At 60.3% G+C, this 42,394-nt stretch carries 40 protein-coding genes and 2 pseudogenes; 25 read left to right on the plus strand and 17 right to left on the minus strand.

The annotated features are described in order from the left end of the window. From D8U69_RS25005 to D8U69_RS25015, 3 genes and pseudogenes are all read right to left on the minus strand, one after another. A pseudogene (locus D8U69_RS25005) lies at positions 1-83 on the minus strand (RNA polymerase subunit sigma-24); the annotation flags it as partial. Positions 84-179: 96 nt separating this feature from the next. Continuing rightward, the gene (locus D8U69_RS25010) at positions 180-1,535 is read right to left on the minus strand and encodes an ATP-binding protein (RefSeq protein ID WP_130908388.1); all 1,356 of its coding nucleotides are present in this window, start codon (positions 1,533-1,535) and stop codon (positions 180-182) included. Beyond that, the gene (locus D8U69_RS25015; protein ID WP_056854834.1) at positions 1,532-2,239 is read right to left on the minus strand and encodes a response regulator; all 708 of its coding nucleotides are present in this window, start codon (positions 2,237-2,239) and stop codon (positions 1,532-1,534) included. The genes D8U69_RS25010 and D8U69_RS25015 overlap by 4 nt, the downstream gene beginning before the upstream one ends. Positions 2,240-2,403: 164 nt before the next feature. Between D8U69_RS25015 and D8U69_RS25020 the strand changes: the two genes are divergently transcribed. The 3 genes from D8U69_RS25020 (at position 2,404) to tynA (ending at position 5,823) form a co-directional block, all read left to right on the plus strand. Further along, positions 2,404-2,706 carry a hypothetical protein gene (locus D8U69_RS25020; protein ID WP_130904203.1) on the plus strand — a complete coding sequence of 101 codons (303 nt, stop codon included), beginning with the start codon at positions 2,404-2,406 and terminating at the stop codon, positions 2,704-2,706. A gap of 46 nt (positions 2,707-2,752) precedes the next feature. After that, positions 2,753-3,427: a DUF3313 domain-containing protein gene (locus D8U69_RS25025; protein WP_130908389.1), complete on the plus strand. Its 675-nt coding sequence runs from the start codon at positions 2,753-2,755 to the stop codon at positions 3,425-3,427. Between the two features lie 107 nt (positions 3,428-3,534). Further along, a complete protein-coding gene (gene tynA, locus D8U69_RS25030) occupies positions 3,535-5,823 on the plus strand; it encodes a primary-amine oxidase (RefSeq protein ID WP_130908390.1) in 2,289 nt (762 codons plus the stop codon). A 130-nt stretch (positions 5,824-5,953) separates the two neighbouring features. Here the strand turns inward: tynA and feaR are convergent, their stop codons facing one another. From feaR to paaY, 3 genes are all read right to left on the minus strand, one after another. Next, entirely contained in the window at positions 5,954-6,868 is a 915-nt protein-coding gene (gene feaR, locus D8U69_RS25035) for a transcriptional regulator FeaR (RefSeq protein ID WP_130904200.1), read from the minus strand. 102 nt (positions 6,869-6,970) lie between these two features. Further along, complete coding sequence (gene paaX / locus D8U69_RS25040) at positions 6,971-7,894, minus strand: phenylacetic acid degradation operon negative regulatory protein PaaX (protein WP_056854839.1); 924 nt, start codon at positions 7,892-7,894, stop codon at positions 6,971-6,973. Positions 7,895-7,986: 92 nt separating this feature from the next. Then, positions 7,987-8,583 carry a phenylacetic acid degradation protein PaaY gene (paaY, locus tag D8U69_RS25045; protein ID WP_056854840.1) on the minus strand — a complete coding sequence of 199 codons (597 nt, stop codon included), beginning with the start codon at positions 8,581-8,583 and terminating at the stop codon, positions 7,987-7,989. A gap of 348 nt (positions 8,584-8,931) precedes the next feature. Between paaY and paaF the strand changes: the two genes are divergently transcribed. From paaF to paaZ, 14 genes are all read left to right on the plus strand, one after another. After that, on the plus strand, positions 8,932-9,705 hold the full coding sequence (paaF, locus tag D8U69_RS25050) for a 2,3-dehydroadipyl-CoA hydratase PaaF (RefSeq protein ID WP_130908391.1): 774 nt from the start codon (positions 8,932-8,934) through the stop codon (positions 9,703-9,705). Positions 9,706-9,742: 37 nt separating this feature from the next. Further along, positions 9,743-10,534 carry a 2-(1,2-epoxy-1,2-dihydrophenyl)acetyl-CoA isomerase PaaG gene (paaG, locus tag D8U69_RS25055; RefSeq protein WP_130908392.1) on the plus strand — a complete coding sequence of 264 codons (792 nt, stop codon included), beginning with the start codon at positions 9,743-9,745 and terminating at the stop codon, positions 10,532-10,534. Between the two features lie 3 nt (positions 10,535-10,537). Then, entirely contained in the window at positions 10,538-12,055 is a 1,518-nt protein-coding gene (gene paaH / locus D8U69_RS25060) for a 3-hydroxyacyl-CoA dehydrogenase PaaH (RefSeq protein WP_130908393.1), read from the plus strand. Then, on the plus strand, positions 12,048-12,497 hold the full coding sequence (paaI, locus tag D8U69_RS25065) for a hydroxyphenylacetyl-CoA thioesterase PaaI (RefSeq protein WP_056854844.1): 450 nt from the start codon (positions 12,048-12,050) through the stop codon (positions 12,495-12,497). The genes paaH and paaI overlap by 8 nt, the downstream gene beginning before the upstream one ends. Next, positions 12,490-13,701, plus strand: a complete 1,212-nt coding sequence (pcaF, locus tag D8U69_RS25070; RefSeq protein ID WP_130908394.1) for a 3-oxoadipyl-CoA thiolase — start codon at positions 12,490-12,492, stop codon at positions 13,699-13,701. Before paaI ends, pcaF begins: the two co-directional genes overlap by 8 nt. 99 nt (positions 13,702-13,800) lie before the next feature. Then, complete coding sequence (paaK, locus tag D8U69_RS25075) at positions 13,801-15,126, plus strand: phenylacetate--CoA ligase PaaK (RefSeq protein ID WP_056854846.1); 1,326 nt, start codon at positions 13,801-13,803, stop codon at positions 15,124-15,126. A 297-nt stretch (positions 15,127-15,423) separates the two neighbouring features. Continuing rightward, positions 15,424-16,413: a 1,2-phenylacetyl-CoA epoxidase subunit PaaA gene (gene paaA, locus D8U69_RS25080; protein WP_056854847.1), complete on the plus strand. Its 990-nt coding sequence runs from the start codon at positions 15,424-15,426 to the stop codon at positions 16,411-16,413. 28 nt (positions 16,414-16,441) lie between these two features. Then, the gene (gene paaB / locus D8U69_RS25085; protein ID WP_007943393.1) at positions 16,442-16,723 is read left to right on the plus strand and encodes a 1,2-phenylacetyl-CoA epoxidase subunit PaaB; all 282 of its coding nucleotides are present in this window, start codon (positions 16,442-16,444) and stop codon (positions 16,721-16,723) included. An 8-nt stretch (positions 16,724-16,731) separates the two neighbouring features. Next, the gene (gene paaC, locus D8U69_RS25090) at positions 16,732-17,493 is read left to right on the plus strand and encodes a 1,2-phenylacetyl-CoA epoxidase subunit PaaC (RefSeq protein WP_130908395.1); all 762 of its coding nucleotides are present in this window, start codon (positions 16,732-16,734) and stop codon (positions 17,491-17,493) included. After that, positions 17,480-18,013, plus strand: a complete 534-nt coding sequence (gene paaD, locus D8U69_RS25095) for a 1,2-phenylacetyl-CoA epoxidase subunit PaaD (protein ID WP_056854849.1) — start codon at positions 17,480-17,482, stop codon at positions 18,011-18,013. The genes paaC and paaD overlap by 14 nt, the downstream gene beginning before the upstream one ends. Before the next feature lie 34 nt (positions 18,014-18,047). Continuing rightward, positions 18,048-19,124, plus strand: a complete 1,077-nt coding sequence (gene paaE, locus D8U69_RS25100; RefSeq protein ID WP_056854850.1) for a 1,2-phenylacetyl-CoA epoxidase subunit PaaE — start codon at positions 18,048-18,050, stop codon at positions 19,122-19,124. A gap of 176 nt (positions 19,125-19,300) precedes the next feature. Then, positions 19,301-19,609 carry a DUF485 domain-containing protein gene (locus D8U69_RS25110; RefSeq protein ID WP_130908396.1) on the plus strand — a complete coding sequence of 103 codons (309 nt, stop codon included), beginning with the start codon at positions 19,301-19,303 and terminating at the stop codon, positions 19,607-19,609. Continuing rightward, positions 19,606-21,252 (plus strand): cation acetate symporter, encoded by a 1,647-nt coding sequence (locus D8U69_RS25115; RefSeq protein ID WP_130908397.1) that lies wholly within the window; start codon positions 19,606-19,608, stop codon positions 21,250-21,252. The genes D8U69_RS25110 and D8U69_RS25115 overlap by 4 nt, the downstream gene beginning before the upstream one ends. A gap of 62 nt (positions 21,253-21,314) precedes the next feature. Next, positions 21,315-23,384, plus strand: coding sequence for a phenylacetic acid degradation bifunctional protein PaaZ (paaZ, locus tag D8U69_RS25120; protein WP_130904193.1), 2,070 nt, complete (start codon positions 21,315-21,317; stop codon positions 23,382-23,384). 56 nt (positions 23,385-23,440) lie between these two features. On the opposite strand, the gene D8U69_RS25125 is transcribed toward paaZ, so the two are convergent. Genes D8U69_RS25125 through D8U69_RS25135 form a run of 3 tightly spaced genes read right to left on the minus strand, consistent with a single transcriptional unit; the run spans position 23,441 to position 26,910 of the window. Continuing rightward, complete coding sequence (locus D8U69_RS25125) at positions 23,441-24,349, minus strand: helix-turn-helix transcriptional regulator (protein WP_130904192.1); 909 nt, start codon at positions 24,347-24,349, stop codon at positions 23,441-23,443. After that, complete coding sequence (locus tag D8U69_RS25130; RefSeq protein ID WP_130908398.1) at positions 24,346-25,764, minus strand: aminotransferase; 1,419 nt, start codon at positions 25,762-25,764, stop codon at positions 24,346-24,348. Before D8U69_RS25130 ends, D8U69_RS25125 begins: the two co-directional genes overlap by 4 nt. A 39-nt stretch (positions 25,765-25,803) precedes the next feature. After that, positions 25,804-26,910 (minus strand): polyamine ABC transporter substrate-binding protein, encoded by a 1,107-nt coding sequence (locus D8U69_RS25135; RefSeq protein ID WP_130908399.1) that lies wholly within the window; start codon positions 26,908-26,910, stop codon positions 25,804-25,806. A gap of 217 nt (positions 26,911-27,127) precedes the next feature. On the opposite strand from D8U69_RS25135, the gene D8U69_RS25140 reads away from it, so the two are divergent. The 4 genes and pseudogenes from D8U69_RS25140 (at position 27,128) to D8U69_RS25155 (ending at position 29,775) form a co-directional block, all read left to right on the plus strand. After that, positions 27,128-27,910, plus strand: a complete 783-nt coding sequence (locus D8U69_RS25140) for an enoyl-CoA hydratase-related protein (protein WP_130908400.1) — start codon at positions 27,128-27,130, stop codon at positions 27,908-27,910. Beyond that, positions 27,907-29,088, plus strand: a complete 1,182-nt coding sequence (locus D8U69_RS25145; protein ID WP_056854858.1) for an acetyl-CoA C-acyltransferase family protein — start codon at positions 27,907-27,909, stop codon at positions 29,086-29,088. The genes D8U69_RS25140 and D8U69_RS25145 overlap by 4 nt, the downstream gene beginning before the upstream one ends. A gap of 237 nt (positions 29,089-29,325) precedes the next feature. After that, positions 29,326-29,517, plus strand: a complete 192-nt coding sequence (locus D8U69_RS25150) for an antitoxin (protein WP_130908401.1) — start codon at positions 29,326-29,328, stop codon at positions 29,515-29,517. Continuing rightward, positions 29,507-29,775, plus strand: a pseudogene (locus tag D8U69_RS25155) (type II toxin-antitoxin system RelE/ParE family toxin). Before D8U69_RS25150 ends, D8U69_RS25155 begins: the two are co-directional and overlap by 11 nt. A 221-nt stretch (positions 29,776-29,996) precedes the next feature. On the opposite strand, the gene D8U69_RS25160 reads toward D8U69_RS25155, so the two are convergent. Continuing rightward, positions 29,997-30,437: a carboxymuconolactone decarboxylase family protein gene (locus D8U69_RS25160; protein ID WP_056854860.1), complete on the minus strand. Its 441-nt coding sequence runs from the start codon at positions 30,435-30,437 to the stop codon at positions 29,997-29,999. Positions 30,438-30,650: 213 nt separating this feature from the next. Between D8U69_RS25160 and D8U69_RS25165 the strand changes: the two genes are divergently transcribed. Continuing rightward, complete coding sequence (locus tag D8U69_RS25165; RefSeq protein ID WP_056854861.1) at positions 30,651-31,157, plus strand: sigma-70 family RNA polymerase sigma factor; 507 nt, start codon at positions 30,651-30,653, stop codon at positions 31,155-31,157. Further along, complete coding sequence (locus D8U69_RS25170) at positions 31,157-32,116, plus strand: FecR domain-containing protein (RefSeq protein WP_130908402.1); 960 nt, start codon at positions 31,157-31,159, stop codon at positions 32,114-32,116. The genes D8U69_RS25165 and D8U69_RS25170 overlap by 1 nt, the downstream gene beginning before the upstream one ends. Positions 32,117-32,137: 21 nt before the next feature. Here the strand turns inward: D8U69_RS25170 and D8U69_RS25175 are convergent, their stop codons facing one another. Next, positions 32,138-33,580: a mechanosensitive ion channel family protein gene (locus D8U69_RS25175; RefSeq protein WP_130908403.1), complete on the minus strand. Its 1,443-nt coding sequence runs from the start codon at positions 33,578-33,580 to the stop codon at positions 32,138-32,140. 147 nt (positions 33,581-33,727) lie between these two features. After that, positions 33,728-34,594, minus strand: coding sequence for a pirin family protein (locus tag D8U69_RS25180; protein WP_056854864.1), 867 nt, complete (start codon positions 34,592-34,594; stop codon positions 33,728-33,730). Positions 34,595-34,829: 235 nt separating this feature from the next. On the opposite strand from D8U69_RS25180, the gene D8U69_RS25185 reads away from it, so the two are divergent. Then, positions 34,830-35,369, plus strand: a complete 540-nt coding sequence (locus D8U69_RS25185) for a PaaI family thioesterase (protein WP_130908404.1) — start codon at positions 34,830-34,832, stop codon at positions 35,367-35,369. Between the two features lie 128 nt (positions 35,370-35,497). On the opposite strand, the gene D8U69_RS29550 is transcribed toward D8U69_RS25185, so the two are convergent. Further along, entirely contained in the window at positions 35,498-35,635 is a 138-nt protein-coding gene (locus D8U69_RS29550) for a hypothetical protein (protein WP_177434597.1), read from the minus strand. Between D8U69_RS29550 and dkgB the strand changes: the two genes are divergently transcribed. Then, a complete protein-coding gene (gene dkgB / locus D8U69_RS25190; RefSeq protein WP_130908405.1) occupies positions 35,634-36,437 on the plus strand; it encodes a 2,5-didehydrogluconate reductase DkgB in 804 nt (267 codons plus the stop codon). The two genes, D8U69_RS29550 and dkgB, sit on opposite strands and share 2 nt — an antisense overlap. Here the strand turns inward: dkgB and D8U69_RS25195 are convergent. The 4 genes from D8U69_RS25195 to D8U69_RS25210 form a co-directional block, all read right to left on the minus strand. Beyond that, on the minus strand, positions 36,434-39,640 hold the full coding sequence (locus tag D8U69_RS25195) for a transporter substrate-binding domain-containing protein (RefSeq protein ID WP_130908406.1): 3,207 nt from the start codon (positions 39,638-39,640) through the stop codon (positions 36,434-36,436). The genes dkgB and D8U69_RS25195 overlap by 4 nt on opposite strands. Before the next feature lie 39 nt (positions 39,641-39,679). Continuing rightward, positions 39,680-40,306, minus strand: a complete 627-nt coding sequence (locus D8U69_RS25200) for a response regulator transcription factor (RefSeq protein ID WP_130904185.1) — start codon at positions 40,304-40,306, stop codon at positions 39,680-39,682. 109 nt (positions 40,307-40,415) lie between these two features. After that, a complete protein-coding gene (locus tag D8U69_RS25205; protein ID WP_130904184.1) occupies positions 40,416-40,829 on the minus strand; it encodes a response regulator in 414 nt (137 codons plus the stop codon). A 222-nt stretch (positions 40,830-41,051) separates the two neighbouring features. After that, entirely contained in the window at positions 41,052-42,389 is a 1,338-nt protein-coding gene (locus tag D8U69_RS25210; protein WP_130904183.1) for a SidA/IucD/PvdA family monooxygenase, read from the minus strand. Positions 42,390-42,394: the final 5 nt, after the last annotated feature.

The following is a 42,394-nucleotide window of genomic DNA, read 5'->3' on the forward strand; positions in this document are numbered from 1 at the left end:
TTTCTCAGGCGACGGGTCCAGGTGCCAACCAACTCTTCGTAATGCTCGAAAAAGCCGTGTCTGCGGGGCAGCTTGGGGATCATTTCGGTGTGCTGTGGAGACGGGGGCGTGAATAGTAATGCTTCCTATTAACCCAAGGCAACGATTTGCAGCTCAGTGGGCAAACAGCCCGCCGTCCGCTATCGTCCGGCAGCGTTTGCTCTGCGAGCGCCGGGCAATTGCACACGCGCAATCAGCCCCGCGCCGCTGCGATTGCGCAGTGTCAGCTCTCCGCCTTGTTCGCGAACGATTGCCCGCGCAGTGGACAATCCCAGGCCGACACCGCCGGTATCACGGTTGCGTGAGGTTTCCAGTCGGTAAAAAGGCTCGAACACTCGCTCAAGCGCAGACTCGGGAATGCCCGGGCCATCGTCCATGACTTCGATGCAAACCCGCTGCTCATCCTCCATCAGCTGGATGCTCGGCTTACTCGCATACTTCACTGCGTTTTCCAGCAGATTGACCACCACCCGCTTGATCCCGAGCGGGCGGCCGTCGTACACCAGATGGGCCGGGCCAGTGAAATCGACCTCGATACCTTGGTCGCGGAAATCATCGATGATCGTTTGCAGCAACTCCGAGAGATCGAACGCAGTGGTTTGCTCCCTGTGGGTTTCTTCGCGGAAAAAGCCCAGCGCCGCGTTGATCATCGTTTGCATTTCTTCGATGTCACGGACCATTTTGCGCTGCTGCTCCAGGTCGTCCATGAACTCGCTGCGCAGGCGCATCCGCGTCAAAGGAGCCCGCAGGTCGTGGGAGATGGCGGCGAGCATTTGCGTGCGCTCGCTGAGAAAGTGCCGAATCTGCGCCTGCATGGTGTTGAAGGCGATGATGGCCTGGCGAATCTCATGGGGGCCCTCGATTTTGATCGGCGGCGCATGCAAATCCCCGCCGAAGCGGCGCGCGGCGCTGGCAAAGCGTTGCAGCGGGTTGGCCAGTTGCCGGGTGGCAACCCAGGCGACGAGCAGGGTTGCGATCAGCCCCAGAGCAATGATGATCGGGATCCGGACATTGGCGTCGAGCCCCCAGCTTCGTTCCGGCGGCGTGAACGACAACCAGCTGCCATCGAGCAACTGCACGAGTGCAACGTAGTGCGCCTGAGGGCTTTCGTCCGGCCAGTCGCCGGGGTTGAAGACTTCTATGTCTCGGGGAGTATCACCCAGCAATTGCTGTAACGGCGAACTGTTCGGCGTCACCTGTTTACCGCCCGAGGGCAGGTGGAAATCGGACCGCTGCGGGTGCCAGTTCACCTCAAGCATCGGGCTGCTTGCCGCAGCGGCCAAATGCGAACGCGAGGCCGCCGGCGCCGCTTCGATTACCCGCACATTCGCCGCCATCTGTTCCAGCAAGCCCGTGCGTTCGATGGGCGGACGGCCCCATGTACCGGCGAGCTGCATGAACAAACCATTGAGTGCCAGCGAAGCGATCATCGCCGCGACGATGGTCAGCGCGATCCGGCTTCTGAGAGTGTCGCGAGGGGCCAGTCGACGGATCACGAGCGGGTTACCCTGGCAGAGAACATGTAGCCGCCGTTGCGCACCGTGCGAATCAGGTCCGGGCGCTTGCTGTCCGGTTCGATCTTGCGGCGCAGGCGACTGACCTGCACATCGATGCTGCGGTCATAGGCATCGTGGCCCTGGCCACGCGCCAGGTCGATCAGTTGTTCCCGGGTGAGAATGCGTTGCGGATGCTCGAGAAAAACCAGCAGCAAATCGAACTCCCCGGCCGACAGCGGAATCATCACGCCCTCGGGTGAGCGCAACTCGCGACAGGTGATATCCAGTTGCCAATCGGCAAAGGTAATGACCGGCCGCGTCGGTTCCTGCCCCAGGCTTTTCTCGCCTGCGCGACGTTGCACAGCGCGCAGACGGGCCAGCAGCTCCCTCGGGTCGAACGGTTTGGTCAGGTAATCGTCAGCGCCCAGTTCCAGACCGATGATGCGGTCGCTCAGCTCGCCCATGGCGGTCAACATGATGATCGGAATTGCGGTTCTCGCCCGCAGCTTCTGGCAAAGACTCAGGCCGCCTTCGCCCGGCAGCATCAGGTCAAGAATGATGATGTCCGGGCGGTTTTTTTCGATCACCGCCCACATGGCGTCACCCTGGGTGGCCAGATCCACTTCGTAGGCATGCTGAACAAAGAACTTTTTCAGCAAGTCCAGGATTTCCACATCGTCGTCGACGATCAGCAGTCTGCTCACGTTCAGGGGTCCATGGGTCGGAAAAGGAGCGTATCTAAAACCATTGCGCGGCCGCGGTCATATATTTCAATCGAGCAACATTTCTACATCCCGGACATTTTTCGGACATACCACCGCAATCCCCCTGCGGCACCCTGCGCGACTTTCAACCCATGAGGTCTTCCATGCAGGGATCGAACAGCACCTACCCGATCGAGGCGGTCGATAGCGCGCATAGCGTGATCCTCAATCAGCGCACAAGTACCCCAGGCGACGACGAACCGATTTTATTCCAGCAGGCATGCCTGGGTCTGACCGACGATCGGACCCACGTTGTACTGCGCCGTTATTACGAGCGCTACAGCCCGACCGACAGCAACTGGGTGGAATACATCCACTCAGTGCCCATTGCCGAATTCACCCACTGGATCATGGCCCATGGCGGCCTGCGTATCGAATGCTCGGAAGAGCTGCCGAACGGCAGATGATCAGCGGCAAGCCCCTTGCGCAATTCATCCACTCAGGAATCCCTTGATGAGAAAACACTTCTCGCTGCCGCTATTGGCTGCCACCACCCTGGCCCTTGCGGCGTGCAGCAACAAAAAAGTCACACCTGAGGCCTACTCGGGCTTCTTGAAGGACTACAGCGTTTTGACCGAACACCAGTCGCCGTCGGGGCAAACCGTGCTGAGCTGGGTGAGCCCGACACTCAAGGTCCAGCGTTACACGCAGGTGTACATCGAACCGAGCCAGTTCTATCCACAGCCCCTGCCTTCTGAGCGAATTCCGCAGACTACGCTCTCGGACACCACCTGGTATTACGACGCCGTGCTCAAGCACGAACTGGGTAAAGTCCTGCATGTGGTTACAAAGCCAGGGCCTAACACCCTGATCGTTCGGCCCGCGATCACCGGCGTCACGGCCAGCACCCAAAGCCTGCGCTACTATGAATGGTTGCCGATTACCCTGGTTGCAGCGGGCGTCAGCACGGCCACCGGGATCCGCGACCAAGACAGTGAGATCGCTACCGAAGTGCTGTTTCTCGATGGCGGGACCAAGGCCGTGGTAGCTGAAGTGGTGCGCAAAGGCACGGGTGTCCCGCTGGAAAACGACCAGCAAGTCATCACGACGGCGAACGTCAAGAGCGTGCTCGATGGTTGGGCCAGCGACCTGCGCAATTCGTACGTGGCGATGCGCAACAAACAGTAACCCGGCACGCATCCAAAGCAATCTGGCAGGAATCCCAATGCATCCGGCGGCTGGCTGTAGCAAAGTGCAAGAATGCCAGTCACCGGCTTTTCCTCAGGAATGCACACATGTCCAGCACCCACGCATCACCAAAGAGATCACCGCTTGCCCGGCTCGCCCTGGCCATTTCCCTGAGTGCCCTCGGCCTGTCTTTCTGCGCCGGCAATGCCCTGGCCCATGGTGGCCAAGCGGAAATGGTGCCACTGCAGGCGGGTCTTGAAGCGTTTGGGGCCACGGTCAAATGGGACGATTATTCGAACCTGTTCACCATTGCCAAGGATGGGGTCTACCTCAAGGTCAAGCCTGACAGCAAAGTCGCCATGCTCAACGGCAAGCGCATCGAGCTGACGGTGCCGGTGGTGTTCAAGGACCATACGGCGTTCATGTCCAAGGACTTCATCAACCAGGTGTTCCAGTCCGGCCTGGACAAGACCTTCGTTGTCGAAACCCGCCCCAGCCCGCTCAACCCCTTGAGCGCGGCTGAAATCACGGCGGCGGTGGACATCGTCAAACAATCGGAAAACTACAAGCCTGGCTTTCGCTTCACCGAAGTCTCGGTCAAGGAACCGCCGAAGGATCAGGTGTGGAACTTCGTCCTTACGGGGCAAAACGTCAGCCAGCCGCGCCAGGCTTCGATCGTGATACTGGACGGCAAGCATGTGATCGAAGCGTTGGTCGATCTCGACAGCAAACAGCTCAAGTCCTGGACACCGCTGCAAGGCGCCCATGGCATGGTGTTGCTGGACGATTTCGCCACGGTGCAGACCGCCGTGGAAACCAGCCCGGAATACGCGCAAGCCTTGGCCAAGCGCGGTATCACCGATGTGAAGAAGGTCGTGGCGACACCGCTGACCGTCGGTTACTTCGACGGCAAGGACGGCCTGGCGCAGGACAAACGCCTGCTGAAAATCGTCAGCTACCTGAATGTCGATGACGGCAATTATTGGGCGCACCCGATCGAAGGCCTGGTGGCGATTGTCGATCTGGAACAGAAAAAACTGATCAAGATCGAAGACGACGCTCTGATCCCGGTGCCGATGAAACCGACGCCGTATGACGGACGTGGACGCCAGGCCGTGGCCGTCAAACCGCTGGAAATCATCGAACCCGAGGGCAAGAACTACACCATCAGCGGCAACAGCATTCACTGGCAGAACTGGGATTTCCATGTTCGCCTCGACTCGCGGGTCGGGCCGATCCTGTCCACCGTTACTTACGACGACAAGGGCAAGAAACGCAAGATCATGTACGAAGGCTCGCTGGGCGGGATGATCGTGCCTTACGGCGACCCCGATGTCGGTTGGTACTTCAAGGCCTACCTGGACTCAGGCGACTACGGCATGGGCACCCTGACTTCACCGATTGCCCGCGGCAAAGACGCGCCGCAAAACGCCGTGTTGCTGGACGCCACCATCGCCGACTACACCGGCGCACCAACCGCCATCCCCCGGGCCATCGCGGTATTCGAGCGCTATGCCGGCCCGGAGTACAAACACCAGGAAATGGGCCAGCCCAACCTCAGCACCGAGCGGCGTGAACTGGTGGTGCGCTGGATCAGCACCGTGGGCAACTACGACTACATCTTCGACTGGGTCTTCCAGCAGAACGGCACCCTCGGCATCGATGCCGGCGCCACCGGTATCGAAGCGGTCAAGGGCGTGAAATCCAGGACCATGCACGAAGATACCGCCAAGGAAGACACCCGCTACGGCACTCTGCTCGACCACAACATTGTCGGCACCACGCACCAGCACATCTACAATTTCCGCCTCGATATGGATGTGGACGGCGAGCAGAACTCGCTGGTGGAAGTGAACCCGGTGGTGTTGCCCAACGACCGCGGCGGACCGCGCACCAGCACCATGCAGACCGAGACCAGAGTAATCACCAGCGAACAGCAAGCGGCGCAGAAATTCGACCCGTCGACCGTGCGCCTGCTGACCAACTTCAGCAAGGAAAACAAGGTCGGCAACCCGGTGTCCTACCAGTTGATTCCGTATGCCGGCGGCACGCACCCGGTGGCCAAGGGTGCCAACTTCGGCAAGGACGAATGGCTCTACCACCGGCTGAGTTTCATGGATAAGCAACTGTGGGTGACGCAGTACAACCCGGAGGAAAAGTACCCGGAAGGCAAATACCCGAACCGCTCGGACAAGGACTCGGGGCTGGGGCAGTTCACCCAGGACAACCAGTCCATCGAGAACACCGACAATGTGGTCTGGCTGACCACCGGCACCACCCACATCGCCCGCGCCGAGGAATGGCCGATCATGCCGACCGAATGGGTGCATGTGCTGCTCAAGCCGTGGAACTTCTTTGATGAAACGCCAACGTTGAATCTCAATTCAGCGAAGTAAAACGGTAAGCACATTACCTGTGGGAGCGGGCTTGCCCGCGATGACGGAGTGTCAGTGGACAGCATTGTTGTCTGATACACCGCTATCGCGGGCAAGCCCGCTCCCACAGGGTCAAGCGGTGCTCATGAAATCAGGCGTACTGTTTGCGGTATTCGCCCGGTGCAATGCCGAAGCGCGATTTGAACGCTGTGGAAAAGTAGCTCGAATCGGAAAACCCCCACGAATACCCCAGCACCGACAATTTCTGTTCCTTGCCTGACTGACGCAGGGATTCAGCGCACAGGTCCAGCCGTCGGTTCTTGATGTAGCGCGCCACCACCAGGCCTTTCTTGGCAAACATCCGGTACAGGCCTCGAGTCGACATGCCGACTTCCCGCGCCAGCCATTCCGGGCACAGTTCCTCGGAGCGGATGTTCGCGTCGATAAAGCTCAGGGTCTTGCGGAAGATCCGTTCGTGCGGGTCTGTGCAATCGTCGGTCTGGCTGATGGCCGGACGCAGCAGGCTGACAATCGCTTCCAGGGTCGCTTCGCTTTCCTGGCGGCTGAGGTTCTGCTGGCGCGTGGCATCGAGGATCAAGCGATGCGAAAGCATGGCAATGGGCGATGTCGCCGCGATCCGGTGGCCGCACTTGACCTGGTTGAAGCGCAGGGTTTGCTCGACCAGTTGATACGGCAGGATCAACGACAATTGCCGGGAATTTTCGCTGTAGGTGAAATCACTGGGCCGCGAGGCATCGATCAGGGTGATGTCACCGGCGGACAACAGCACCTTGTCGTCGCCCTGGGCCATGCCTGCGGTGCCATCGAGCTGGAACACCGCAAAGTACTTGCCGTCCTCGCCCGCCGCCACTTGTTGCGGCGTGCGGTAGAGCCGTGCCTGGCAAGCATCGACGAAGCTGAGCTTTAAGGCATCGCTGTGGTATTCGCGGATCCGCCCGGCAAAGTCGCTGCCCAGGGGTTGTGCGTTGAAGGCGCCGCAGATCTGGTTGATCTGATGGATCCACTGATCGAACCCGTCCTGGCGCTGTGCGGTTGTAGAAATCATGTCAGGCCTCACGCAGGCTTATTTTTATTGTCTACGCCAATCCACACGACATCGGGATGCTTCTAGTCTCCTGAACCGCACCTTTCCCTGAACAATGACGTGTTACTTGAGTCCGCCAAAACGTCGATAAAAGCTTTCACCGACATCCGGCAACGGACCATCGGCCGTCTCCAGTGCGCTGTTGAGCCACTCTTCGGCCTTGGCGTAAATCAAACGGTAAATATTACGGCACAACTGCCGGGCCGCACGCCCTTCCCAATCACCGGGCAACAACTCGTCGGGCAATTGCGGGTCGCGCAGCAGCAGTTTGCGGTACTCGTGAATCAGCAGAATCCGTGCCAGGAAGCAGTCCGAGGGTTGCAGGTTCTCCTGCTCGCGAAGCGCTTGCCAGAGCGGTCGGAACAGCTGGATGAACTCGCTGTAATGGGTCGCCAGTTCCTCGATGTTCCAGCTCTCGCGCACTTGCAGGCGCAGGGCCTTGGAGGCCAGCACATCCTGAGCGGTGGTTTCGAAGACGATGGTGTCTTCCTGGGCCCCCAGGTCGAGCAGCGTTGCGTTGATATCGGCACGGTCGCTGCGCGGGCAGGCCAGGACCACTGGCGAAATCGCACCAAAACCTTGCCACTCCAGTTCTTCGCGCACTTGTTTGCGCTTGTCCTGGGTCAACTGCGACAGCATCACCAGGCACCACGAACCGTCCCAGGCCGGCATGCTGGTGCTGTAGACCCGCTTGAACGCCTTGTCGAAACGCCGGCGACCGGTGCCGGTCAGGCTGTAATAGCTACGGCGGCCGACTTTCTCGGCGGTCAGCCAGCCTTCCTTGGTCAAACGGAAAATCGAGGTGCGGATCAGCCGTTCGTTGATGCCGATCGGCTCGAGCAATTGAATCAGGCTGCCCAGCCACACGGTGCCACCGTGGGGCTCGATGGCATCACCGTACAGCGTGATGATCAAGGAACTGGCGCGAATCGGCGTCTGCTCCTGGAAGCGCGTAATCAGATGGTTCAAGGGTGTCAGGGACGACATGGGCGTACCGAGCGAAAAAAGAAAAGGAATATACCGAATGCCGGGGTGTTAATCCCAATCCCTTGCAGGAGCCAGCCTGCAGGGGACCATGTTCACAAAGTGTTGCCTTTGGGGCGAAGGCCGCTGTCGCTGATTCGCGGCCGATCCGGCTCCGGTTCGCTCAGCGGTTCGCAAACCTGCATCTGCTCCAGGCAACGCTGGGCCAGTTGCTGGTATTCGCGCGTTCCCGCCTGCTTCCACGCCACTTCCTGATCGCTGAGGGTGCGCTTGACGCCGGCCGGTGCACCCATCACCAGCGATTGCTCCGGACATTCGAACCCGGCCTTGACGAACGCCGCCGCCGAAACGAAAGAACGCGCACCGATCCGGGCGTTGTCCATGACCACCGCGTTCATCCCCACCAGCGCATCGGCGCCGATCCGACAGCCGTGCAGCACCGCGCCGTGGCCGATGTGGCCGTTGCGCTCGACCACGGTGTCGCTGTCGGGGAAGCCGTGCATGACGCAGGTGTCCTGCAGGTTGGCGCCCTCCTCCAGCACGATCCGCCCGAAATCGCCACGCAGGCTGGCCAGCGGACCGACATAGCAACGCGGGCCGATGATCACGTCACCTATCAATACAGCGGACGGGTGCACATAAGCGCTTGGGTCAACCACTGGAGTCAGGCCATCAAGGCTGTAGCAGGTCATGGCAGGTTCCTTCACAAAGCGATGCAATTAATGACTCATTTTGTATCACATCACTTTTGCAATCACAAAGACTAAAAAGCGTATCACTTGAAACAGCCCTTTCCGACGAATGCCAGCAGGGTCCTAAAATCAACGAATAACCCAATAAAACCGAGTCAAATCACTCACACAGGGCCCCTCAATCGCAGTGACATCAAACCAGAAGACTCTCAATTAAGACACATTATTTCTATTTTCATATTGCTTTTACGTATCACGTTGTAGCTATACTTTGGCAAAACCGGCCCCAGCGGCCGATCCAATAACGAGCCGGCATCACGCCGAGCGTGCACCGTGAGGGCATCCGCCATGCCTCTAACCCTTGCCGTCGAGTTGATCGAGCCTGGCGTCCGCCTGATTACCCTGCAGCGCCCACAAGCATTGAACGCCCTGACCACTGAGTTACTCGGTGAACTGGCCGATGAACTGAATGCTGCGCAAGCCGATCCCGACACCCGCGTCGTCGTACTCACCGGCAGCCGCAAAGCCTTTGCCGCTGGCGCCGACATCAAGGAAATGGCTGAGCGCGATCTGGTCGGTATCCTCGACGATCCGCGCCAGGCATCGTGGCAAGCCATTACCCGCTTCAGCAAACCGCTGATCGCCGCCATCAACGGCTTCGCCCTGGGCGGTGGTTGCGAACTGGCGATGCACGCCGACATCATCATTGCAGGCCTCGACGCCCGCTTCGGCCAGCCGGAAATCAATCTCGGGATCATGCCCGGCGCGGGCGGTACCCAACGCCTGTTGCGCGCGGTCGGCAAATCCATGGCCATGCAAATGGTCCTCACCGGCGAACCGATCGATGCCCGCCAGGCCCAACGCGCCGGGCTGGTCAGCGAAGTGACGCAACCGGAATTCACCGTCGAACGCGCCCTGCACATTGCCCGCAGCATCGCGGTCAAGGCGCCGCTGGCAGTACGCCTGGCCAAGGAAGCCCTGCTCAAAGCCATGGACACCGACCTCGCCAGCGGCCTGCGCTTCGAGCGCCACGCCTTCACCGTGCTGGCCGGCACCCGCGATCGCAACGAAGGCATTGCCGCCTTTCAGGAAAAACGCCTGCCGACCTTTACCGGCCAGTAATCACTGAATTCGAGATCTCCAAGAGAGCGCCAAGACCATGAACTTCGAACACATCCTGTTTTCCATCGAGGCCGGCGTCGCCCTGCTCAGCCTCAATCGCCCGGACCAGCTCAACAGCTTCAACACCCAGATGCATGGCGAGGTCAAAGAAGCGCTCAAACAAGTGCGGCAGAACCCGGACGTGCGGGTGCTGCTGCTGACCGGTGAAGGTCGCGGCTTCTGCGCCGGGCAGGATCTGAGCGACCGCAACGTCGCACCGGGCAGCGCCGTGCCGGATCTGGGCGAGTCCATCGAGAAGTTCTACAACCCGCTGATCCGCCAGCTGCGCGACCTGCCGATGCCGGTGATTTGCGCGGTCAACGGTGTGGCAGCCGGGGCCGGTGCCAACATTCCACTGGCCTGCGATCTGGTACTGGCGGCGCGCTCGGCGAGCTTCATTCAGGCGTTCTGCAAAATCGGCCTGATCCCTGATTCCGGTGGTACCTGGACCTTGCCGCGCCTGGTCGGCATGGCTCGGGCCAAGGCTCTGGCACTGCTGGGCAACCGCCTGAGTGCCGAACAGGCCGAACAATGGGGCTTGATCTACCAGTGCGTGGACGACGCCGACCTGCGCGAAGAAGCGCTGAAACTGGCCCGCCACCTGGCGACGCAGCCGACCTACGGCCTGGCGCTGATCAAGCGCAGCCTCAACGCCAGTCTGAGCAACAGCTTTGACGAACAGCTGGAACTGGAGCGAGACCTGCAACGTCTGGCCGGGCGTAGCGAGGACTACCGCGAAGGCGTCGGCGCCTTCATGGAAAAACGCACCCCAGTTTTCAAGGGGCGCTGAATCATGAGCGCACTCAACACCAACGCACGCATCGCCGTGATCGGCGCCGGTGCCATGGGCGCGGGCATTGCCCAGGTCGCGGCGCAGGCCGGGCATCCGGTGCTGCTGCTGGACAATCGCCCAGGCGCGGCCGCTCAAGCCATTGAAGGCATCGATCGGCAACTGGGCAAACGGGTCGAAAGCGGCAAGCTGTCGGCCGAATCGCGCACTGCAACCATCGCTCGCCTGCAAGCAGTGGACGCCATCGAAGCTTTGGCCGACTGCGCGCTGATCATCGAGGCCATCGTCGAAAACCTCGAGGTCAAGCGTGCACTGTTCCGTCAGCTCGAAGGCATTTGCAGTGAACATTGCATCCTCGCCAGCAATACCTCATCGCTGTCGATCACCAGCATCGCTGCGCAGCTTGAACATCCACAACGCTTGCTCGGCCTGCACTTCTTCAACCCGGCGCCAGTGATGGCGCTGGTGGAAATCGTCTCCGGGCTGGCCAGCGATCCGACATTGGCCGAGTGCCTGTACGACACCGCCAGGGCCTGGGGCAAAAAACCGGTGCACACCCGCTCCACACCGGGCTTCATCGTTAACCGCGTGGCCCGGCCGTTTTACGCCGAAAGTCTGCGGATGCTTCAGGAAGGCGCGGCCGACTGCCCGACACTGGATGCGTTGATGCGCGAGGCCGGTGGCTTTGCCATGGGCGCGTTCGAACTGACCGATCTGATCGGCCACGACGTCAACTACGCCGTGACCTGCTCGGTGTTCGACGCCTATTACCAGGACACGCGCTTCCTGCCGTCGCTGATCCAGAAAGAACTGGTCGACGGTGGACGCCTGGGGCGCAAGAGCGGCCAGGGTTTCTACAGCTACGCCCAAGGGGCAGAGCGCCCGCACACCACGCAAATCAGCAGCGACGCGCAGGTCGAGGTTTGTGCCGTGGAAGGCGACCTCGGTATCGCCCAAGGTTTGCTTGTGCGACTGCGCGAACAAGGCGTCCAGATCATCCAGCGCGATGGCAAGGGTTTGCTGCGGATCGGTGACGCCGTGCTGGCCTTGAGCGATGGGCGCATGGCCTGTCAGCGGGCTCGGGAAGACGGGCTGCGCAACCTGATCCTACTGGATCTGGCGTTCGATTACGTCAATGCCAAACGCATCGCCATCAGCCATGCGGCTGGCATCGATCCACAGGCTCTTGAACAAGGCGTGGCCTTGCTGGAACGGGCCGGGCTCAAGGTCAGCCTGCTCAGTGACAGCCCGGCCCTCGCCGTGCTGCGCACCGTGGCGATGCTCGCCAACGAAGCGGCCGACGCCCTGCTGCAAGGCGTGGCGTCGGCTGCCGACATCGATCTGGCGATGCGCGCCGGGGTCAACTATCCGCAGGGGCCGTTGGCCTGGGCTGATGCCATTGGCCTGTCGCACATTCTTGAAACGCTGGAAAACCTGCAGGCCAGTTATGGCGAGGAACGCTACCGGCCGTCGCTGCTGCTGCGCCGTCGGGTCGCCGAAGGGAGACACTTCCATGACTAATCACCAGGCCATGACATTGGCCAGCGATTGTGCACAAGCATTGTTCCAGCGCGACACCGCCAGCCAGGCCATGGGCATGCGCCTGCTCTCGGCCGGCCCCGGTTGTGCCCGGGTCGGCATGACCGTGCGCGCGGACATGCTCCAGGGCCACGGCACTTGCCACGGCGGTTACCTGTTCGCCCTCGCCGACTCGGCGTTTGCCTTTGCCTGCAACAGCTACAACGAAGCCACCGTGGCCATCGGTTGCAGCATCGACTACATCGCCCCGGCCCGCCTGGGTGACACGCTCAACGCCGACTGCATCGAGCAAAGCCGCTCCGGGCGCACCGGCAACTACGACGTGCGCATTGAAAACCAGCAGGGCCAGTTGATCGCCCTGTTCCATGGCAAATCCTACAAAGTGCGCGGCCCGGTGCTGACGCAGGAGAACCCGAATGAATGACGCCCTGATCATCGATGCAGTCCGCACCCCGATAGGCCGCTACGCCGGTGCATTGAGCAGCGTGCGCGCCGACGACCTCGGCGCGGTGCCGTTGCGCGAACTGTTGCGCCGCCACCCGCAAGTCGACTGGAGCAGCGTCGACGACGTGATCTACGGCTGCGCCAACCAGGCCGGCGAAGACAACCGCAACGTCGCGCGCATGTCGGCGTTGCTGGCCGGGTTGCCGGTGAGCGTGCCGGGCACCACCCTCAATCGTTTGTGCGGCTCCGGGCTGGATGCTGTCGGCACGGCGGCGCGGGCGATTCGCAGTGGTGAGGCCGGGTTGATGCTGGTCGGGGGTGTTGAGTCGATGTCGCGCGCGCCGCTGGTGATGGGCAAGGCTGAGCAGGCGTTCTCTCGTGCGGCCGAAATGTTCGACACCACCATTGGCTGGCGCTTCGTCAACCCACTGATGAAAAAGGCCTACGGCATCGATTCCATGCCGGAAACCGCCGAGAATGTCGCCGAACAGTTCAACATCTCCCGCGCTGACCAGGACGCCTTTGCCCTGCGCAGCCAGCAACGCGCCGCGGCCGCCCAGGCCAGTGGGCGATTGGGGAAAGAAATCGTCGCGGTAGAAATCCCGCAGCGCAAAGGCCCGGCCAAAGTGGTCGAGCTCGATGAACATCCTCGCGGCGACACCACCCTTGAGCAACTGGCCAAACTGGGGACGCCGTTCCGCGAAGGCGGCAGCATCACCGCCGGCAACGCCTCCGGGGTCAACGACGGCGCCTGCGCGCTGCTGCTGGCCAACCCGGAAACCGCCAAACGCCACGGCCTGACAGCCCGTGGCCGGGTCGTGGCCATGGCCACTGCCGGCGTCGAACCACGGATCATGGGCATCGGCCCGGTGCCGGCCACGCGCAAGGTGCTGGAGCTGGCCAACCTGAGCCTGGCCGACATGGACGTGATCGAACTCAACGAAGCGTTCGCCGCCCAGGGCCTGGCGGTGCTGCGCGAGCTTGGCCTGAGCGACACCGATCCGCGGGTGAACCCCAATGGCGGCGCCATCGCGTTGGGTCATCCACTGGGCATGAGCGGTGCACGGCTGGTGACCACTGCGTTGCATGAACTGGAAGAACGTAACGGTCGCTTCGCCCTGTGCACCATGTGCATCGGCGTCGGCCAAGGGATCGCGCTGATCATCGAGCGTCTACCCCACTAAAGAATCGCGATTCCCAAGGAGCCCAGAGGTATCCTTGGGGCATGCACTCAAAGCCCCTGCACGCGGGGGCTGGAACACAAAAACAATTCGAGTGAATACATGAACATGCCAATTGCCAAAGCCGTGCTGAACCCTGTGCTGGACCCGCTGGAAACCGCCAGCATCGACGAGCTGCGCCAGCATCAGCTGGAACGCCTGCGCTGGAGCGTGAACCACGCCTACAACAACGTGCCGCTGTATCGTCAGCGTTTCGATGCGCTGGGCGTGCACCCGGATGACATCAAATCCCTGGACGACCTGGCGAAGTTTCCCTTCACCACCAAATCCGACCTGCGCGACAACTACCCTTACGGCATGTTTGCCGTACCGATGCACGACATCGTGCGATTGCACGCGTCCAGCGGCACCACTGGCAAACCGACCGTGGTCGGCTACACCCAGAACGACATCGACACCTGGGCCAATGTGGTGGCCCGTTCGATCCGTGCTGCCGGTGGCCGCCGTGGCGACAAAGTGCACATTTCCTACGGCTACGGCCTGTTCACCGGCGGCCTCGGCGCGCACTACGGCGCCGAACGCCTGGGCTGCACCGTGATTCCGATGTCCGGTGGCCAGACTGAAAAGCAAGTGCAATTGATCAAGGATTTCCAGCCGGACATCATCATGGTCACGCCGTCCTACATGCTCAACATCGCCGATGAAATCGAGCGCCAGGGCATCGACCCGCACAAACTGGCCCTGCGCCTGGGCATCTTCGGCGCCGAACCGTGGACCGCCGAACTGCGCAGCGCCATCGAGGCTCGCCTGGGCATCACCGCGCTGGACATCTACGGCCTGTCGGAAATCATGGGGCCAGGTGTCGCCATGGAATGCGCCGAAACCAAGGACGGCCCGACCATCTGGGAAGACCATTTCTACCCGGAAATCATCGACCCGGTCACTGGCGAAGTCCTGCCAGACGGCCAGATGGGCGAACTGGTGTTCACCTCACTGAGCAAAGAAGCCCTGCCGATGATCCGCTACCGCACCCGCGACCTGACCCGCCTGCTGCCGGGCACCGCGCGGCCGATGCGACGCATCGACAAAATCACCGGACGCAGCGATGACATGCTGATCATTCGCGGGGTCAACGTGTTCCCGACGCAGATTGAAGAACAGGTCCTGAAAGTCAAACAACTTGCCGAGTGTTATGAGATCCATCTGTATCGCAATGGCAACCTGGACAGCGTGGATGTGCATGTCGAACTCAAGGCAGAGCACCAGCACCTGAGTGACGAACAACAGAAGGCTGTTTGCGGGGAATTGAGCAAACACATCAAGACGTATATCGGCATCAGCTCGCGGATTGTCTTGCAGCCGTTCCATTCGATCAAACGCTCGGAAGGCAAGGCCTGCCACGTACTGGACAAACGTCCGAAAGCATGACTGCTGCACCCTTTTCAGCCCCGCTTTTGCGGGGCTTTTTTTTGGGCGCACGGAAGATGATCGCTCCCACGCTCCGCGTGGGAATACCGCCGGGGACGCTCTGCGTCCCGCAGTCGCCGCCTGCGCAACGGTGACGCGGAGCGTCACGGGATGCATTCCCACGCGGAGCGCGGGAACGATCAATCGAAAGCGATACAAAAAACAAACGCGACACGTCATTTTATGTTTGATAATAATTTCTGTATCGCTTATAAAGTTCTCCATGCCCCAGAACAGATTTCAAGGCGGGAACAAAAAATGTACGCACAGCTCGTAGAAACCGGCGTCAAGCGCATCAAGGACCTCTCGGAAATGTCCGAACAGGAACGCGCCTTCCAGGAAAAAATCGATTCAGAAATCAAGATCGAAGCCAAGAACTGGATGCCAGATGCCTACCGCCAGACCCTGATCCGGCAGATTTCCCAACACGCCCACTCCGAAATCGTTGGCATGCTGCCCGAAGGCAATTGGGTCACCCGCGCGCCGACGCTCAAACGCAAACTGCAACTGATGGCCAAGATCCAGGACGAAGCCGGCCACGGCCTGTACCTGTACAGCGCCATGGAAACCCTCGGCGCCGACCGTGATGAAGAAATCGCCAAACTGCACAGCGGCAAGGCCAAGTATTCGAGCATCTTCAATTACCCGACGCTGAACTGGGCCGACATGGGCGCGGTGGGCTGGTTGGTGGATGGCGCGGCGATCGTCAACCAGGTGGTGTTGCAGCGCACCTCGTACGGCCCCTACTCCCGGGCCATGGTGCGCATCTGCAAGGAAGAGAGCTTCCACCAGCGCCAGGGCTACGAAATTCTTCTGACCATGATGCGCCACGGTAATCAGGCGCAAAAAGACATGGTCCAGGACGCGATCAATCGTCTGTGGTGGCCGTCGCTGATGATGTTCGGCCCGAGCGACGAACACTCGCCGAACAGCGCGCAATCGATGGCCTGGAAAATCAAGCGCCAGAGCAACGATGAACTGCGCCAGCGCTTCATCGACCAAACCATCCCGCAACTGGAACTGCTGGGCTGCACCTGCCCCGATCCGGACCTGAAGTGGAATGCCGAACGCGGTCACTACGATTTTGGCGAAATCCAATGGAGCGAATTCTACGAAGTGCTCAAGGGCAACGGTCCGTGCAACACCGAACGCGTTGCCACCCGCCGCAAGGCGATTGAAGACGGTGCCTGGGTACGTGAAGCCGCCGTCGCCCACGCCCGCAAAAAACAAAACAAGAACGCCGCCTGATTCGGCCACCTGATGTGGAGTAATTGAAATGTCCGAGTGGACCCTCTTCGAAGTCTTCGTGCGCAGCAAGCACGGCCTCAACCACAAGCATGTCGGCAGCGTGCATGCCGCCGACACCACCATGGCCATCGAGAACGCACGCGAGCTCTACACCCGTCGCAGCGAAGGCGTGAGCCTGTGGGTGGTGCCTTCAGCCCTGATCACCGCTTCGTCGCCGGATGAAAAAGACCCGCTGTTCGACCCGTCGGACGACAAGGTCTACCGCCACGCCAGCTTCTACGAGTTGCCGGCCGAAGTCGGGCACATGTGAGGTCGACCATGGACAACAAGACTGATTTGATCGAATACCTGTTGCGTCTTGGCGACAGCGCCCTGATCCAGGGGCAGCGCCTGTGCCAATGGTGCGGCAAGGCCCCGGCGCTGGAAGAAGAGTTGGCGCTGATGAACGTCGGCCTCGACCTGGTGGGCCAGGCGCGCAACTGGCTGGAATACGCCGCCCAATTGCTTGGTGACGGCAGCGATGCCGATCACCTGGCGTTTCGTCGCGATGAGCGCGCCTATCGCAATCTGCTGCTGGTGGAACAACCCAACGGCGACTTCGCAGTGACCATGCTCAAGCAGTTCCTCTATGACGCCTGGCATTTGCCGGTGCTGCAGGGCCTGAGCCAGTCCAGCGACGAACGCATCGCCGGGATCGCCGCCAAGGCGGTGAAGGAAGTGACCTATCACCTGCGCCGCTCCGGCGAATGGATTGAGCGTATGGGTGACGGCACCGAGGAAAGCCACAAGCGCATGCTCGCGGCAATCCCCGAAGTCTGGCGCTTCACTGTAGAACTGATCGCCGCCGACGACAGCGAACAGCGCCTGTGCGAAGCCGGCATCACCCCGGACATCGCCAGCGTCGCCGCGCAGTGGCAAGCCAAGGTCAACGAAATCTTCGCCAGCGCCACCCTGCCCGTGCCCGCCGCGCCGAGCTATTTCTATCTGAATGCGCGCAAGGGCCTGCACAGCGAACACCTGGGAATTCTGCTGGCCGAGATGCAGTTCCTGCCACGAGCGTACCCCGATGCAACCTGGTGAGCTGATCGCCAGCGACCTCGGCGCCCGGCCGGCGCAACCGTCCGACCTGGCTGCCGCCTGGGCGATTCTGGCCGGGGTCATGGACCCGGAAGTCCCGGTGGTCAGCGTGGTCGACCTGGGCATTGTCCGCGATCTGGGCTGGCAGGCCGGGCACCTTCACGTTGTGGTCACGCCGACGTACTCCGGTTGCCCGGCCACCGAAGTGATCGAGAGCGATATCCGTGATGCCCTGGAGCTCGCCGGATTCAAGGCGCCGCAGCTGGAACGCAAATTGACCCCGGCCTGGACCACCGACTGGATCAGCGACAGTGGGCGCGAACGCCTGCGCGCCTACGGCATCGCCCCGCCCGAGGGCAGCACCAGCAAGCGCAGCCTGCTCGGCGAAAGCCCGCAGGTTGTATGCCCGCAATGCGGCAGCGCCCACACCGAGGTGCTCAGCGAGTTCGGTTCCACCGCGTGCAAGGCGCTGTACCGCTGCGTCGATTGCCGGGAACCGTTCGACTATTTCAAGTGCATCTGAGCGGCGAATCGGCCGTCCCAGCTGGAGAACAACAATGAGCAAATTTCACAGCCTGACCATCAAGGATGTACGCGCCGAAACCCGTGACGCGGTGTCCATCGCCTTCGAAATTCCGCAGCACTTGCAGGACAGTTTTCACTTCACCCAGGGCCAGCACCTTGTGATGCGTACCCAACTGGACGGCGAAGAAGTGCGTCGCTCCTATTCGATCTGCACCGGGGTCAACGACGGTGAACTGCGCATCGCCGTCAAGCGTGTGGCCGGTGGACGCTTTTCGGCGTTTGCCAACGAGCAGCTCAAGGCCGGCCACACGCTGGAGGTGATGCCTCCGGCCGGGCATTTCTGCGTCGAACTCGACCCGGCGCGTCATGGCAACTATCTGGCCGTGGCCGCCGGCAGTGGCATCACGCCGATCCTGTCGATCATCAAGACCACCCTGGAAACCGAACCCCACAGCCGCGTCACCCTGTTGTACGGCAATCGCTCCAGCTCCGGCGCGCTGTTTCGCGAACAGCTCGAAGACCTGAAAAACCGCTACCTGCAACGACTTAACCTGATCTTCGTGTTCAGCCGCGAGCAACAGGACGTCGACCTGTACAACGGCCGGATCAACGCCGAGAAATGCGAGCAACTGTTCAGCCGTTGGCTCGATGTCAAGGCGCTCGACGCCGCTTTCATCTGTGGTCCGCAGGAGATGACCGAGACCGTGCGTGATGGTCTCAAGGCCAAGGGCATGCAACCTGAACGCATCCATTTCGAACTGTTCGCCGCCGCCGGCAGCCAGCAAAAACGCGAAGCCCGTGAAGCGGCGCGCCAGGTGGATTCAGCGGTCAGCCAAATCACCGTGATCAGCGACGGCCGCGCCCTGGCCTTCGACCTGCCGCGTAACAGCCAGAGCATCCTCGATGCGGGCAATGCCCAGGGCGCCGAGCTGCCTTATTCGTGCAAGGCCGGCGTGTGCTCGACCTGCAAATGCAAGGTGATCGAAGGCGAAGTGGAAATGGACAGCAACCACGCTCTGGAAGACTACGAAGTGGCCGCCGGTTATGTGCTGTCGTGCCAGGCCTTCCCGATCAGCGACAAGGTGGTGCTGGATTTCGACCAGCTCTGATATCAGGCGCCACACCAAACCCTGTGGGAGCGGGCTTGCCCGCGATGAGGCCATCAGATTCAACATCACTGGTGACTGATCCATCGTTATCGCGGGCAAGCCCGCTCCCACAGTTTTAGCGATAGACCCGAAATACTGTTTCACCCCAAAACAAAAACAACAAAGGAGAGCGCGTCATGACACCCCAAGACATAGAACTCATCCGCCAGCACCCCGACTTCATTCAACTGGTGCGGCGCAAGCAGACGCTGTACTGGTCGCTGTCGCTGATCATGCTGGTGATTTACTTCGGCTTCGTGTTGCTGGTCGCGTTCTCCCCCGCCACCCTCGGCCAATCCCTGAGCGGCGGCGTGACCACCGTGGGCATGCTGGTGGGTGTGGTCATCGTGGTGCTGGCCTTTGCCCTGACCGGTTTCTATGTCTATCGCGCCAACAACGTGATCGACCCGCTGAACGAAAAACTCAAACAGGAGTGCGCCCGATGAGCCGTCTTCTCGCGTTGTTCCTGTTGCCGCTGGTGGTGGTCACTGATCTGGCGGTGGCCGCCGATGGCGTGTCCCGCCCGCTCAACTGGAACGCCATTGGCATGTTCCTGGTGTTCGTCCTGTTCACCCTCGGCGTGACACGCTGGGCGGCACTGCGCACCCGCTCCACCAGCGATTTCTATACGGCTGGCGGCGGCATGACGGGTTTTCAGAACGGCCTGGCGATTGCCGGTGACATGATCTCGGCTGCCTCGTTCCTCGGCATTTCCGCGATGATGTTCCTCAATGGCTACGACGGCCTGCTCTACGCATTGGGCGTGCTCGCGGGCTGGCCGATCATCCTGTTCCTGATTGCCGAACGCCTGCGCAACCTGGGCAAATACACCTTCGCCGACGTGGTCTCCTATCGACTGGAACAAACCCCGGTGCGCCTGACGTCGGCATTCGGCACCCTGACCGTGGCGCTGATGTACCTGGTGGCGCAGATGGTCGGCGCTGGCAAGCTGATCGAATTGCTGTTCGGCATCGACTACCTCTACGCCGTGATGCTGGTCGGCGTATTGATGGTGTTCTACGTGACCTTCGGCGGCATGCTCGCCACCACGTGGGTGCAGATCATCAAGGCGGTGATGCTGCTGTTCGGCACCAGTTTCATGGCGTTCATGGTGCTCAAGCACTTCGGTTTCAGCACCGAAGCGATGTTTGCCGGTGCCACTGCCGTGCATGCCAAGGGCGGCGCGATCATGGCCCCCGGCGGTTTGCTGTCGAACCCGATCGACGCAATTTCCTTAGGGCTTGGCATGATGTTCGGCACTGCCGGCCTGCCGCACATCCTGATGCGTTTCTTCACCGTCAGCGATGCCAAGGAAGCGCGTAAAAGCGTGTTCTACGCCACCGGTTTCATCGGTTACTTCTACTTGCTGCTGATCATCGTCGGCTTCGGCGCCATCGTCATGGTCGGCACCGACCCGGCATTCCGTGACGCCAGTGGCGCGATCATCGGCGGTGGCAACATGATCGCCGTGCACCTGGCCCAGGCCGTTGGCGGCAACCTGTTCCTCGGTTTCATCTCGGCGGTGGCCTTCGCCACCATTCTGGCGGTGGTTGCCGGGCTGGCACTGTCCGGCGCCTCGGCGGTGTCCCATGACCTGTATGCCTGCGTGATGCGCAAGGGCCAGGCCAGCGAACAGCAAGAGATGCGCGTGTCGCGAATCGCCACCCTGTGCATCGGCGTGCTGGCGATCATCCTCGGCCTGCTGTTCGAGTCGCAGAACATTGCCTTCCTCTCCGGCCTGGTGCTGGCCATCGCCGCCTCGGTGAATTTCCCGGTGCTGTTCCTTTCGATGTACTGGAAAGGCCTGACCACTCGTGGCGCAGTGCTCGGCAGCCTGGCTGGCCTGGTCTCGGCGATTGTCCTGCTGGTACTGAGCCCGGCCGTGTGGGTCAACGTCATGCATCACGACAAGGCACTGTTCCCGTATTCCAACCCGGCGCTGTTTTCCATGAGCCTGGCCTTCTTCAGCGCCTGGCTGTTTTCCGTCACCGACCAGTCACCCCGTGCAGCCCTTGAACGCGGTCGTTATCTGGCGCAGTTCATCCGTTCCATGACCGGTATCGGCGCCTCGGGCGCCAGCCAGCACTGATCCTCTTTTGACCGGCGCGGCTCGAACCGCGCCAGACACTGACCATACCCGGAGCAATCCTGATGTCCTCCTCAACTGCACCGCATGCCCCAACCCTGCAAAGCTTCATCGCCGGCCGCTGGCTCGGCCAACACGGCGCGCAAGTCCTGCGCAGTGCCATCGACGGCCACGATATTGCGTACACCCATGAAGAGCGCCCGGACTTCGCCGAAGCCATCGAGCACGGTCGCCGCCAGGGCATCAGTGGCCTGATGGCGCTGGATTTCCAGCAACGCGCCCAACGTCTCAAGGCGTTGGCTCTGTACTTGAGCGAGCGCAAGGAACAGCTCTACGCGATTTCCCACCACAGTGGCGCCACCCGCGCCGACAGCTGGATCGACATCGAGGGCGGCAACAGCACGCTGTTCACCTACGCCAGCCTCGGCTCGCGGGAACTGCCGTCGGGCAACGTCGTCCATGAAGGCCCGGCGATGCAGCTGAGCAAAATGGGCACCTTCGCCGGCACCCACATCCTGGTGCCTCGTGGCGGCCTGGCGGTGCACATCAATGCGTTCAACTTCCCGATCTGGGGCATGCTCGAAAAGTTCGCCCCGAGCTTCCTCGCCGGCATGCCGTGCATCGTCAAGCCGGCCAGCGCCACCAGCTACCTGACCGAAGCCGTAGTGCGACTGATGGACGAATCCGGTCTGTTGCCGGCCGGCAGCCTGCAATTGATCATCGGCGGCACCGGCGACCTGCTCGACCGCCTGCAAGGCCAGGACGTGGTGACCTTCACCGGTTCGGCCGATACCGCGGCCAAGCTGCGGGTCAACCCGAACCTGATTCGCAATTCGGTGCCGTTCAATGCCGAAGCCGACTCGCTGAACTGCGCGATCCTCGCCCCGGACGTGACCCCGGATGACGAAGAGTTCGAGCTGTTCATCAAGGAAGTCGCCAGGGAAATGACCACCAAGGCCGGGCAGAAATGCACCGCCATCCGCCGCGCCATCGTCCCGGCCAAGCACATCGATGCAGTCGCCACCCGCCTGCGCGATCGCCTGGCCAAAGTGGTGGTCGGCGACCCGTCGGTGGAAGGCGTGCGCATGGGTGCGCTGGCGTCCCACGACCAGCAGAAGGACGTGACTGAACGTCTGCAAGCGCTGTTGCAGAGCAGCGACATGCTGTTTGGCGCGCGCGATGGCTTTGAACCGCGTGGTGAAAATGTCGACAAAGGCGCGTTCTTCGCGCCAACCCTGTTGCAGGCCCGCGACCCGCATGCCGAGGGCGGCGCCCACGATATCGAAGCGTTCGGCCCGGTCAGCACCTTGATGGCCTACGATGATCTGGATGAAGCCTTGGCCCTGGCTGCACGCGGCAAAGGCAGCCTGGTGGCCAGTTTGATCACCAAGGATCCGCACATCGCCGCCAAAGCCATTCCGGTGGCGGCTGCATTGCACGGTCGGCTACTGGTGCTGGACCGTGAGTCCGCTGGCGAATCCACCGGTCACGGCTCGCCGCTGCCGCAACTCAAGCACGGTGGTCCGGGCCGCGCCGGTGGCGGTGAAGAACTCGGTGGCCTGCGTGCGGTGAAACACTACCTGCAACGCGCGGCGGTTCAAGGTTCGCCGACCATGCTGGCGGCGGTCACCGGCGAGTACGTGCGTGGTGCCAAGGTCATCGAAACCGAAGTGCATCCGTTCCGTCGTTACTTCCAGGACCTGCAGATCGGCGAATCGCTGCTGACTCACCGCCGCACCGTCACTGAAGCCGATCTGGTGAACTTCGGCTGCCTGTCGGGCGACCACTTCTACATGCATTTCGACGAGATCGCCGCCAAGGAATCGCAATTCGGCAAGCGCATTGCCCACGGTTACTTCGTGCTGTCGGCGGCAGCCGGGCTGTTTGTGTCGCCTGCGCCGGGGCCGGTGTTGGCCAACTATGGCCTGGACACCTTGCGCTTCATCAACCCGGTGGGCATCGGCGACACCATCCAGGCGCGCCTGACCTGCAAACGCAAGATCGACCAGGGCAAGAAGAGCCCTCAAGGAATTCCGCAAGGCGTGGTGGCGTGGGATGTGGAGGTGACCAACCAACTCGGCGAACTGGTGGCCAGCTATGACATTTTAACGTTGGTTGTAAAACGCGAAGACTGACCTCGCACCATTGACTGATCGTTCCCACGCAGAGCGTGGGAACGATCGTGAAAGGCTCAGTGCCTGCGCAACCACTCGATAAACAGCGCAAACAATTCCGACTGCGACCCCACCTCCAGCTTCAGGTACAGGTTCTTGCGGTGCATGCGCACGGTTTCCGGCGAGATGCCCATCTGGCTGGCCGTAGACTTCACCGAATGCCCGCGCAGGACCATGTGCGCCACTTGCCGCTCGCGCTCGGTCAGCAAATCGCTGCCGAAATGCTCGAAAGCCGACTGCACCCGATGCTTGAGATCATCGCGTTGGCCCTGATCCTGGTCGCACTGGATCTCGCGACTGCGCAGCATCCCGCGCTGGCTGAATTCACTGATGAATTCACGCACCAGCGGTTCCACGGCGCGCAGCAGATTCAATTGCTCGGCGCACAGGCACTCACCGCCGAAACCCTGAAACAGGCTGAGTGAAATCTTCGTGTCATTGCCAGTATCGACAATGTAGTAGCTGTCTTCGGAACAGCCCGCGTTCAGGTAATAAGTCTTGTAGTAGTCGCTGTCGAAGAAGTGGTCCGGGGCGATTTCTTCCAGGTGATAGAACCCTTGCGCCAGCCCCTGCTCCACCGCCAGGCAGAACGGGTCGAGCAAATAGCCCCCGGCAAAATAACGCTCAAGAATCGACACCTGATATTCCTGGGCAATCCCGCGCTGATGCAGCAACTGTGGCGCGCGGTCCTTGCGCTCCAGGCTGATCATCATCGACTCGACGCCCGCCAGTTGCGCCAACGCGGATGCCAGGTGTTGCAGGGCGTCAGGCTCATCGATATGGGCGAATGCCTCGCGCATTCCCCCATGCCATTTGTGCAATGCCCCGAAGGGCATGGCGATCAGCGTATTGTCGTCTGGTTTGCTCATGCCCCGCAGTCTAGCGGCTGCGCAAGCCCTTGGTAACAGCTTGACCGACGAAATCATTGGCCCGCGTACTGGCCGTTCGCTGAAAGTTCGGCCGCCACCTCCAGGATGCACACCCGCAGGGTCTCGACGATCTCATCGACTTGCGCATAGGTGAGGATCAACGGCGGCGACATGACGTTGAGGTGCATGATCGGCCGCACCAGCAAGCCTTTGGCCTGGGCCCGCGAATGGATTTTCTCGCCAATGTTGATCTCGTCGGCAAACAGTTCCTTGGTGCGTTTGTCCGCGACAAACTCCACGCACGCCATCAGCTTCATGCAGCGCACATCGCCCACCAACGGCAAGTCCCGCAGCGTCGCCAAACGTTGTTCCAGATAGCCGCCGACATCCTCGACATGGGCCAGCAGGTTTTCTCGTTCGATGATTTCGATGTTTTTCAGCGCCGCCGTGCAGCACACCGGATGGCCACTGTAAGTGAAACCGTGGGTGAAACAACGGCCCTTGCCCGGTTCGGCGATGACTTTCCAGATGCGCTCGGAAAAGATGCACGCGCCCAGCGGCAGGTAAGCCGAGGTCAGGCCCTTGGCAGTGGTGATGATGTCGGGTTGCACATCGAACACATCGAGGGAGGCGAAGAACTTGCCCAGGCGTCCGAACGAAGTCACCACTTCGTCGGCGACGAACAGAATGTCGTAGCGCTGGCAGACTTCCCACATGCACTTGAGATAGCCCTTGGGCGCAATGATCACCCCGCCCGAGCCCATCACTGGCTCGGCGAAGAAACCCGCGACCTTGTCAGCGCCAATCGACTGGATCTTGTCTTCGAATTCCTTGACCAGAAATTCGAGAAACTGCGCCTCATCCATGCCGTCTGGTGCACGGTACGGGTTGGGGTTGGAAACGTGATGGATCAGCGGGTTGGCGTAATCGAACTCCGGCACCCGGTCGGCAGCCTTGTTGCCGATCGACATGGTCAGTGTGGTAGAGCCGTGGTACGCGTTGAAGCGCGCAATGATGTGCTTCTTTTGCGGTTTTCCACGGCAGTTCTGGTAGTACTGGATCAGTCGGTACGCGGTGTCCACAGCGGTGGAGCCGCCGGTGGTCAGGAACACGTGATCGAGATCCCCCGGCGCCAGGCTGGCGAGCTTCTCGCAGAGCTCGATGGCGACGTTGTTCGACATGTCGGAAAACGGATTCGAATAGGCCAATTGCCGTACCTGGTCAGCGATGGCGTCGGCCATTTCTTCACGCCCCAGGCCGATATTCGTGCACCACATGCCACCCACTGCATCGAGGAAGCGGTTGCCCTGGGTGTCATAGATGTAGGCGCCGTCTCCGGCGACGATGTTCAGCGAACCCTGTTCGGCGTGCTCGTCGAACACGTGATAGCCGTGCATATGGTGGGCCTTGTCGGCTTTGACCAGCCGGGATTCATCCGCTGGGGAAAAAACGCTGCGTGTTGGCGTCGCCATAAGTAAACCTCTAACCGAATTGACTAACGTTCGAACCAATCAAATGCCGCTCTTGACGGTGCTCCAGACCCGGGTCATGGCCCGCATGTCCTTGCCGTCCTGAGTCTTCTGCGGAAACAGCCGTTCGCGGGTTTCGGCATCGGGGTAAATCGCCGGGTTGTTGCGTACATCGGCCTTCAACAAAGGCGTGGCCGCGGCGTTGCTGTTGGCGTAATGGATGTAGTCGGTGACGTCCGCCATCACCTGCGGCTGCATCAGGTACTCCAGGAACTTGTGGGCATTGGCGACGTGGGGCGCGTCGGCCGGGATGTAAAGGTTGTCGAACCAGATCAACGAACCTTCCTTGGGAATGAAGTAGGACAGGTTGATGTTCAACTTGGCTTCTTCGGCGCGGGCCATGGCTGTGGCGTAGTCGCCGGACCAGGTCATCGCCATGCACACGTCGCCATTGGGCAGGCTGGTCAGGTAATTGACCGAGTCGAATTTGCGAATGTATGGCCGCACCGACAACAGCAGTTCCTGCGCGGCTTTCAGGTCCTCTGGCTTGGCGCTACGCGGATCGCGGCCAAGGTATTTGAGGGCCAGCGGAATCACTTCGGTCGGCGCATCGACCAGGGTCACACCACAATCGGCGAAGCGCGAAACAATTTTCGGATCGAAAATCATCGCCAGCGAACCGATGGGCGCGTCCGGCATGCGCTCCTTGATCTTGTCGACGTTGTAGGTGATGCCATTGCTGCCCCAGGTATAGGGCGCGGAATACATCGTGCCGGGGTCGAAACCTTGCAGGTCCTGCAAGATTTTCGGATCGAGGTTGGTCCAACTCGGCAGCAGTTTCTTGTCCAGTGGCTGGAACACCTTGGCCTGGATCAGCGGCGGTGCGAGGGACGCGTTGAGCACGATCAGGTCATAGCCGGAGTGCCCGGTGAGCAACTTGGCCTGCACCGTTTCGTAAGCATCAAAGGTGTCGTAGATGACTTTGATGCCGGTGGCTTTTTCGAAATCGGCGAGGGTTTTCTCGCCGATGTAATCCGCCCAGTTATAAAGCCGCAGCGTGTTGCTGTCGTTTACCTCAGCGGCGTAGGCATTCAGGGTCAGCGGTACAACAAACAGACTGGAAATCACCTTAAGCAGTGTCTTGCCCATAGCAAATGCACCTTATCAAGCGAGTTCGGCTCTGGATGAGCGGATGTACCTACTATTGGCGGATTCACAGGTCGGCACCATACCCCGAATGGGTGTGAACACCCGATGGGCCGGCGACATGGCAAAAAGCATCAGCCCGGTTGACCCGTTTTGGCATAGCGGCAGGGTTTGCCTGGCGCTTAAAGTGCCCGTTGAACCGACTCGGCGAGAGCCCGCCATGACCGACCTGATCAAACAAGAACACCGCGATGGCGTGCTGACGCTGACCATCGACCGCCCGGACAAGCTCAACGCGCTGACCAACAGCATGTACACGCGGCTGGCCGACCTGTTGCTTACCGCGAATGAAGACGATGCCGTGGGGGCGATCATCATCACCGGCGGCCCGAACTGTTTTACCAGTGGCAACGACCTGGTGGACTTCCTGCAGGAACCGCCGAAGCACCTGGACAGCCCCGCGTTTCGCCTGATGCGCGCCGTGACGCACCTGCAAAAGCCGTTGATCGCAGCAGTTTGCGGAGCGGCCATCGGTATCGGCACCACCCTGCTGTTGCATTGCGATCAGGTGCTGATTACGCGCGACGCCAAGCTGCGTACGCCGTTCGTCAATCTGGGTCTGTGCCCCGAATTTGGCGCCAGCCTGCTATTGCCTCGCCTGCTCGGCCACGCCCGTGCCGCGCGCCTGCTGCTATTGGGTGACAGCCTCGATGGCAGCGAAGCGGTGGCCTGGGGCCTGGCCAACCAAGCCTTCGATGACGGCGAACAGTGCCTGGCCGCGGCCGCCAAAATTGCCCAGCGCTTTTTGGCGATGCCTCAGCAAGCCTTGCGCCAATCCCGGCAATTGATAAAGCAGCCGGGTATGGAAGAACTGCAGGCCACCCTGCGCGAAGAAAACACGCTGTTCATCCAGCGCCTCAACAGCGATGAGGCAAAAACAGCCTTGAACGCCCTGCTCAATCGCAGTACAGATAAGAATCCACCGAAAGGAGCCCAGTCATGAACACCCCGGACATCTTCGTAGTCAGCGCCGCCCGTACCGCCATCGGTACCTTCGGCGGTTCGCTCAAGGACGTGCCATTGGCCGACCTCGCGACCACCGCTGTGAAAGCCGCCCTGGAGCGGGCCGCCGTAGACCCGGCGCTCGTCGGCCATTTGGTGATGGGCAACGTGATCCCGACTGAAACCCGTGACGCCTACATTTCCCGGGTTGCCGCGATGAACGCCGGCATTCCCAAGGAAACCCCGGCCTACAACGTCAACCGCCTGTGCGGTTCGGGCCTGCAAGCGATCATCAACGCCGCGCAAACCCTGATGCTCGGCGACGCCGACATCGTCGTCGGTGCCGGTGCCGAATCCATGAGCCGAGGCCCGTACCTGATGCCGAGCGCCCGCTGGGGTTCGCGCATGGGCAACGCCCAGGTTATCGACTACATGCTCGGCATCCTGCATGACCCGTTCCATGGCATTCACATGGGCATCACCGCCGAAAACGTGGCCGCACGCAACGGCATCACCCGCGAGATGCAAGACGCCCTGGCCTTTGAAGACCAGAAACGCGCCGCCCACGCGATTGCCAACGGCTACTTCAGCGAACAAATCGCCACCGTGGAAATCCAGGATCGCAAGGGCACCAAGCTGTTCAGCGTCGACGAGCATCCGCGTGCCACCTCCCTGGAACAACTGGCCGGCATGAAGCCTGCGTTCAAGAAAGACGGTTCGGTGACTGCCGGCAACGCCTCGGGCCTGAACGACGGCGCCGCTGCCCTGGTCATGGCTACCGGCACCGCTGTCCAGGTCAATAACCTCAAGCCACTCGCGCGCCTGGTCAGCTACGCCCACGCCGGCGTCGAACCGGAACTGATGGGCCTCGGTCCGATCCCTGCCACGCGCCTGGCACTCAAACGCGCCGGCCTGACCGTCGCTGACCTGGACGTGGTCGAAGCCAACATCGCCTTCGCCGCCCAGGCCTGCGCGGTCAGCCAGGAACTCGACCTCGACCCGGCCAAAGTCAACCCGAACGGCTCGGGCATCGCCCTGGGCCACCCGGTCGGCGCCACCGGCGCGATCATCGCCACCAAAGCCATCCACGAACTGCACCGCACCAACGGCCGCTACGCGCTGGTGACCATGTGCATCGGTGGTGGCCAGGGGATCGCGGCGATTTTCGAGCGCGTCTAACCCCTTGCCGTAGGGGCTGTCGAGTGAAACCAGGCTGCGATCTTTTGACCTTGTCTTTATAAGGTCGCAGCCTGCGGCAGCTTCCACAGCACCGAGTGAAACCCGGATCCGACAACAGACTTTCGGTCAGCACGATGATCAGAAGATGCAGTTGCTGGGCATGATGCACTCTTGAAATCCACGACAGTGAGCCACCGACTGATTAGACTGCCAGGTATCGATCCCGGAGGTCACTCAATGAGCGCTGAACTTTCCCTCATCGTTTCAGAGTTTGAAACCGAAGAGCAAGCCACCAGCTACGACCGTTGGTTCCGTGCAAAAGTACAGACATCGCTCGATGATCCACGCCCGAATGTTCCGCACGATCAGGTAATGGCTGACCTGCGCGCCCTAATCGAAAGCAAGCGCAATAAGCTCAATGCTGGTTGAGTGGCGACCCGAAGCCCGAACTGAGCTGTGGCAAATCATTGATTACATCGGCGACCGCCACCTTGTAGCCGCTAGCGAGCTGTACCAAGCCATTGAGGTTGCTACCTCAGCCCTTCCGCAACATCCCTACCTATATCGATTCGGTCGCGTACCCGGTACGCGGGAGATTGTTGTTCATCCCAATTATCTGGTGTCTACCGGGTGACGGATCGAATCGAAATCGTATCCGTTTTGCATGCCAGGCAAGAATACCCGTGAAGCCTAACAGTGCTGGGTTGGTGTGGTTCTACGTCTGAATACCTTGGTCCGTTGAAGCCTGCACCTGAAATGTGCAATGCCTTATGCCAGATCGCAATTTTTCTGCCGACAGGCAAGCAAATGACATAACCGGAAAGCGATGGTGCCCTTGATGCGCAAGGAGCAACCACCGCCCACGCCAAGTGCCGATGCCCATTGAGCCTCGGCACTGTTCCTGAAAATCAGGCCTGAGGGGTTTTGCGGAAGCCGACGGCCAGGCGGTTCCAGCTGTTGATGGTGTTGATGGCGACTGTCAGGTCGACCAGTTCCTTGGGGCTGAACTGGGCCGCGACCACCTCGTAATCTTCATCCGGGGCGTGGGTCAGGCTGAGCTGGGTCAGCGATTCGGTCCACAGCAGAGCGGCGCGTTCACGTTCGGTGAAGAATGGCGCTTCACGCCAGGCAGTCACGGCAAACAGACGGCGTGGGGTTTCGCCGCCTTTGATCGCGTCAGCGGTGTGCATGTCGATGCAGAAGGCACAACCGTTGATTTGCGAGGCGCGCAACTTGACCAGTTCGATCAGGTTCTTTTCCAGCGGCAGCTTGGATACAGCGGTTTCCAGCGCAATCATGGCTTTGAGGGCGTCAGGGCTGGCGGTGTAGAAATCGATACGCGGTTGCATGGTGTGCTCCAGGGCAAATGGATGTGGAGCTACGTTAGTCTCGCGAGTGTTTTGGGCAAATAGCCAATATTCGAGAAGTCGAGGAGACCACCGACACAGGCCCCGAAAGAAAAGTACGAAATGTGAATTGCCATCACTCGGCCCGCCCTACTAGAATGCGATCAATTCTTAATTGCACTCACGCAGGATGCCCGAGTCGAGTACTTGCCCGCCATGCCGTCCGCCGATCAATCCCTGAACCAGCAAGTTCATCATCTCTACAGCGAACATCACGGTTGGCTGCAGAGTTGGCTGCATCGCAAACTGGGCAACCGTTGTGATGCGGCCGACCTGGCCCACGACACCTTCCTGCGCTTGTTGACACGTCAGGTGGTGAAACCGCTGGGCAGCGAGCCGCGGGCATTGTTGACGCACATTGCCAAAGGCCTGGTGATTGACCGCTGGCGGCGGCAGGACATCGAGCGCGCGTACCTGGAAACCATCGCGCATTTGCCGGCGGCCGAAGTGCCGTCGCCGGAAACCCGTCTGCTGATCCTTGAAACCCTGTGGCGCATCGAAGCGCTGCTACGGGAACTGCCCGCCGTCACCCGCGAAACGTTCTTGCTGTCGCAGATCGAGGGCCTTACGTACGCGCAGATCGCCACCCGTTTGAATGTCTCGTTGATCACCGTCAAACGCCACATGCGCACGGCGTTCATTGCCTGCCTGAGTGTCGCCTGATGAATTCGTCGATGATCAACCCGCAGATTCTTGGCGAAGCCGCCGACTGGCTGGTGCAATTGCATTCCGGCACGGCAACGGCCGCCGATCACCAGGCCATCGCCCAATGGCGCAGCCGCAGTGCCGAGCATGCCCAGGCCTGGCAGCGGGTCGAAGTACTGCTCGGGGATTTTCGTGGTGTGCCGGCCAACCTCGCCATGCAGACTTTGCAACGGGCTTCGCGCAAAGAGGGCTTGAGTCGCCGACAGACCCTCACCCGGCTGGGCTTGTTGTTTATTGCCGGGCCCTTGGGTATGGCATCGCAACACCTGCCTTGGGAGCAATGGACCGCCGATCAGCGCACCGCCGTGGGTGAACAGAAAAACCTGCAACTGCCCGATGGCAGCCAGTTGCTGCTCAACACCGACAGCGCGGTGAACATCGCTTTCAATCCGCAAGAGCGACGCGTCCTGTTGCTCAATGGCGAAATGTTGATCAGCAGCGCCAAAGACCCCGGCGCGCGCCCCTTTATCGTCGAAACTCCGCAAGGCACGGCTCATGCGCAGGGCACCCGGTTTTGCGTGCGCACAGAAAACGCCACAAGTCAGGTGTCCGTTCTCGAAGGGCAAGTGGTGGTCACCCCGCAATTACTGCGCGAAAGCACGACCCTCAGTGCTGGCGAGCGTCAGCGCTTCAGGCTCGACAGGGCCGAGGCTGCGCAGCGTTTTGACCTAAACACCGTCGCTTGGGACAAGGGTATGCTGCTGGCCAACAACATGCGTCTGGATGAACTGTTGAGCGAACTTTGCCGCTACCGCCCGGGGGTATTGCGCTGCCACCCGGACGTCGCCGGGCTGCGTGTGTCGGGCGCATTTTCCCTGCGCGACACCGACGCCAGCCTGCGCCTGCTCAGCGATACCTTGCCGCTGAATATCAGCCGCATGACCCAATACTGGTTGACGGTCGAGCCGCGGGTCTGACGCCGACGACCTTTACCGCCGTCAGGCGCGCTTGAGCAACCACTGCAAAAACCCTTTCTTGCGCACCACAACCGGTTCTTCCTGAATCAGCGACTGCACCTTGTGCAAGCGGAAATCCAGCAAGGTTTTCATCGCATCGTTGATGTCGTGGCGAGCATCCAGGCACGGTTTCAGGTAGTCCTTTTCAATACGGTAAAGCGTGCAAAAAGTCTTCGCGGCAAACTCGGCAGCCGACGATGTGTCGGTGAGGATGCCAGCCTCGCCGATCACTTCCCCTGGCCCCATGCGCCCGGTTTCGATGAGCGTGCCGTGGACGTTCAACGTCACCGACACCACGCCGGATTCGATGATGAACAAGTGATGACTGACCTCCCCCGCCGCCAGGATCGTCTCGCCGGCACGGAAAGTCTGCAGGGCCATGTTCTGGCTGAAGGTTTCTTTCTCTTCCTGGCGCAAGGTCGAGAAAATCGGCGAACTGTCGAGCAACGCCCGTGGCCGTGAAGAATCGCTCTCGGGATTGGGCTCGACGCTCGAGAGCAAATTGATCCCGGACGCCCGCAAGTGCCGGAATGCCAGGTCGAACAGCTGATTGCGCACCGTGCGCTTTTCGCTCATCGAGGCAACGAACCCGCTGATTTCATAATCCGCGCCAGCAGCGCTGGAGCTTTTGAGCGCCACCTTCGGCCCCGGCGCACTCAGCAGAATGCGGCAGCCTTGCATGGCCCGCTCGAGAGCATCGATCACGGTTTGCGGACGGACATGGGGGCTGACCTGCAAACTGATGGAAACGCCGAACATGTCACTGGGCCGGCTGAAGTTGGTGATCTTGGCCTTGGCCGCGAGCGAGTTGGGGATCACGATCATGCTGCCCTGGGAGGTCTGCAACCGCGTGGCCCGCCAGTCGATGTCGATAACCCGACCTTCGGTGCCGTCGATGGCAATCCAGTCATCCAGTTGGTAGGGCTTGGTGGTATTGAGGACGATCCCGGAGAACACATCGCTGAGTGTGCTCTGCAACGCCAGGCCGACGATGATCGCCAGCGCGCCGGAAGTCGCCAGCACGCCTTTGACCGGCAAATCGAGCACGTAGGCCAGCGCGGCAATCACAGCAATCAGGAATATCAGCGCGCCGAGCAAGTCCTGGAGCAATCGTCCGGTGTGCCCGACCCTTTGCATCATCGCCGCGCCGATCAGCACCGTCAGGGTGCGCGCGGCGAACAACCACCAGGCGATCTGCAAACCGGTGGCCGCCAGGTGCAACGGCACGTTGTCCGCCCACGGCGCCGGCACCATCGGGTTCATGCCTTCGTTGAACAGCAAAACGCTGTACAGCGAAAAAATCACTACCCGCAGGAACAGTTTCCAGCTGTGGTGGTTGGCGTCGATCAAGCGCCACATGACCATATCGATCAGGATCAGGACCAAGGCGCAGATCAACGGGTGTTCGGCGATCAACGACAGCATCAAGCAACTCCGGCACAGGACAATGAACGCAAATATCGCACACATTGTAGCTGCCGCAGGCTGCGATCTTTTGATCCTGATTTTTATCGCTCCGAGAACGTCCGAAGATCAAGATCAAAAGACCGCAACCTGCGGTAGCTCCTGCAATCAACCGTGCATCTGGCCGAAGCGGCCGGACTGGAAATCGGCGAACGCCTGGTGGATTTCTTGCTCGCTGTTCATCACGAACGGGCCGTGACCAACGATAGGTTCATCAATCGGTTCGCCGCTGAGCAACAGCACCACTGCGTCGCTATTGGCTTCAAGGCTCAACTGATCGCCCTTGCGCTCGAACAGCGCCAGCTGCCCTTCTCGCACCAGTTCCAGACCATTGACCTGAACCGTGCCGCGCAGCACCACCACTGCTGTGTTGCGACCTTCGTGCAAGTCCAGTGTCAGCAACTTGCCACCATTGAGGCGCAGGTCCCAGACATCGATGGGCGTGAAGGTGTGCGAAGGGCCGGTATGGCCATCGAATTCGCCGGCAATCAATCGCAGGCGGCCGGCGTTGTCCTTCAAGGCGATGCTCGGGATATCGCCATCGAGGATTGTCTGGTAACCGGGCTCGGCCATTTTGTCCTTGGCCGGCAAGTTGACCCACAGTTGCACCATCTCCAGCGTGCCGCCGATTTTGGCGAAGTCGCTGGAGTGGAACTCTTCATGCAGGATCCCGGAAGCGGCAGTCATCCATTGCACATCGCCGGGGCCGATCTTGCCGCCGCTGCCGGTGGAATCGCGGTGTTCCACTTCACCTTTGTAAACGATCGTCACGGTTTCAAAGCCGCGATGGGGATGCTGCCCCACACCACGTCGCTCGGTGGTCGGAGTGAATTCGGCGGGGCCGGCGTGATCGAGCAGCAGAAACGGACTGATGTGTTTGCCCAGGTTGTCGTAGGAAAACAGCGTGCGCACCGGAAAACCGTCGCCGACCCAATGGGTCCGTGGACTGGTGTAGATACCAATGATGTTTTTCATGGTGTCTCCTGATGAAGTGAGTAAGGCCATGGACAAAGCTTAAAACCATGACCTTTGCTGCACTAGACTGCAAAAATCAGTCTCTGTGTTCTATCGGGAGAACGATGGTGCAAGGCATCAACACCCTCTGATAGTGAGAAGCTCAGGATTTATGGGACTGGCGGACTTTTTATTCCGGACATAATATTACCGAGAATTACAACCATAATATCCGCTCCTGCCCGAGGTCTTGAATATGCAAAGCCCCAACCGCGAAGCCACCCTCGCCCAATGGATCGCCCAGGAACAGGCCATGCGCGCCCGACTTCAGGGGCCGGGCAGTTTGTCCATGGCCGAGGTCAGCGCCCTGTCGCCTGCCGAGTTTTTCGAAGGCATCGGCAACGGTGACCTGCCCTCACCGCCCATTGGCGCGCTGATGGATTTCATCCCTATCGAATGGTCCGCCGGGCTGTTCGTTTTTCAGGGCACGCCCGATTCAAGGCACTACAACCCGCTGGGCACCGTGCACGGTGGCTATGCCGCAACGTTGCTGGACTCCTGCATGGGTTGTGCGATCCATACGCAATTGAAAAAAGGCCAGGGCTACACCACGCTGGACCTGCGCATCAGCTACGTCCGCGCCTTGAACAACGCCAGCGGCCCGGTGCGCGCCGAGGGCAAAATCGTCCATCTGGGGCGCTCGACAGCACTGGCCGAAGGGCGGATTTATGATGTGGATGGGCGCTTGTATGCGACAGGGACGACCACTTGCATGATTCTTGAGGCTCGAGGGTAAGGCTCCAGAACCGCGGTGCTGCCTTCGCAAGCGAGCCCACTCAGACATTTAATCTATATGGGACACAAAAAAGCCCGTGCTCACTGAAGATTAAATGTGGGAGCGGGGTCGCTCGCGAAGAGGACATTTCAAACGTCGATAACCTCACCGGAATACAGCGTTTCTTGACTTACGGTAAACATTGCTTTGCCCATCCAGCGGTTTTTCCCGCGAATGCAGGCGCGGATACTCAGTGCATTCTCACTGCAACCTCTGGAGTCATTCATGTCTGTTCCCGCATTCGGTCTTGGTACTTTTCGCTTGCAAGGCCAGGTGGTCATTGATTCGGTCAGCACCGCTCTGGAACTTGGCTACCGGGCCATCGACACCGCGCAAATCTACGAAAACGAAGCTGAAGTCGGTGAAGCCATTGCCGCCAGCGGCATCCCCCGGCAAGAGCTGTTCATCACCAGCAAGATCTGGGTGGCCAATTTCGCCAAGGATCGTCTGCTTGAAAGCCTCAAGGAAAGCCTGCAAAAACTGCAGACCGACTACTTGGACCTGACGCTGATCCACTGGCCCTCGCCCGAAGACCAGGTATCGGTCGAAGAATTCATGGGCGCCCTGCTCGAAGCCAAGCGCCTGGGCCTGACTCGGCAGATCGGCGTGTCGAACTTCACCATCGACCTGATGCAACGGGCGATCGCTGCCGTCGGTGCCGAAAACATCGCCACCCACCAGATCGAACTGCACCCGTACTTGCAAAACCGCAAGGTGGTCGAGTTCGCGCAAAGCCAGGGTATCCAGATCACGTCGTACATGACCCTGGCCTATGGCGAAGTACTCAAGGACCCGGTCATTGCACACATCGCCGAGCGCCTTCAGGCGACACCGGCACAGGTCACCCTGGCTTGGGCCATGCAGTTGGAGTACGCGGTGATTCCTTCGTCGACCAAACGCATCAACCTCGCCAGCAACCTCAAGGCCTGTGGCATGCAGTTGAGTGACGCCGACATGGCGCTGATCTGCAGCCTGGATCGCGGCCAACGCCTGACCAGCCCCAAAGGCATCGCACCGAACTGGGATTAATCGCGCCTGACCTCAAGACTACGGTCCAGGCGCGTCATCGCCTGTTGCAGCTGATCGACGGCGGCGTCGATCAGCGAAGCGCGGCCCTCGCCGCAGGCACGCTCCAGTTGTTCGCAACACGTCACCAATGACTGCGCACGAACCATCTGCGCGCCGCCCTTGATACGGTGCGCCAGCTCTTGCAGGAGAGGATAATTGTGGGTGACATGTGCCTGCAGCAGACGCGCGCGATCATCGCGATTAGTCGCCATTACGTCGCGCAGCAATTCGGCGATCAGTTCATCGTCCGCACCGACATACTTCGCCAAACCGCTCAAGTCGATCTCGGCGTTTGGCCGTTGTTCGTTCGCGCCCGTCGGGAGGTGGCCGAACCTTTCGGCCAGCCATTTGCTCAAGTCGCCCAATCGAATCGGTTTGAACAGACAATCGTCCATACCCGCCTCGATACAGCGGATTTTTTCCTCCGGCTGTGCATTGGCGGTAAACCCCAGAATCAATGTCGGTGATCCGCCCTCGAACCGTTCTTCATCGCGGATCGCACCCGCCAGTTCATAACCACTGGCAACCGGCATGTTGCAATCGGTGATGACCAGGTCCACTTCGTGCCCGCGCCACTGCTCGAAACCCTGCTGGCCATCTTCCGCCAACAGCACGTGATGCCCCAGGTAGCTCAACTGCCGCGAAAGCAACAAGCGATTCGCCGGATAATCGTCAACCACCAGAATCAACAGCGCTCGAGTGGGTGGCAGGTCGTCATGCTTGTGTACTTCAATGGCCGGCAACGGTTGCAGCGCGATCAGCTCAAGGTTGATGTCCACTTGCGTACCGCTTCCGAGCACACTGTGGAGATGTAATCGGCCGCCCATCATTTCGCATATCGTGCGGCTGATCACCAGTCCAAGACCGGAACCCTGGCGGCCAGATTGCCGGCTATTGCCGGCCTGCACGAAGGGGCTGAACAATCGCTGCTGGTCCGCGGTGCTGATGCCGATGCCGCTGTCTTCTACACGCAGGCTGACCGCCAATCGATCGGATGACGTCGACACCGTGCGCAGAGTCAGGCTGACCTCACCTTCTTGGGTGAATTTGATCGCGTTGCTCAACAGGTTGGACAACACCTGCTTGAAGCGCGTGGGATCGACCAGCACATCGCGGTCGCTGTGTTCCTCAAGTTCGACCCGCCAGCGCAGGTTCTTTTGCTGCGCCAGGCCTTCAAACACCCGACCCACCGAGAGCACCAGGTCCTGCAGATTGGCCCGCTCCGGGGTCAGCGACAGATGACCGGACTCAATGCGCGCAATGTCCAGAATGTCGCCAATCAACCCCAGTAACTGTTGCCCGGCATTGGACGCCACCTCGATGGCCGCACGGTCGGTCACGCCCTCGTCCGCCCTTTTCAGCGCCAGTTCCAGCATGCCGATCAAGGCATTCATGGGCGTACGAATTTCATGGCTCATGGTTGCCAGAAACGTGGTCTTCGCCCGGTTTGCCTCATCGGCCGCCTCCTTGGCGTCTTGCAATTGGGCAAGCAATTGCTGGCGCTGACGGATCTGCCGACGCTGCCAGGCAATCCAGGCCAAAGCGAGCAACAACAAACTGCCGGCGACCGCAAAGGCCTGAAGAATTTGCTGGCGATGGCGCAACCAGTAACTCTGTTCGAGCATCAGGTCATTGCGCCAATACTGAGTCATCTCGTCGATTTCTTCGGGGGCAATGCTCAGCAACGCCTTGTCCAGTATCGAATGCAACTCTGTCGCGTTTCGACTGGTCGCCAGCGTGCCGCGAGCAGGTTCGACGCCGACGGTGCTGGTCACTTGCAATCGCCCACGATACAGCCGCGAAATCATGTAGCGGGCGCCGATCAACGAATTGATACCGCCATCGGCCCTGCCCTGCGCGACCTTCTCCATCGCATCCGCCGTCAACGATGCGTTGACCAGCCGGATCTGCGGAAAATTCTGACGGATGAATTCGCCAGCACTGTTGCCTTGGGTAACGGCAAGTGTTTTGCCGGCCATGTCATCGAGGGTCGCGGGGCTGCCCGGCTCCACGCGGGTGACCAGCACATTCGGACTGGTGAGGAACGGACGGGTGAATAGCAATTGGGCTTCGCGTTCAATACTGGGGCTGATCCCCGCGACAAGGTCCACCTGACCGGTCCTGATCCACTCAAGCATTTCAGCGACGGATTGGGTCGGTCGCATATCGAACTTCAAACCGGTGCGCAGGCTGACTTTTTCCAAAACGTCGGCAGCAATACCGCGAAATCGGCCTTCACTGTCGAAAAATGAAATGGGCATCATGTTTTCATTGATCGCCACCCGCAAACGCGGGTTTTGTTTGAGCCAGCGCTGCTCGACCACGCTTAGCTGCAATGGCTGGGTGCCGGAAACAGTGGCCCCCCCTGCGCCCCAGCGGCGCAAGATGCTGATCTGTTCATTGGCGCTGATCGCCGCCAATGCCTGGTTGACGATGCGCAATAACCGGCGATTGTCACCGGCCAGGGCAAACGCAAATCGGCCCGGTTCAATGGAGGAAAATTTCGCCAGTCGAACGTTGTTCAGGTAGTTCTTGCTGATCAGGTAATGGGCACTGATGGCATCGCCCAGGTAGATATCCGCTTGCCCGAACGCCACAGCCCCCACCGCGCCCAGCGTCGAAGGAAACAACTCTACACGAGCCCCGGGATAGAACTGCCGCACGTACTTTTCCGGCAAGTAGTGATACAGCATCGCCAGGCGTTTGCCGGCCAGCGCCCGGTCCAGCGTTTGCGGTGAGTCGGTACGGGTGACCAACACAGGTTGATCGACGGCATAGGTACTGGACATCTGTAACTGCGGGTCTTGCGCCTCATAACTGTTGGCCGTTCCCAGCAGGTCGGCCGCTCCTTGCTTGAGGGCCTGCACCGCCTCGGCGCGTGTGGCGTAGCGGTGAACTTCAATCTCTGTCTGCAACAACTGTTTGAGCAGGTCGGCATAGTCTGCCGTCAGCCCCTCCAGGGCATGTCCCGTGGTGGTGATGTCGAAAGGTGGATAGTCGGGTGCTGACACCGCCAGCACCAATCGACGTTTTTGCTGCAGCCAGCGTGCATCGGCTTCCGACAGTTGGACGATATCTCCTTCCACGCTGGAGCGCCCGAGCAGCGTCAGTGTTTGCGGTTGCGCACAGACACTCGATGCCCACAAACAAAGCACCAGCAACAAACGTTTTCTAAAGCTGCGCGAAAGTTCGATGGCGTTCTCTCAGATCAAATGATTACGCCGGGCAAGATCCCGCAAATGCACCGACGAATCCACGTTGAGTTTTTCAATCAAACGGGTTTTGTAGGTGCTGACGGTCTTGTGGCTCAAATGCATGATGTCGGCGATGGTCTTGTTGCTCATTCCGCGGGCCAGATGCTGAAAAATCGTCAACTCCCGGTCTGACAGATTGTCGATCATCTGTTTTTCACTGCGCTGCAACGTGCTCATCGAGACTGAACTTGTGGGCAGCCGCGAGAAGTAGGTGTATCCGCCCATCACCGCGTGCACCGCCTTGTGCAGGTGCTCAAGGTCGTTGGTCTTGGCGACATAGGCAGCGGCTCCGGCGCGCATGCAGCGGTCCTGATAAAACGACGGCTCCTGAGAGGTAAAGACCACCACGCGACAATTCACCTCGCCCGCCTTGATGCGAGCCAACACATCAAGCCCATCGAGAAACGGCAGGTTCAGGTCCAGTATCACCAGTTCCGGTTGGTGTTCACGGATCATCGGCAGGACTTCATTACCGGTGGAGGCTTCGTGGATGCGTTTGTACCCTTCCAGCTTGAGGACGATTTTGACTGCGCCGCGAATCACCGGATGATCGTCCACAATCAGCACTGACTTCATGGCAACTCCTGGGCAATTACACGATAAACGGGCGCTGACAGTCTTCGAGCAAGGCTCGAATCAGACGCAGCGGCTGCGCCTGGACTGTTGCATGGAAAGCGAGGCGAAACTACCTGACAGAAATGACAGTGCCGACAGACGGTCGCCGTGAATCCGCGAGGGCCATCAGCCGCTGGATCGAAGCGAGATCCGGCAACAAGGCATGGCTAACACTGACTTTGCGCTGCGCGCAGAGCGCGATTGCAGGCAGTTGCGCGCGCTGGCCGTCGTAGATCATCACGCGATCGAGCTGGTGGTTATCCAGGCAGAAATCCAGCAGGTCGAGTTTTCCGTGTCCCATTGCGGCGTTGATGATCAACAGATCGAAAGGCTCGCTGGCGTACTCCACCAGAACCAGCAGCTCTGCCATGTCTTGTACCGGGGCCACCCGGTAATAACCGAGCTGGTTGAACCAGCGCTCGATTCTTAGCCGGTTAAAGTGTTGTTCATCCGCGATCAGGATGCGTATGGATTTTTTGAACAACGTGGCCTCCCCGGTCAGATTATTGAGGTGGCAAGACTACGGAAGACCCGAAGGCCTTTCTGTAGGACTTTTCCCAAATACCAATGCACCGGTTCGGTTTATCAGAGCGCAATCGCAGGCAAGCCCGCTCACGCAGGGATCTTCAGTGGACACAAAAATGTGTGATCAAAGATCGAACTGTGGGAGCGGGCCCGCGATAACGCTTGTGCAGCCGGCAAATCTTTAGCTGGCAGTCGCCAATAACAGATCCTCCACCGAACTGGCGTGCCCGCGATGCTTGCCATGGTCATACAGTGAGCCAGCGATTTCATCGGCGCGGATCGGCAGGATCGACAGCAACGTGTCGCTCAAGCCATGGCTGGCCTGGCAGAAGCCCTGCATATAAATGCCCGCCTTGCAGCGTTCGTCGGTGATCACCTTGTAATTGCGGTCCACCTCGAAATCACCCAGATACGCTTGCAGCGGTGCCAGCAGTTTTCGGTGCATCTGCCGCTCGTATCCGGTGGCCAGCACTACCGCATCGTAATGGCGAGCCGTGACTTCGCCGGTGGCATTGTTGCGCACCGCCAGTTCGATACCGCGCTCAGTGGCGGTGGCTGTCTCGATGGTGGTCAGGGTGTGGAACGCGTGACGGGCAATCCCCGAGACTTTCTGGCGATAGAAAATACCGTAGATGCGTTCGATCAGGTCGATGTCCACGACCGAGTAGTTGGTGTTGTGGTACTCGTTGACCAGACGCTCACGCTCGCTGCTCTGCTGGTGGAATACCAGGTCGGTGAACTCCGGCGAGAAGACTTCGTTGACGAATGGGCTGTCGTCGGCTGGCTTGAGCGCCGAGCCGCGCAGAATCATGTCGACCTGCACCGAAGGAAAGCTGTCGTTGAGATCGATGAACGCTTCCGCCGCACTCTGCCCACCACCGATGATCGCGATGCTCATCGGCTGGTTGTTCACGCACGGCTGCCTGGCCATTTGCGCCAGGTACTGCGAATGATGGAACACCCGGCCATCCTCTTTCAGCGCCTTGAACGCTTCGGGAATACGCGGCGTGCCACCGGCGCTGACCACCACGGCACGCGCGGTGCGCACATGTTGATGGCCCGTCGAATCACGGGAAATCACGCGTAGCGCTTCAACCTGCTGGTTGTGCAGCACCGGCTCGATGGTCAGCACTTCTTCGCCGTAGCGGCTCTGACGCTCGAATTGCGCGGCAACCCAGCGCAGGTAGTCGTTGTACTCCATGCGGCATGGATAAAAGGTGCCCAGGTTGATGAAGTCGACCAGGCGCCCGTGGGCCTTGAGGTAATTGACGAACGAATAAGGGCTGGTCGGGTTGCGCAAGGTCACCAGGTCCTTGAGGAAGGAAATCTGCAACTCGCTCTGGGTCGACAGCGTGTTGCCGTGCCAGCTGTAGTTCGCCTGTTTGTCGAGAAACAGCACATCCAGTTCGCCCTGGATCGGACCGCGCTCTTGCAGAGCGATGGCCAGCGCCAGGTTCGAAGGGCCGAAGCCGACGCCGATCAGGTCGTGAACGATGGGCGATGCAATTGCCTGTGTCATTTCCA

Origin of the sequence: Pseudomonas sp. Sample_16, from assembly GCF_004307665.1 — a bacterium.
Classification (GTDB): domain Bacteria; phylum Pseudomonadota; class Gammaproteobacteria; order Pseudomonadales; family Pseudomonadaceae; genus Aquipseudomonas.

Bases quoted from the DNA above. Each gene is read 5' to 3' on its own strand.
- D8U69_RS25180 (WP_056854864.1), bottom strand. From the start codon at position 34,594: ATGAAAAACATCATTGGTATCTACACCAGTCCACGGACCCATTGGGTC.
- D8U69_RS25165 (WP_056854861.1), top strand. From the start codon at position 30,651: ATGCCGTCCGCCGATCAATCCCTGAACCAGCAAGTTCATCATCTCTAC.
- D8U69_RS25130 (WP_130908398.1), bottom strand. From the start codon at position 25,764: ATGGCGACGCCAACACGCAGCGTTTTTTCCCCAGCGGATGAATCCCGG.
- D8U69_RS25160 (WP_056854860.1), bottom strand. From the start codon at position 30,437: ATGCAACCGCGTATCGATTTCTACACCGCCAGCCCTGACGCCCTCAAA.
- D8U69_RS25140 (WP_130908400.1), top strand. From the start codon at position 27,128: ATGACCGACCTGATCAAACAAGAACACCGCGATGGCGTGCTGACGCTG.
- paaZ (WP_130904193.1), top strand. From the start codon at position 21,315: ATGTCCTCCTCAACTGCACCGCATGCCCCAACCCTGCAAAGCTTCATC.
- D8U69_RS25150 (WP_130908401.1), top strand. From the start codon at position 29,326: ATGAGCGCTGAACTTTCCCTCATCGTTTCAGAGTTTGAAACCGAAGAG.
- dkgB (WP_130908405.1), top strand. From the start codon at position 35,634: ATGTCTGTTCCCGCATTCGGTCTTGGTACTTTTCGCTTGCAAGGCCAG.
- paaB (WP_007943393.1), top strand. From the start codon at position 16,442: ATGTCCGAGTGGACCCTCTTCGAAGTCTTCGTGCGCAGCAAGCACGGC.
- D8U69_RS25115 (WP_130908397.1), top strand. From the start codon at position 19,606: ATGAGCCGTCTTCTCGCGTTGTTCCTGTTGCCGCTGGTGGTGGTCACT.
- D8U69_RS25175 (WP_130908403.1), bottom strand. From the start codon at position 33,580: ATGCTGTCGTTGATCGCCGAACACCCGTTGATCTGCGCCTTGGTCCTG.
- paaD (WP_056854849.1), top strand. From the start codon at position 17,480: ATGCAACCTGGTGAGCTGATCGCCAGCGACCTCGGCGCCCGGCCGGCG.
- tynA (WP_130908390.1), top strand. From the start codon at position 3,535: ATGTCCAGCACCCACGCATCACCAAAGAGATCACCGCTTGCCCGGCTC.
- D8U69_RS25170 (WP_130908402.1), top strand. From the start codon at position 31,157: ATGAATTCGTCGATGATCAACCCGCAGATTCTTGGCGAAGCCGCCGAC.
- pcaF (WP_130908394.1), top strand. From the start codon at position 12,490: ATGAATGACGCCCTGATCATCGATGCAGTCCGCACCCCGATAGGCCGC.
- D8U69_RS29550 (WP_177434597.1), bottom strand. From the start codon at position 35,635: ATGAATGACTCCAGAGGTTGCAGTGAGAATGCACTGAGTATCCGCGCC.
- D8U69_RS25025 (WP_130908389.1), top strand. From the start codon at position 2,753: ATGAGAAAACACTTCTCGCTGCCGCTATTGGCTGCCACCACCCTGGCC.
- feaR (WP_130904200.1), bottom strand. From the start codon at position 6,868: ATGATTTCTACAACCGCACAGCGCCAGGACGGGTTCGATCAGTGGATC.
- D8U69_RS25145 (WP_056854858.1), top strand. From the start codon at position 27,907: ATGAACACCCCGGACATCTTCGTAGTCAGCGCCGCCCGTACCGCCATC.
- paaE (WP_056854850.1), top strand. From the start codon at position 18,048: ATGAGCAAATTTCACAGCCTGACCATCAAGGATGTACGCGCCGAAACC.
- paaG (WP_130908392.1), top strand. From the start codon at position 9,743: ATGAACTTCGAACACATCCTGTTTTCCATCGAGGCCGGCGTCGCCCTG.
- paaY (WP_056854840.1), bottom strand. From the start codon at position 8,583: ATGACCTGCTACAGCCTTGATGGCCTGACTCCAGTGGTTGACCCAAGC.
- D8U69_RS25210 (WP_130904183.1), bottom strand. From the start codon at position 42,389: ATGACACAGGCAATTGCATCGCCCATCGTTCACGACCTGATCGGCGTC.
- paaH (WP_130908393.1), top strand. From the start codon at position 10,538: ATGAGCGCACTCAACACCAACGCACGCATCGCCGTGATCGGCGCCGGT.
- paaX (WP_056854839.1), bottom strand. From the start codon at position 7,894: ATGTCGTCCCTGACACCCTTGAACCATCTGATTACGCGCTTCCAGGAG.
- D8U69_RS25135 (WP_130908399.1), bottom strand. From the start codon at position 26,910: ATGGGCAAGACACTGCTTAAGGTGATTTCCAGTCTGTTTGTTGTACCG.
- paaI (WP_056854844.1), top strand. From the start codon at position 12,048: ATGACTAATCACCAGGCCATGACATTGGCCAGCGATTGTGCACAAGCA.
- D8U69_RS25020 (WP_130904203.1), top strand. From the start codon at position 2,404: ATGCAGGGATCGAACAGCACCTACCCGATCGAGGCGGTCGATAGCGCG.
- D8U69_RS25125 (WP_130904192.1), bottom strand. From the start codon at position 24,349: ATGATTTCGTCGGTCAAGCTGTTACCAAGGGCTTGCGCAGCCGCTAGA.
- D8U69_RS25110 (WP_130908396.1), top strand. From the start codon at position 19,301: ATGACACCCCAAGACATAGAACTCATCCGCCAGCACCCCGACTTCATT.
- D8U69_RS25185 (WP_130908404.1), top strand. From the start codon at position 34,830: ATGCAAAGCCCCAACCGCGAAGCCACCCTCGCCCAATGGATCGCCCAG.
- D8U69_RS25200 (WP_130904185.1), bottom strand. From the start codon at position 40,306: ATGAAGTCAGTGCTGATTGTGGACGATCATCCGGTGATTCGCGGCGCA.
- paaC (WP_130908395.1), top strand. From the start codon at position 16,732: ATGGACAACAAGACTGATTTGATCGAATACCTGTTGCGTCTTGGCGAC.
- paaF (WP_130908391.1), top strand. From the start codon at position 8,932: ATGCCTCTAACCCTTGCCGTCGAGTTGATCGAGCCTGGCGTCCGCCTG.
- paaK (WP_056854846.1), top strand. From the start codon at position 13,801: ATGAACATGCCAATTGCCAAAGCCGTGCTGAACCCTGTGCTGGACCCG.
- paaA (WP_056854847.1), top strand. From the start codon at position 15,424: ATGTACGCACAGCTCGTAGAAACCGGCGTCAAGCGCATCAAGGACCTC.